The sequence below is a fragment of the Burkholderia sp. Bp9099 genome, from assembly GCF_003857805.1.
Lineage (GTDB): Bacteria > Pseudomonadota > Gammaproteobacteria > Burkholderiales > Burkholderiaceae > Burkholderia.
In genome coordinates, this window is record NZ_QTPU01000020.1 from 56,077 (window position 1) to 113,021 (window position 56,945).

At 67.5% G+C, this 56,945-nt stretch carries 51 protein-coding genes (2 of these 51 only partly in view); 30 read left to right on the forward strand and 21 right to left on the reverse strand.

Annotated features, from left to right (window positions below; all coding sequences use genetic code 11):
* A protein-coding gene (locus DIE17_RS23225; RefSeq protein WP_124485119.1) for a hypothetical protein crosses the window boundary here: on the forward strand, positions 1-40 show its 3' portion. 191 nt of this gene lie to the left of the window's left edge; the window shows 40 of its 231 coding nt (coding positions 192-231); its start codon lies off the left edge, out of view; it ends in the stop codon at positions 38-40.
* A 227-nt stretch (positions 41-267) separates the two neighbouring features.
* Here DIE17_RS23225 and DIE17_RS23230 read toward each other — a convergent pair whose 3' ends face one another.
* The 7 genes from DIE17_RS23230 to DIE17_RS23260 all read right to left on the reverse strand — a co-directional run bounded on the left by DIE17_RS23230 (position 268) and on the right by DIE17_RS23260 (position 6,209).
* A complete protein-coding gene (locus DIE17_RS23230) occupies positions 268-1,275 on the reverse strand; it encodes an aldo/keto reductase (protein WP_124921324.1) in 1,008 nt (335 codons plus the stop codon).
* Between the two features lie 74 nt (positions 1,276-1,349).
* On the reverse strand, positions 1,350-1,676 hold the full coding sequence (locus DIE17_RS23235; RefSeq protein ID WP_059466882.1) for a carboxymuconolactone decarboxylase family protein: 327 nt from the start codon (positions 1,674-1,676) through the stop codon (positions 1,350-1,352).
* 96 nt (positions 1,677-1,772) lie between these two features.
* The gene (locus DIE17_RS23240; RefSeq protein ID WP_124921325.1) at positions 1,773-2,672 is read right to left on the reverse strand and encodes a LysR family transcriptional regulator; all 900 of its coding nucleotides are present in this window, start codon (positions 2,670-2,672) and stop codon (positions 1,773-1,775) included.
* A 144-nt stretch (positions 2,673-2,816) separates the two neighbouring features.
* On the reverse strand, positions 2,817-3,665 hold the full coding sequence (locus DIE17_RS23245) for an alpha/beta hydrolase family protein (RefSeq protein WP_185500329.1): 849 nt from the start codon (positions 3,663-3,665) through the stop codon (positions 2,817-2,819).
* A gap of 146 nt (positions 3,666-3,811) precedes the next feature.
* Entirely contained in the window at positions 3,812-4,543 is a 732-nt protein-coding gene (locus tag DIE17_RS23250; protein ID WP_124921326.1) for an alpha/beta fold hydrolase, read from the reverse strand.
* Positions 4,540-5,346 (reverse strand): DinB family protein, encoded by an 807-nt coding sequence (locus DIE17_RS23255; protein WP_124921327.1) that lies wholly within the window; start codon positions 5,344-5,346, stop codon positions 4,540-4,542. The genes DIE17_RS23250 and DIE17_RS23255 overlap by 4 nt, the downstream gene beginning before the upstream one ends.
* Before the next feature lie 92 nt (positions 5,347-5,438).
* On the reverse strand, positions 5,439-6,209 hold the full coding sequence (locus DIE17_RS23260) for an alpha/beta hydrolase (protein WP_124921328.1): 771 nt from the start codon (positions 6,207-6,209) through the stop codon (positions 5,439-5,441).
* A gap of 180 nt (positions 6,210-6,389) precedes the next feature.
* Here DIE17_RS23260 and DIE17_RS23265 point away from each other — a divergent pair, with 180 nt between their 5' ends.
* A complete protein-coding gene (locus tag DIE17_RS23265) occupies positions 6,390-6,986 on the forward strand; it encodes a TetR/AcrR family transcriptional regulator (protein WP_124921329.1) in 597 nt (198 codons plus the stop codon).
* 67 nt (positions 6,987-7,053) lie between these two features.
* Here the strand turns inward: DIE17_RS23265 and DIE17_RS23270 are convergent, their stop codons facing one another.
* Both DIE17_RS23270 and DIE17_RS23275 read right to left on the reverse strand, forming a co-directional pair.
* The gene (locus DIE17_RS23270) at positions 7,054-7,485 is read right to left on the reverse strand and encodes a YciI family protein (protein ID WP_044844390.1); all 432 of its coding nucleotides are present in this window, start codon (positions 7,483-7,485) and stop codon (positions 7,054-7,056) included.
* A 240-nt stretch (positions 7,486-7,725) separates the two neighbouring features.
* Complete coding sequence (locus DIE17_RS23275) at positions 7,726-8,172, reverse strand: YciI family protein (RefSeq protein ID WP_124485127.1); 447 nt, start codon at positions 8,170-8,172, stop codon at positions 7,726-7,728.
* Between the two features lie 256 nt (positions 8,173-8,428).
* Between DIE17_RS23275 and DIE17_RS23280 the strand changes: the two genes are divergently transcribed.
* On the forward strand, positions 8,429-8,659 hold the full coding sequence (locus DIE17_RS23280; RefSeq protein WP_044844388.1) for a hypothetical protein: 231 nt from the start codon (positions 8,429-8,431) through the stop codon (positions 8,657-8,659).
* A 56-nt stretch (positions 8,660-8,715) separates the two neighbouring features.
* Here the strand turns inward: DIE17_RS23280 and DIE17_RS23285 are convergent, their stop codons facing one another.
* From DIE17_RS23285 to DIE17_RS23295, 3 genes are all read right to left on the reverse strand, one after another.
* A complete protein-coding gene (locus DIE17_RS23285; RefSeq protein ID WP_124485128.1) occupies positions 8,716-9,417 on the reverse strand; it encodes an MBL fold metallo-hydrolase in 702 nt (233 codons plus the stop codon).
* Between the two features lie 145 nt (positions 9,418-9,562).
* Positions 9,563-10,333 carry an ABC transporter permease gene (locus tag DIE17_RS23290; protein ID WP_124921330.1) on the reverse strand — a complete coding sequence of 257 codons (771 nt, stop codon included), beginning with the start codon at positions 10,331-10,333 and terminating at the stop codon, positions 9,563-9,565.
* Between the two features lie 5 nt (positions 10,334-10,338).
* Positions 10,339-11,283, reverse strand: a complete 945-nt coding sequence (locus tag DIE17_RS23295) for an ABC transporter ATP-binding protein (protein ID WP_124485130.1) — start codon at positions 11,281-11,283, stop codon at positions 10,339-10,341.
* 415 nt (positions 11,284-11,698) lie between these two features.
* Between DIE17_RS23295 and DIE17_RS23305 the strand changes: the two genes are divergently transcribed.
* The 6 genes from DIE17_RS23305 (at position 11,699) to DIE17_RS23330 (ending at position 18,428) form a co-directional block, all read left to right on the forward strand.
* Positions 11,699-11,995, forward strand: a complete 297-nt coding sequence (locus DIE17_RS23305) for a cupin domain-containing protein (protein ID WP_044844384.1) — start codon at positions 11,699-11,701, stop codon at positions 11,993-11,995.
* 622 nt (positions 11,996-12,617) lie between these two features.
* Complete coding sequence (locus tag DIE17_RS23310) at positions 12,618-14,231, forward strand: DUF2957 domain-containing protein (protein WP_124921331.1); 1,614 nt, start codon at positions 12,618-12,620, stop codon at positions 14,229-14,231.
* Positions 14,232-14,302: 71 nt separating this feature from the next.
* Positions 14,303-15,556: a DUF2957 domain-containing protein gene (locus tag DIE17_RS23315; protein ID WP_124921332.1), complete on the forward strand. Its 1,254-nt coding sequence runs from the start codon at positions 14,303-14,305 to the stop codon at positions 15,554-15,556.
* 72 nt (positions 15,557-15,628) lie between these two features.
* Positions 15,629-16,453 (forward strand): OmpW family protein, encoded by an 825-nt coding sequence (locus tag DIE17_RS23320; protein ID WP_124485133.1) that lies wholly within the window; start codon positions 15,629-15,631, stop codon positions 16,451-16,453.
* A 123-nt stretch (positions 16,454-16,576) separates the two neighbouring features.
* Positions 16,577-17,080, forward strand: coding sequence for a hypothetical protein (locus DIE17_RS23325; protein WP_044844380.1), 504 nt, complete (start codon positions 16,577-16,579; stop codon positions 17,078-17,080).
* A gap of 223 nt (positions 17,081-17,303) precedes the next feature.
* Positions 17,304-18,428, forward strand: a complete 1,125-nt coding sequence (locus DIE17_RS23330) for a hypothetical protein (RefSeq protein ID WP_124921333.1) — start codon at positions 17,304-17,306, stop codon at positions 18,426-18,428.
* A 77-nt stretch (positions 18,429-18,505) separates the two neighbouring features.
* On the opposite strand, the gene betA is transcribed toward DIE17_RS23330, so the two are convergent.
* From betA to betI, 3 genes are read right to left on the reverse strand one after another with little or no spacing between them, the layout of a single operon-like run.
* Positions 18,506-20,206 (reverse strand): choline dehydrogenase, encoded by a 1,701-nt coding sequence (betA, locus tag DIE17_RS23335; protein WP_044844378.1) that lies wholly within the window; start codon positions 20,204-20,206, stop codon positions 18,506-18,508.
* A 22-nt stretch (positions 20,207-20,228) separates the two neighbouring features.
* The gene (gene betB / locus DIE17_RS23340; RefSeq protein ID WP_044844377.1) at positions 20,229-21,698 is read right to left on the reverse strand and encodes a betaine-aldehyde dehydrogenase; all 1,470 of its coding nucleotides are present in this window, start codon (positions 21,696-21,698) and stop codon (positions 20,229-20,231) included.
* Positions 21,699-21,730: 32 nt separating this feature from the next.
* A complete protein-coding gene (gene betI / locus DIE17_RS23345; RefSeq protein WP_044844376.1) occupies positions 21,731-22,315 on the reverse strand; it encodes a transcriptional regulator BetI in 585 nt (194 codons plus the stop codon).
* A gap of 719 nt (positions 22,316-23,034) precedes the next feature.
* Between betI and DIE17_RS23350 the strand changes: the two genes are divergently transcribed.
* From DIE17_RS23350 to fdhA, 8 genes are all read left to right on the forward strand, one after another.
* Entirely contained in the window at positions 23,035-23,937 is a 903-nt protein-coding gene (locus DIE17_RS23350) for an alpha/beta fold hydrolase (RefSeq protein ID WP_044844375.1), read from the forward strand.
* Between the two features lie 67 nt (positions 23,938-24,004).
* Positions 24,005-24,574 carry an isoprenylcysteine carboxylmethyltransferase family protein gene (locus DIE17_RS23355; protein ID WP_124921334.1) on the forward strand — a complete coding sequence of 190 codons (570 nt, stop codon included), beginning with the start codon at positions 24,005-24,007 and terminating at the stop codon, positions 24,572-24,574.
* Between the two features lie 17 nt (positions 24,575-24,591).
* Positions 24,592-25,875, forward strand: coding sequence for a glycosyltransferase (locus DIE17_RS23360; RefSeq protein ID WP_124921335.1), 1,284 nt, complete (start codon positions 24,592-24,594; stop codon positions 25,873-25,875).
* Positions 25,872-27,458, forward strand: a complete 1,587-nt coding sequence (locus tag DIE17_RS23365) for a DHA2 family efflux MFS transporter permease subunit (RefSeq protein WP_124921336.1) — start codon at positions 25,872-25,874, stop codon at positions 27,456-27,458. The genes DIE17_RS23360 and DIE17_RS23365 overlap by 4 nt, the downstream gene beginning before the upstream one ends.
* A gap of 10 nt (positions 27,459-27,468) precedes the next feature.
* A complete protein-coding gene (locus DIE17_RS23370; protein ID WP_124485141.1) occupies positions 27,469-28,407 on the forward strand; it encodes a glycosyltransferase family 2 protein in 939 nt (312 codons plus the stop codon).
* Between the two features lie 20 nt (positions 28,408-28,427).
* Positions 28,428-30,299 (forward strand): efflux transporter outer membrane subunit, encoded by a 1,872-nt coding sequence (locus tag DIE17_RS23375; protein WP_260439261.1) that lies wholly within the window; start codon positions 28,428-28,430, stop codon positions 30,297-30,299.
* Positions 30,299-31,489 (forward strand): HlyD family efflux transporter periplasmic adaptor subunit, encoded by a 1,191-nt coding sequence (locus tag DIE17_RS23380; protein ID WP_124921338.1) that lies wholly within the window; start codon positions 30,299-30,301, stop codon positions 31,487-31,489. The genes DIE17_RS23375 and DIE17_RS23380 overlap by 1 nt, the downstream gene beginning before the upstream one ends.
* A 435-nt stretch (positions 31,490-31,924) precedes the next feature.
* Positions 31,925-33,121 (forward strand): formaldehyde dehydrogenase, glutathione-independent, encoded by a 1,197-nt coding sequence (gene fdhA, locus DIE17_RS23385; RefSeq protein WP_044844368.1) that lies wholly within the window; start codon positions 31,925-31,927, stop codon positions 33,119-33,121.
* Between the two features lie 278 nt (positions 33,122-33,399).
* On the opposite strand, the gene DIE17_RS23395 is transcribed toward fdhA, so the two are convergent.
* Both DIE17_RS23395 and DIE17_RS23400 read right to left on the reverse strand, forming a co-directional pair.
* A complete protein-coding gene (locus DIE17_RS23395; RefSeq protein ID WP_124921339.1) occupies positions 33,400-34,227 on the reverse strand; it encodes an ATP-dependent serine protease in 828 nt (275 codons plus the stop codon).
* Between the two features lie 8 nt (positions 34,228-34,235).
* Complete coding sequence (locus DIE17_RS23400; protein WP_124485145.1) at positions 34,236-35,657, reverse strand: PLP-dependent aminotransferase family protein; 1,422 nt, start codon at positions 35,655-35,657, stop codon at positions 34,236-34,238.
* 283 nt (positions 35,658-35,940) lie between these two features.
* On the opposite strand from DIE17_RS23400, the gene DIE17_RS23405 reads away from it, so the two are divergent.
* The gene (locus tag DIE17_RS23405; protein ID WP_044844365.1) at positions 35,941-37,353 is read left to right on the forward strand and encodes a discoidin domain-containing protein; all 1,413 of its coding nucleotides are present in this window, start codon (positions 35,941-35,943) and stop codon (positions 37,351-37,353) included.
* 55 nt (positions 37,354-37,408) lie between these two features.
* Here the strand turns inward: DIE17_RS23405 and DIE17_RS23410 are convergent, their stop codons facing one another.
* The gene (locus tag DIE17_RS23410; protein WP_124485146.1) at positions 37,409-38,434 is read right to left on the reverse strand and encodes a GlxA family transcriptional regulator; all 1,026 of its coding nucleotides are present in this window, start codon (positions 38,432-38,434) and stop codon (positions 37,409-37,411) included.
* Between the two features lie 224 nt (positions 38,435-38,658).
* Complete coding sequence (locus tag DIE17_RS23415) at positions 38,659-38,883, reverse strand: hypothetical protein (RefSeq protein ID WP_124921340.1); 225 nt, start codon at positions 38,881-38,883, stop codon at positions 38,659-38,661.
* A 9-nt stretch (positions 38,884-38,892) separates the two neighbouring features.
* Between DIE17_RS23415 and DIE17_RS23420 the strand changes: the two genes are divergently transcribed.
* The 11 genes from DIE17_RS23420 to DIE17_RS23470 all read left to right on the forward strand — a co-directional run bounded on the left by DIE17_RS23420 (position 38,893) and on the right by DIE17_RS23470 (position 53,196).
* The gene (locus tag DIE17_RS23420) at positions 38,893-40,167 is read left to right on the forward strand and encodes a serine hydroxymethyltransferase (RefSeq protein WP_044844363.1); all 1,275 of its coding nucleotides are present in this window, start codon (positions 38,893-38,895) and stop codon (positions 40,165-40,167) included.
* A 43-nt stretch (positions 40,168-40,210) separates the two neighbouring features.
* Complete coding sequence (locus DIE17_RS23425) at positions 40,211-41,182, forward strand: dipeptidase (RefSeq protein WP_044844362.1); 972 nt, start codon at positions 40,211-40,213, stop codon at positions 41,180-41,182.
* Positions 41,183-41,321: 139 nt separating this feature from the next.
* Positions 41,322-41,855 (forward strand): DUF5943 domain-containing protein, encoded by a 534-nt coding sequence (locus DIE17_RS23430; RefSeq protein ID WP_006488993.1) that lies wholly within the window; start codon positions 41,322-41,324, stop codon positions 41,853-41,855.
* 73 nt (positions 41,856-41,928) lie between these two features.
* Positions 41,929-43,992: an NADH:flavin oxidoreductase gene (locus tag DIE17_RS23435; protein ID WP_044844361.1), complete on the forward strand. Its 2,064-nt coding sequence runs from the start codon at positions 41,929-41,931 to the stop codon at positions 43,990-43,992.
* Between the two features lie 3 nt (positions 43,993-43,995).
* Positions 43,996-45,921, forward strand: coding sequence for a (Fe-S)-binding protein (locus DIE17_RS23440; protein ID WP_124921341.1), 1,926 nt, complete (start codon positions 43,996-43,998; stop codon positions 45,919-45,921).
* A gap of 4 nt (positions 45,922-45,925) precedes the next feature.
* On the forward strand, positions 45,926-47,095 hold the full coding sequence (locus DIE17_RS23445) for an electron transfer flavoprotein subunit alpha/FixB family protein (protein WP_124521487.1): 1,170 nt from the start codon (positions 45,926-45,928) through the stop codon (positions 47,093-47,095).
* Positions 47,092-47,877: an electron transfer flavoprotein subunit beta/FixA family protein gene (locus tag DIE17_RS23450; RefSeq protein WP_044844358.1), complete on the forward strand. Its 786-nt coding sequence runs from the start codon at positions 47,092-47,094 to the stop codon at positions 47,875-47,877. The genes DIE17_RS23445 and DIE17_RS23450 overlap by 4 nt, the downstream gene beginning before the upstream one ends.
* 52 nt (positions 47,878-47,929) lie before the next feature.
* Positions 47,930-49,171, forward strand: coding sequence for an aromatic ring-hydroxylating dioxygenase subunit alpha (locus tag DIE17_RS23455; protein WP_044844357.1), 1,242 nt, complete (start codon positions 47,930-47,932; stop codon positions 49,169-49,171).
* Positions 49,172-49,198: 27 nt separating this feature from the next.
* Entirely contained in the window at positions 49,199-50,347 is a 1,149-nt protein-coding gene (locus DIE17_RS23460) for a hybrid-cluster NAD(P)-dependent oxidoreductase (protein WP_124921342.1), read from the forward strand.
* A gap of 149 nt (positions 50,348-50,496) precedes the next feature.
* The gene (locus DIE17_RS23465) at positions 50,497-51,360 is read left to right on the forward strand and encodes a glycine betaine ABC transporter substrate-binding protein (protein WP_044844355.1); all 864 of its coding nucleotides are present in this window, start codon (positions 50,497-50,499) and stop codon (positions 51,358-51,360) included.
* Between the two features lie 180 nt (positions 51,361-51,540).
* Positions 51,541-53,196, forward strand: a complete 1,656-nt coding sequence (locus DIE17_RS23470) for an APC family permease (RefSeq protein WP_124521492.1) — start codon at positions 51,541-51,543, stop codon at positions 53,194-53,196.
* Positions 53,197-53,346: 150 nt separating this feature from the next.
* Here the strand turns inward: DIE17_RS23470 and purU are convergent, their stop codons facing one another.
* Together purU and DIE17_RS23480 are read right to left on the reverse strand one after the other, a co-directional pair.
* Complete coding sequence (purU, locus tag DIE17_RS23475) at positions 53,347-54,234, reverse strand: formyltetrahydrofolate deformylase (RefSeq protein ID WP_124485154.1); 888 nt, start codon at positions 54,232-54,234, stop codon at positions 53,347-53,349.
* 462 nt (positions 54,235-54,696) lie between these two features.
* On the reverse strand, positions 54,697-55,623 hold the full coding sequence (locus DIE17_RS23480; RefSeq protein WP_082088476.1) for a choline sulfate utilization transcriptional regulator: 927 nt from the start codon (positions 55,621-55,623) through the stop codon (positions 54,697-54,699).
* A 202-nt stretch (positions 55,624-55,825) separates the two neighbouring features.
* Here DIE17_RS23480 and betC point away from each other — a divergent pair, with 202 nt between their 5' ends.
* A protein-coding gene (gene betC, locus DIE17_RS23490; protein WP_124921343.1) for a choline-sulfatase crosses the window boundary here: on the forward strand, positions 55,826-56,945 show its 5' portion. Its footprint extends 416 nt past the window's final position; 1,120 of the gene's 1,536 nt are visible here — the first part of the coding sequence; it begins with the start codon at positions 55,826-55,828; its stop codon lies off the right edge, out of view.

Below are 56,945 nucleotides of genomic sequence, written 5' to 3' on the forward strand. Positions count from 1 at the left end.
CGATCGCGTGGTGGGCGCCGACGCCGCGCGCGGCAACTGAACAACTGAACTGAATTCGCGGCCTCTGCTTTTGCTTCGGCCGCGGTTGTCTGCCGTTTTTCGTTCTGATCGTTTCGCCGCGTCATGCGACGTTCGTCGGCGTGCCGACGTACCAGCATGCCGGACGACAACGTCCGGCATGTCAGTCGCTCATCCTCCGCCAACCGGCCATTACGCCCGTCGCATCGTGCAGTCGGGCGGCGCGCACCCGGTTTCAGCAGACGAACATCAAACCTTCCGCCCTTCGACCGGATAACCGGGATCCGTGTACCCGTGTGTCGACGCATGTCCGGGCGGCACCAGCGAATCGACGAAGCGTTCGTCGTCGGGGCCGAGTTCGAGCGTCAACGCATCGATGTAGCTGTCCCAGTGCGCTTCGGTGCGCGGCCCGGCGATCGTCGAGCTGACGATCCGGTTCTTCATCACCCAGGCGAGCGCGAACGCGACCGACGTCGTGCCGCGCGCGGCCGCGTGCTCGGCCACCTGCCGCGCGATGTGCAGCGACTCGAGCCGCCATTCCGTCTGCTGGATGCGCCGGTCGCCACGGCCCGCGCGCGAATCGGCGGGCGGCTGCGCGCCGGGCGTGTATTTGCCGGTCAGCACGCCGCGCGCGAGCGGGCTGTACGGCACGACGCCGATGCCGTAATGCGCGGCCGCCGGCAACTGTTCGACCTCGGCCGTGCGATCGACGAGGTTGTACAACGGTTCGCTCGCCACCGGGCGATCGATGCCGAGCTGGTCGGCGAGGCGCACGATCTCGGCGATGCGCCAGCCCTTGAAGTTCGACAGCCCGACGTAGCGCACCTTGCCTTGCCGGATCAGGTCTGCCACCGCGCGCATCCCTTCTTCGAGCGGCGCATCGGTCAGCGCGCGGTGGAAATAGAGGATGTCGATGTAATCGGTGCCGAGCCGCTTCAGGCTCGCGTCGACCGATTCGTAGATCCATTTGCGCGACTGGCCCTGACGGTTCGGCCCCGCGTCCGGACCGGCCGGAAAGCCGAACTTCGTCGCGACGACCCAGCTGTCGCGATGCCGCGCGATCGCACGGCCGACGATTTGTTCCGAGCGTCCGGCGTGATAGACGTCGGCCGTGTCGATGAAGTTGATGCCCTGGTCGAACGCCTTGTCGATGATGCGCGTCGACGTCGCTTCGTCGGTCTCGCCGCCGAACATCATCGCGCCGAGACACAGCGGCGACACTTCCAGCGCGCTGCGCCCGAGATAGCGGTAATCCATGGTGAAGCTCCATGCGGGCGAGCGCCCGCGTCGATTGAAGTCGGTTGAATGAGCGTGCGGTCCGGATGTGGCGCTCACACGCCTGCTTCGTCGAACACGCGCTTCGCGATCGGTAGCGCCGAACTGGCGGTCGGCCAGCCCGAATAGAACGCGAGATGCGTGATCGCCTCGATCAGCTCGTCGCGCGTGATGCCGTTGTCGAGCGCCTTCTTCAGATGGAACGGCAGTTCGTTCACGCGATACAGCGCGACGAGGCTCGCGACCGTGATCAGGCTGCGATCGCGCGGCGACAGGCCGGGGCGCTGCCACACGTCGCCGAACAGCACGTTGTCGGTGTAGTCGGCGAGAGCCGGCGCGATTGCGCCGAAGGCCTGGCGCGCGGCGGAAGTCGGTTCGGACATCGAGGGCTCCGAAGGACGTGGAAGACATCGACGATGGTAGCCACCGACGCGCCTATCGATAATCCCCAGGAATGCGCATGCACTTATCGAACCGGTTCATGAATGGCCGGGATGGCGCAGCGCGTCGATGATCAGCGCGAAAGCCCGCGACGACTGCCGCCGGCTCGCGTAGTACAGGTGGTGGCCGGGAAAGGTGGGACACCAGTCGTCGAGCACGCTGACGAGCCTGCCGGAACCGACGTGCGGCGCGGCGAGTTCGGCAGGCACGTACGCAAGGCCGTAGCCTGCGAGCGCCGCGTCGAGCATTTCATAGGTGCCGTTGAACGTGACCTGGCCGTCGACGCGCACCTGCAGCGTGTCGTCGCCGCGCGCGAGTTCCCACGCGTACAGCGCGCCGTGCGTCGGCAGTCGCAGGTTGATGCAGTCGTGCGCGACGAGATCCTGCGGCGTCGCGGGGTGCTCGCGTTGCGCGAAATACGCGGGCGCGCCGACGATCGCCATTTTCAGGTCGGGCGAGATGCGCACCGCGATCATGTCCTTCGCGACCTGGTCTCCCAGCCGCACGCCGATGTCGAAGCGTTCCGCGACGATGTCGGACAGCCCGTAGTCGGTTACGAACTCGACCTTGAGGTCGCGGTAGTCGCGCAGGATCGGCGACAGCTTCGGCCACAGCAGCGTGCGGATCACGTAGTCGGTCGCGTTGATGCGCACGGTGCCGGCCGGTTTGTCGCGCAGTTCCGCGAGCGCCGACAGTTCGGCCTCGATTTCGTCGAAGCGCGGCGCGAGGTTGAGCAGCAGGCGCTCGCCGGCTTCTGTCGGCGCCACGCTGCGCGTCGTGCGCGTGAGCAGCCGCACACCGAGACGCGTCTCGAGCGAGCGGATCGTGTGGCTGAGTGCGGATTGCGACACGCCGAGCCGGGCGGCCGCGCGCGTGAAGCTGCGCTCGCGCGCGACGGCGATGAAGGCGAGCAGGTCCGCAAAGTTGTCGCGCGGCATGGAGGAAGTCGGGTGGTCGATGCCTGCGCATCCTACCATCGGGTCCGTCGCGCGCTGCGACGACCCACGGGCGCGGCAGCGCGATGCGCGTCAGGCTGCCCGCGTCACGCCGGCCGGATGGCGCGCGACACGGGTGGGCGGATCCTACGCGTAGCCGCCGTGCTGGAACGACGTCGCGAAGAACTGCATCTGGTAGCGGATCGCGTGCGCCCAGTAGTCCCACGTGTGACCGCCCGGACGCTCCGCATAGTCGTGCGGCACGCCGAGTGCGACGAGTCGTTGATGCAGCGTGCGGTTCGAGCTGACGAACGAGTCGTCGCGGCCGCAGTCGATCGTCAGGTCGAGATGCGCACGGACGAACGCGCGCGCGCTTTCGACGATCGCGTTGCGGTTCCAGAACGACGGATGGCGGACGGGATCGCCGAACACGTGGTCGATGCCGGGCTCGTCCTCGCAGCAGCGCGGATCGACCGCGCCGCTGATGCTGCCGACCGCGCCGAACGTGTCGGGCCGGTCGAGCGCGATGCGCAGCGCGCCGAAGCCGCCCATGCTGAGCCCGGTGATCGCACGTGCGCCCTTGGTCGCGATGGTTCTGAAGTGCATGTCGACATACGACACGACTTCGTCGCCGACGAAGGTTTCGTAGCGGCTGCCCGAGTCGAACGGGCTGTCGATGTACCAGCTTTCGTGTCCGCCGTCGGGCATCACCAGGATCACGTGATGGCGATCGGCCAGCGCGGCGATCCGCGTGTTCGCGGTCCAGTCGGTGTGGTCGCCGCCGGAGCCGTGCAGCAGGTAGACGACCGGAAAGCGCTCGACGGCGCGTTCAGGCCCGTGGCGCAGGCGCGCATAGTCGTCCGGCAGCACGACGGTCGCCTTCAGCGTCTCGTTCATCGCCGCGCTCGGGATCGCGACGACCCGCGTCTGAAAGGCGAGGGCCGGGCCCGCGACGGCGAGCAGCAGCAGTAGCCAGAACGTGCGTATCAGGTTCATGGAGCCTCGCATGTGTCGTTTCCGTTCGGCAGTCGGGCATCGGGAAAACCCTGTTTGGCGACTCTAGCAACCGTGCCTTTCAGCCAAATTTCGGCGAATCCTACGAGTTGTCAGGTGGCCGGCGCGCAGTCCGGCGGCCGCGCGCGTCAGCCGAGGCAGCGCGCCAGCGCCTCCCGGAACGCGGCGGGCCGCTCGGCCGGTATCAGGTGCCCGCAGCCGGCGATCGTCTCGAAGCCGGCGCAGCGCGCGAGCGCCCAGTCCGGCACGTGCCAGCCCGCGCGCGAGCGGTCGCCGGCGACGAGCCACACCGGATGGCGCTCGAAAACTTCGGCCAGCAGCTGCAGATAGCCGGGTTCGCCCGTCGTCGCGACCACCGAGCGTCCCATCGCGCGCAGCGTCGACGCCGGCTGATGCGCGAGCCAGCGGCGCGCGTCGTCGAGCTGGCGCGGCGACGGTTCGTCGATCGCGCCGCGCAGCCAGCCGGATGGATCGCTGCGCAGGCCGTCGAGCATCGCGTCGGCTTGCGCGGGCGACATGCGGCCAACCGACGCCGACCAGAATGCGTCGTCGAGCGTGAAGTTGCCTTCGACGTTGACGATCCGGCGCACGCGCGCCGGGTGGGCATGGGCGAACAGCATCGCGATCGCGCCGCCGACCGAGTGACCGACGAGATCGACCGGCTGCGCGCCGTAGTGCGTGTCGACAGCCTGCCGCAGATGCTCGACCTGCGCGGCGAGCGTGATCGCGTCGAACGGCGTGTCGCGATGGACGCCGTAGCCGAGCAGGTCGGGGGCGAGATGCGGGCCGGGCCATGCGGGCACGTCGAACGTGCCGATGAAACCGTGGACGAAGACGACGGGCGGGGCGGGCTGGCTCATTGGGCGGTCGACGACGGAAGGGGCGGCAATTCGAGTTCGGCGAGCAGTTCGTCGAGTTCGAGCACGTGGGTGCGATCGTGGTCGAGCAGCTCGCGCACGAGTTCGTCGAGCGACATCCGGCGGATGCCGTCGCGCAGCCCGCAGCGCGCCAGTTCCGACGGTTGCAGCGCGGCGGCCGTCGCGCACAGCGCGGCGCGCCCGGCGTGGAACGTGGCAAGCGCGTCGTCGAGCGGCTGCGCCAGGTAGTCGCGCTGCGCGGCGAGTGCCGTCCCGTCGACGGAGGCGATCACCGGCAATTCGTGCGCGCGCACGACTTCGATGCGTTCGGCGAACACCGCGTCGAGGTCGCGCAGGTGGCATGCGTGCTCGACGAGCGAGAAGCCCGTGCCGGCCGGGCGGCGCGTGATGAGCATGACGGGAAAGTGCGCGGCATACGCGGCGATCCGCTCAGGCATCGCGGCCAGCCCGGCGACGACGTCGGCGAACGGCAGCACCCGCGGAAATGCGCTGAATACCGCGCCGTAGCTGAACAGCGCGCCGCCGATCCGGCCGCGCGCCTGCACGACGTCATGCCCGTGGCGGCGCATCACGTCGGCGACCATCGCGCCGCAGAACTGCCGGGCCGTCGTATCGGCTTCGATTTCGGGGAATTTGTGCGCGATTTCGTGCTGGATCGCGCCGATCGCGGCGACGCCGACACGCGACAGCGCCGCGAATTCGACATAGCGCTCAGGCCGCGCGATCAGCGCTTCGAGTTGCGTGCCGAGCGGCGTCGCGCGAAAACGGTCGAAACGGGAATGCATGATGGAAAGCGTTTGTCGGTCCAGTAACGTGTCAAAACGATACGTTACTGGACCGACAGCGTCAACCGGCGCGCTTCGGGCAACGCGCTGCATTACTCCTTGCCGGTGCCCCGGGCTGCCTGTTCGATCAGCTTCGCGACTTCAGCGGGGTGCGAGATGTAGGCGACATGGCTCGACTTGAGTTCGATCGTCTTGCTGCCGGCGCGTTGCGTCATGAAGCGTTCGAGCTCGGGGTTGATCGCGCGGTCCGCGGTGGCGACCACCGCCCAGCTCGGCTTCGTCCGCCATGCGGCGTGCGTGATCGGCACGCCGAACGACTGCGCGGCCGGCGTGACTTGCGAGATCGCCATGAATTTCGCTTGGGCGGCCGGCACGTCGGCCGCGAAGTCGGCATGGAACGACGCTTCGTCGAAATACAGATGGCCGTCTTCGGTGGCCTTGATCGCCTTTGTCGCGGGCGGCGTCTTCCTGGTCAGTTCGAGCGGGCTTTCGCCGGTGTCGGGCTGGAATGCTGCGACGTAGACGAGACCCGTGACCTTGTCGTCGTTGCCGGCTTCGGTGATCACCGCGCCGCCGTAGCTATGGCCGACGAGGATGCTCGGGCCGTCCTGCGCGTCGACGACGCGCCGGGTTGCCTTCACGTCGTCGTCGAACGACGTTTCCGGCTGCTGCACGACGGAAACCTTGTAGCCGTCACGTGTCAGGATGTTCGAGACGGCTTGCCAGCCAGAGCCGTCGGCGAAGTAGCCATGAACCAGCACGACGTTCTTGACGGGGGCCGCGACGGCCGCATGCGAGCCGAGTGCGGCGGCGGTCAGGGCGAGTGCCGCGGCGATCTGGCGGACTTGGGAAAAGCGCTTCATTTTCATTCTCCAGAAGGAAGACAGGGTAGGAACCGTCGGATATCGACAGGCGTCTTGTTCCGTCGATGAAGTCATCCTACTAGTAGGTAGGATGATGTGCAAGAAGAAATCACGGCTGGAAAAGAGTATCTCAGGGAGGTAAACTATCCGTGTTTTTCATCCGACTAGATGGTAGGCGATATGACGATATCGGGGGACAGTACGGCGGGCCGCATACTCGAAGCCGGGCGGCAACTGATCATGCGGCGCGGCTACAGCGGGTTCAGTTATGCCGACATCGCCGACGCGATCGACATCAGGAAGGCGAGCATTCACCACCACTTTCCGACGAAGGCGGATCTGGCGGTCGCCGTGCTGCAGCACTCGCAGGCGAAATTCGATGCCGACATGGCGTTGCTCGACGCGAGCGGTGCCGACGCGCTGGTGCAGATGCGCGCATACATCGGCTACTGGGAACGCTGCATCGCGGACGACAGCGCGCCGTTCTGCGTCGCCGGCATGCTCGGCGCGGAGTTGCCGGCGCTGCCCGACGAAGTCGCGCGGGCGGTGAAGGCGCATTTCGACGACCTTGCGGCGTGGCTGGTGCGCGTGCTCGACACCGGGGTGAAAGACGGCGTCGTGCAGCCGGGCGTGTCGGTGCAGACCGAGGCCGCGACGTTCGTGTCGCTGGTCTATGGCGCGATGCTTGCCGCGCGGGCGTACGGCAATGCCGGGATGTTCAGGGACGTGACCGCTGGGGCGGTCGAGCGGCTCGCGGTGCCGCGCAACCGCGCGTGAGCCGTGCCGCGCCGGCGGGTAGCGAAGGCGCCCGGCGGTCATGTGGAGTCGCCAGACGCCACACGGCTTACGTGCGCTTCCCGGCCTCGGCTTGCGCGCTCAGTGTCGCTTTCAGCGCCTGCAGTTCGGCCGTGAATGCCGGGCTGAAGTCCTCGGCTTCGAACAGCGGGCGGATTTCGATGTCGGAGTCGCCGCGCATCGGATTCGGGCAGCGCTTCACCCATTCGACCGCCTCTTCCATCGATTTCACCTGCCACAGCCAGAAGCCGGCGACGAGCTCCTTCGTTTCGGCGAACGGGCCGTCGATGACGGTGCGGTTCTTGCCGGCAAAGTGGACGCGCTTGCCGCGCATGCTCGGCTGCAAGCCGTCGGCGATCAGCAGGATGCCGGCCTTCGCCAGCTCCTCGTTGAAGCGGCCCATCGCAGCGAACATTTCAGGGTCGGGCATCCGGCCGGATTCGGAATCGGCGGTGGCCTTGACGATTACCAGGACGCGCATGGTCGTATCTCCTTGGGGTGGGTGGTCGAATGATCGTCCGCCGCAAGGCGAACGGGCTTACGACATCAGGACGGCCGGCAAGCAGGGAAATCGACAACGGAGGTGAAAAAAAAGCGCCGAAGGGCAGGCTGGAACGGCGGGTGGCGCGGTGCCGGGGCGCGATCGACCCGAGACTTTCCGGGCGGGCCGCCGCGCACGGCTGCGAGGCGGCCCGCCCGGCGGGCAGGTCAGTGCGATCCGTCAGTTCCCGGCCGGCGGCGCCTTCGGGCCGTCGCCGAGTTGCGCGCGCAGCCGCGCTTCCTGCTCCTGCAGCTCGGGCGTGAATTCCGCGCCGAAATCCTCGGGCGAGAACACCTGGCGGATCTCGATGTCCGATTCGATCGGCATCGGGTTCGGACAGCGCTTGACCCATTCGACGGCTTCTTCCATCGAGTCGACCTGCCACAGCCAGTAGCCGGCGATCAGTTCCTTGGTTTCGGCGAACGGGCCGTCGATGACGGTCCGGTCCTTGCCGGAGAAGTGCACGCGCTTGCCGCGCGAACTCGGGTGCAGCCCTTCGCCGGCCAGCATCACGCCGGCCTTCACGAGTTCCTCGTTGTACTGGCCCATCGCGGCCAGCAGTTCGGTATCGGGCATCGCGCCCGATTCGGAAATGGCCGTTGCCTTGACGATTACCATGACGCGCATCGTTGTGACTCCTTGAACGGGAAAGGGAAGATCCGCGACCGGCCGGCCGTGCGGACGGCAAATCGATCGGTTACGACACTACGACGCGCGACGATCGCGCGAATCGACATCGCGCGAAAAAAAATCTCGATGCCCGATGACGCGGCGAGTCGCGCAAGCCGGTTGATTCCGGTACGGGTCGATCGTGCCGCGGCGCGCTGGAGCCGCCGGTCAAAACTGGTATGCTGGTCTGCATTACGTTCATGCGGAGGGCGCCATGGCAACGAAGGAAGTCTCGAAGAAAAAGTACCTGAAGATTCTGAACAAACGCCTGCGGGCAGAGCCGGATGCGCCGGCCGGCGCGTCGTTCGTGTTCTTTCCGCTCGGCGCGAAGGCCAAGCATGCGACGGGCGTCGTGGCCGGCGAGCCGCGCAGCAAGCGCGAACTCGCGGTGATGGCCGCGGTCCAGAGCAAGGCGTCCGCCGAATTCGTCGTGACCGGCGCCTGACCGGCGACGGGCGACGGGCTGCCGGCTGCCGGCTGCCGCACGCGACAGCGCGTGCGCTATGCCGCGGCCGCGTCGCAATGCGCGATCACACCGGCGATCACGCGCGCAATGTCGTGCGTGATCGCCGGGCCGTGCATCGGCAGGATGATGTCGAGATCGAGCGCCTGGATGCGGCGCAGTGCGCTCGCCAGGTGCGCGAGCGACGGCAGGTAGTCCGAGCGCGTGATCGCGTCGAGGATCGCCGGCAGCGGGTCGTCGGTTTCCTCCCTGCCGAAGCGCATCAGGATGTCCGACGACAGCAGCGCCTTGTACGCCGGCAGGTACACGACGAGCGAATCCCACTGATGCACGTGTTTCGTGAAGACCGGCACGACGTCGATGCCCGACAGCGTCCTCGGTTCACCGTCCGTCAGCGGAACCGCATGTACGCCGAATACGTCGGCAAGCCCCCAGGTACACATCGGATGCCCGTACGCGACGAGCGCCGGGTTGGCCGCGAGGAAGTCGGGCAGCGCGCCCATTTCGTCGGCCTCGAAGTGCGGGACGATCACGCTGCTGACCATCGACGGCGCGATGCCGATGGTGTTGAGTGCCGCGCTCAGTTGCGTGAAATTGGAACGGGTGCCCGTTTCGACGCACAGCACGTCGCCGTGCGGCGATCGTACGAAGAACTGGCTGAAGCTCAGGTTCAGCGTTTCGACGTAGGACGTGGCGCGAAACAGGCCGTCGCGGACGACGTCGATTCGGGAGGCGCTCATCGGGGATCCTCGCGCAGGGAAGGGAGCCGGGCCGTCCGCGCGTCGCGGGTTGCGGCGCGGCAGACGGCAGCAGTCGATCTTCCGATCCAGTCTAGCAGCGCGGCTCCGAATCCGCGAACCGCGGCGCCCCCTTGGCCGAGCCGCGTCAGTTCTTCAGCTTGTAGCCGGTGCGGAACATCCACGCGACGACTGCAAGCAGGATCGCGAGGAACAGCGAGGTCGCCGCGAGGCTGATCCCCACGTGCACGTCGGCCAGCCCGTAGAACGACCAGCGGAAGCCGCTGATCAGATAGACGATCGGGTTGAACAGCGTGACGATGCGCCACGCGTGCGGCAGCATGTCGACCGAATAGAAGCTGCCGCCGAGGAACGTGAGCGGCGTGATGATCAGGAGCGGCACGAGCTGCAGCTTCTCGAAGCTGTCGGCCCAGATGCCGATCACGAAGCCGAACAGGCTGAAGGTGATCGACGTCAGCACGAGGAACAGCACCATCCAGAACGGATGCAGGATGTGCAGCGGCACGAACAGGCCGGCCGTCGCGAGGATGATCAGCCCGAGCAGCAGCGACTTCGATGCGGCCGCACCCACATAGGCGATCACGATCTCCCAGTACGACACGGGCGCGGACAGGATCTCGTAGATCGTGCCCGTGAAGCGCGGGAAGTAGATGCCGAACGACGCGTTCGAGATGCTCTGCGACAGCAGCGACAGCATCACGAGGCCCGGCACGATGAACGACCCGTAGCCGATGCCGTTCACGTCGCTGATGCGCGAGCCGATCGCCGAGCCGAACACGACGAAGTACAGCGACGTCGAGATCACCGGCGCGATGATGCTCTGCATCAGCGTGCGGCGCGTGCGGGCCATTTCGGCGCGGTAGATCGCGCGGATGCCGTGGAAATTCCAGTTCGCCATGTGCGTTAGGCCCCTTGTGCGCCGTTGCGGCGGTTGTCGATCAGGCTGACGAAAATGTCCTCGAGCGAGCTCTGCGTCGTATGCAGGTCGCGAAAACCGATGCCGGCCGAGCCGAGCGCGTTGATCAGCGTCGCGATGCTCGCGTCGTCGCGCTGCGAGTCGTAGGTGTAGACGAGCGCGTTGCCGTCGTCCGCGCGTTCGAGCCCGAACGCGGCGAGATCGGCCGGCACGGTCGCGAGCGGATGCTCGAGCTGCACGGTCAGCTGCTTCTTGCCGAGCTTGCGCATCAGCTCGCGCTTCTCTTCGACGAGCACGAGCTCGCCGCCGAGGATGATGCCGATCCGGTCGGCCATTTCCTCGGCTTCCTCGATGTAGTGCGTGGTCAGCAGGATCGTCACGCCGCTTTCGCGCAGCGAGTCGACCAGCTTCCACATGTCGCGGCGCAACTCGACGTCGACGCCGGCCGTCGGCTCGTCGAGGAACAGGATGCGCGGCTCGTGCGACAGCGCCTTCGCGATCATCACGCGGCGCTTCATGCCGCCCGACAGCGTCATCAGCTTGTTGTCGCGCTTGTCCCACAGCGACAGCGCCTTCAGCGTCTTTTCGATGTACGCGGGATCGGGCGCCTTGCCGAACAGGCCGCGGCTGAACGATACCGTCGCCCAGACGGTTTCGAACGCGTCGGTGGTCAGCTCCTGCGGCACGAGGCCGATCATTTCGCGGGCGGCGCGGTACTGGTCGCGGATGTCGTGACCGCCGACCGTCACGCGGCCTTCGGTCGGCGTGACGATGCCGCAGATCGAGCCGATCAGCGTGGTCTTGCCCGCGCCGTTCGGGCCCAGCAGCGCGAAGATCTCGCCGGGGCGGATGTCGAGGGTCACGTGCTTCAGCGCCTGGAAGCCGGACGCGTATGTCTTGGAGAGGTCGGAGACGGAAAGGATCGGTTGCATGCTCACGGATGGCACGGCCGGTCGGTCCGACGCTGCGCGCCGCGCGTGCCCGGAGCCGCCGCGGCGAAGCGGGGGCGGGGGCGGCATGGCGAACGGGCGTCATGTCGAACGGCGTTGTGGTGCGGGATCGCAGGACCGCCATATTAGCAATCGGAAGATGGAAATGCATTTCAACGGCAAGGACATGGGATGCCGGTGCGGGATTTGCGTGAAATGCGCGCGTTTGATTCAATAAAGCGATGCTTTATTGGAATCGAGTGAACAATGCGCGCGGTTTTCGGGCAATCGGATGACGCTCGCGTGAGCGCTTGGCGGCCGGCACGACTGTGCTGCCCGGTCGACGCCGCGCCGTACCGGGACGGCGTGCGCCGCGCTCGCGATAATGCGTTCCTCTCACGTTCCAGGAGCGGTGCGCATGTCTTTGATCGATTTCAAGTCCGTCGCGGCGGCCCAGGCCGTCGCATGGCAATCCACGATCGTCGGCGAAGTCGGCCCGGCCCGGATCAAGGTGCTGCGCATGGACGCGCAGCCGTACGAAGCCGAAGTGCACGATTACAACGAGGGGCTGCTGGTGCTCGACGGCAGGCTGATGCTCGAGGTCGACGCGCAGACGGTCGTGGTCGAGGCCGGACAGATGTATCTCGCGGTCGCCGGCACGCGTCACGCGGTGCTGCCGGGCAGCCACGGCACACTTGCGATCATCGACGTGTGAGCGTGCGCCCTCGTGCGTGAGGCCCGCCTGAGGCCCGCACGCCGGGCCTCGCGTGGGTCGGGCGCCCTCGTTCGAACGCGCGTTGTACGGCCCCGGTATTTGTCTGAGCAAATAAAATGAAGGCCGTTTGAAAAATTGTCAAACGCCCTGCTCGCACTAGGCGCGCGCGCTTCGGCGCGTTTGGAACTCTGCATCCATTTACTTGTGCGTATCGTCCGATCATAGTCTCGACCAACGACGCATCACGATAACGAATCAAGCGTACGTATGGAGACCACACCATGAGACGCCTTTCCGAGGGGCCGGCCGGACGGCCGTTTTGCTGCATTTCGCCGGATGCGGGCGCGACGCGAGTCGCGTGCCTGCGTCATCACATCGCGTTGCCGCTGTAGCGACGCACCACTTCCCGTTTCGATTGCTCCGACGGTGCCGTGCCGCATGACGGCGCCGCCGGAGAGCGCTTGCCTGCCGCGGCGGTCCTGATCACGTTTGCCCGACCGGCAACGCGGCGCGCATTGCGCGCATCGTCATGCGCCGCGCGCCGTCGCGGCGGCGCGATACCAACCGGCGGGCCACGCAGCCCGTCCGGACGAGACTTGTCGTACCTCAAAAGGAGGGGTTGATGCTTTGCATTCCTGAATGGCGGAAGGCGATCCTGTCGTGCGCCGTGCTGGCGCTGCCGTTCGTCGCCGGTTGCGGCGGCGGCGACGATCCGGGCCCGATCAACGTGCCGCAGTGCTCGGGCAGCGCATGCGGGCCGAGCGGCGCCGAGACCACACCGCCCGTCGTGAAGAAGCTGTGTCCGGATTCGCTCGACTACACGACGACCTACACGGGCGGCGCCGGCAGCGGCGAATACGTGAAGGTGAAGTTCGACACGACGAAGCTGACGTATCAGATGCAGTTCATCGAGTCGTCGGTGCCGACGTCGGCGGGGCAGGTCAACGACACGCGTGCGGGCCTGACGATCAGCGGCGCGTTTCACCATCCGGCCAATCTGCCGACCGCCGAGCAGAACCGCTGCGCGTTCGTGCTCGACAGCGGCGCGACGAGCGACGGCGCGTATGCGGTGACGATCAATCGCGCGGACCCGCCGATGCTGTTCGTCGGCAACGGGGTGGTCGGCGGCGGGATTCCGGGCGCGACGATCGCGTTCGCCGGTCTCGAGCCGTTCCCGGGCGTCGTGCTCGGCACCGTGCCGTCGCGCACCTTCGATTTCTATCCGTTCATCGGCTTCACCGACACCGAAACCGACTTCTCGAAGGTCGCCGGCAACTACAACGAACTCGGCATCCACCTGTCGCCGGTCGGGGGCAGCGCGCAGAGCAGCACGGGCGCCGTCGGCTGGCAACCCGATGTCGTCAACTGGAACCAGACGTTCAATGCCGACGGCTCGTGCACCATCACGGCGGGCAGCGACTACTCGTGCCAGACCACCGGGACGCCGTGGGCGTTGCGCAAGAATACGGACGGTTCGTCCGACAACGTGTTCGTGAGCCACCCGGTGGCGAAGGCGGGCGGAAACCTCATCTATCCGTTCGCGGGGCAGGGCTCGGCAATCGTCATCGTCGCGCCGAGTCAGGCGAAGGGCATCATGATCGTCGGCAAGCTGAACGGCGTGCTGGTGCCGATCGTGATTCGCGTGGGCTACACGCATATCGACGCGAGCAACCTGCTGGCGTCGGTGGCCGATGCCGAGGTGGGGATCTCGATGCTGTCGCGGACCACGGCCGTCGGCGCGAATTCGCTGAAAGGCGGGTTCATCGGCGCAACGAGCGCGTCCGCGTGCGGCGTCGTGGCACCCAGCACCGCGACGTTCGCGATCGCGACGTCGGGGCCGAGCTTCAACAACAACGTCCCGCATCCGGATCTGCCCGGCACCTTCGACGGCACTTTCTTCCTGGCGCAGGCCGGCAGCTGCAACGACGGCACCGCCGTGTCGACGATGGCCGCGAACTATACGTCGACGCTGTTCCAGGGCGCCACCGCGGCGTTCATCGATCCGCAGACGTCGTCGGTCACGTCGCAGTTCGCGCTCGACTACACGCAGGCGACGCCCGGCAAGATCAAGGTCACGGCCTCGCAGGACTTCGACGCGAAGGGGGCGAACGGCAACGTGGCGATCTTCGGCAAGGGTGACACGGGCTGGCTCGTGACGGCCGGCAACGTGTACGCGATGGTCGTCAACAACAGCAAGGTCAATCCGTTCTTCACGGTCGGCGCGTTCGTCCAGTAACCGTGGACTGAACCCGGAACACCGGCGGTGCACGCGTCGCCGCCGGCGAATCGAAATTCGAGAGGATTCCTATGAATGTGAAGCATTGGATGGCCGCGGTGTCGCTCGCGCCCGTGCTGGCCGCCTGCGGCGGTGATGGCGACCCGCCGCCCGCACCGGTGGTCCGGCTGTGCCCGCAGGCCATCGACTACGGCACGGTGTTCGTCGGCGGCTCCGGCTCGGGCGAACTCGTGAAGGTGCAGCTCGACACGACGAAGATGACGTACCGGATGACCTACCTCGCATCGCCGGTGCCGACCGCCACCGGCACCGTGCAACCGACGCGCGACACCGCGCCGGCCAACGTCGTCGACGGCACGCTGGCCGACGAAACGGGCCTGCCGACCGTGAAGCTGAACCAGTGCACGTTCCGGATGCAGAACGCGAGCCTCGACCCGAGCCGTCCGGCGCGCCTGTTCCTCGGCGAAGGTGTGCTCGGCGGCGCGATTCCCGGCGCGACGATCCAGTTCGACGGCGTGATCGGTGTCGGCAGGATTCCGAAGACGACGTTCCCGTACTACCCGTTCATCAGCTTCTCGTCGCTCGAAACCGATCTGTCGAAGATCGCCGGCACGTACAACCAGCTCGGCTACCACCAGGTGCCGTCGCAGAACTTCCAGCCGGTGGCGCTCGACCAACAGGTGACGATCCACGCGGACGGCAGCTATGTCGAGACCGACAACTTCGGCAAGAAGAACGGCGGTCAGCCGCTCGCGTCGAGCGCGACCGTGAACCAGCCATTCACGCTGCGCGCGGACGCCCCGGCGTTCCAGTCGCTGAACTACCAGCCGCAGATTGCGCCGACGCTCGCCGCGCTCGATCCGGCGAAGGCCGGCAAGGGGATCCTGATCGTCGGCAAGCTGCGCAACCAGCTCGTGCCGGTTTTCATCCGCACGGGCGCCGCGAACGCGGACCTGACGCAGGGCCCGCCGAGCGCCGACGACGAGTCGGGCATCTCGTTCCTGAGCCCGCAGGCGGCGATCGCGCAGGGCTCGCAGAACGGCGAGTACACGGGCGTCGACAGCGCGTTCAACTATCGCGCGACCGCGCTCGTCGGTGCGCAGGCGACGCTGCTCGATCCGTTCAACGCATCGCAGGCCGCGCTCACGCGCGCGCTGAACCTCGATTACACGCAGAAGGTGCCGGGCGTCGTGACGACCGTGCACGCGGACGCGGCGTCGGGGCCGGCGACCGGCAAGTTCGTGTTCACCGGCGGCGTGTTCGGGTTCCTCGACATGGCCGATACGCGCAATCCGTACTTCACGGTCGGTGCGTTCGTGCAGTAACCGCGCATGGATGGAGACACGGCGGTGCCGCGCGCAACGGCGCGGTGCCCGGACGAAACGAGGGGAGACTTGATGAAGAAGCTGATTGTCGCGGGTGTCGTCGCAGGCGTGTCGACGCTCGCATCGGCCCAGCAGGCGGGCGACAACGTCGCGACGCTGGGCTGGTTGCACATCATGCCGCAGGATTCGACCAACGGGCTGACGACGAATCTCGCGAGCATGCCGATCAACGGGCCGCTGCGGCTGCCCGGTTCGTTCACGTCGCCGGGCACGAGCCTGACGGTCAACAACGCCGATACGGTCGGCCTCACGCTCACGCACTTCTTCACCGACCACATCGCGGTGACGTCGGTGCTCGGCGTGCCGCCCGAGTTCACGCTGACCGGGCACGGCGTGATCAGGCCGCCCGGTCCGGCCGGTTCGCTCGGCAACGTCGACATGGACAAGCCGGCGAACCAGCCGGCCGTGAAGAACGCACGGCAATGGAGCCCGACGATCATTCTGCAGTACTACTTCAATGCACCGACCGCGAAGTTCCGTCCGTTCGTCGGGATCGGCGTGGCCTACAGCTGGTTCAGCAACATCGAACTGAACGGCAACTTCGCGAAGGACATCAACGAGAACCTCGGCAGCGTGCTCGCGGCCGGCGCCGGCAAGCCGGGGCCGACGTCGGTGGAGGGCAAGGCGTCGTCGTCGTTCACGCCGGTCTACAACGTCGGCGCGAGCTATGCGATCGACAAGCACTGGGGGCTCACGGCGACGCTGACCTACATGCCGCTGAAGACCTACTCGTCGCTCGTGATCAAGGCCGCCGACGGTTCGACGCTCGCGACCACGCGCACGCGGCTGAAGGCGGACCCGCTGATCACGTTCGTCGGTGTTTCCTACAGGTTCTGAGCCGTCCGGCGTGCATCGCGCACGCCGGCGGCTTCCTGCGACCGCGCGGCCGGGCGAATCCGGCCGGCGTGTCGCGTTCCTGGCGGCGTGCCGCCAATTGTGAAGAGAGAGGGGGCAGTTCAAATGAGCATTCGCAAACTCGTATCGCTTGTTGCTGCAGTGGCATTCACCGTGGTTTCGGCCGCGCCTGCTTTCGCCGTGACCGTTTCGCGTGTCGACGGGCACGCGATGAACCCGAACGGGGAACCGTTCTCCGCGACGGGCCTCACGGTCCTGGCCAAGGGGGCGATCAACGCGAGCTGCAACGCGACGTTCAACGGCACGATCAGCTCGACGGGCATCGTCAACATCACGTCGACGACGTTCGCGGGCGGCGCGACGTGCGGCCTGATCAGCGGCAGCGCGACCAGCGCGGCGCCGTGGACGGGGCAGGCCGACAGCACGACGCAACTGACGATCAACAACGCGAAGGTGACCGTGACGCTGCTCGGTACCTGCGGGCCGAGCAAGATCGTGACGACGTGGAGCGATCCGAACTCGTCGCTGACGTTCAACAACGCAGTGCTGACGCCGGACTGCACGGTCAGCGGCACGGTTGCCACGTCGCCGAAGTTCCACGTGCAGTAAGCGGCACCTGATCGAGGCCGGACGCCCGCCATGGACGAGGGCCGTGCAGGGATGCGCGGCGGGCGTTCCGGTTTCGCGATGCATCCGCGTCGTCGCGCGTAGCGGCGCGACGGCCGGCGGGCCGCCTGCCTCGCGATCCGAGGCGGGCGGCCGTGCAGGGGGCCGGTGCGGCGCACCGTGCCGCCTGCTTCGACCGACACAAGACAACCATTCCGGACCCCCCATGCTTACCGACCCAGCGAAGTATGGCGATGCCCGCGGTGCGACGCTCGACCGGCTGCGCACGGCCGCGTGGCTGCAGTATCTGATCGAACACCTGGACGAAGCGGTTTGCGTGGCGACGGCCGACGCCGACGCTGGCGCAACGGCCGTCCTGCCGGCGCGCGCAGCCCGCGGGCGAGCCGGCGCGAACCTGTCGCGCGAAGCGATCGCCGTCCTGCACGAACTCGCGCCGTGGATTGCAACGGACGGCGGCGGTTGCGCGTGCGACGCGAGCGATCCGCTCGGTGCCTGCCTGCACATTCCCGACACGGCACAGCTCGCGCATGCCGAGCGACGCTGCCGCGGATCGCGCGCGGTATTCGATTCGGCGCACGGCTTCGTCGATGCATGGGCTTTCGACGATCCCGACGACGGCTGGGCCGCGCTCGAGCGGATTGCCGGCGGTGTCGAACGCGGCGGTGACGATGGCGGCGAGCACGAAGTACGGGAACCATCCGCGAACGGCGAAGCACCCGCCGCGAAGAACCTGAGAGAGCGACGCGCGGCCGTCGCGGCGGCTTGCGTGGCGCCGTCGGCGCAGCCCGGGGCGATCATCGACGCGATCGTGCTGCGCGTCTGCGGGCCGCGCGACGATGCCGCGCGCGTCGACGAGATGGCCGCGCTCGCGATGTTCTGCGCGGAGCTTGCCGCCGGCAACGGGGTGTCCTTCGCTGCGTACGGCGGTCGGCACAACCTCGTTGCGCGCGCGATTCGCGAACGGCGCACCGATCTCGCGTCGATGGACGGTCTGCTCGCGGCGGTGTCCGTATGCCGGCTCGACCGGCTCGTCGGCGCGGACAGCTTCTGGGCGTATTACCTGCTGGCGGGCATCGTGATCGCGGCGCCGGGCATCGTGCGCGAATTCGCGTGCCGCTTTCACGGCGACGAGTGGCAGACGTGGCTCGATGAAGCGCTCGCGTGGCCGGCGGTCGGCCGCTTCGGACCAACGGAGAATGTCGCGTTCGATCGCTTGCGCGGCGCGATGAGCCTGACGTCGCGCTCGAATCCGATCGTGCGCGCGAAACGCGTGCAGCCGAGGGCGGCTGCGACCACGCGGTTCAATACGGGCGGCGAGCGCGCCCGATGAAACGAAAAACGGCTCGCGGTGAAAACACCGCGAGCCGTGCAGGTTGCTGCTGCGCCCCGGGGAGGGCGCTTGCGCGGTTACGCCGTTTCAGGCTGCCGCACCGCCTTCGCGACATTGCGCGCCATCGCGCCGTTCGCGACGAAGTAAGGCACGTCGACACGCGCGAGCGGCTTGCGTCCGCGGATCTTGTCGGCGATCTTCTCCGCGATCATGATCGTCGGTGCGTTCAGGTTGCCGGTCGTGATGATCGGCATGATCGACGCGTCGACCACGCGCAGCCCGTCGAGCCCGTGCACGCGGCCTTCCTCGTCGACCACGGCCATGTCGTCGTAACCCATCTTGCACGAGCACGACGGATGGAACGCGGTTTCAGCGCGGGCCCGCACGAATGCGTCGAGTTCCTTGTCGGTCTTGCAATCGGCGCCCGGGTTCAGCTCGCGGCCGCGATAGCGGTCGAGCGCGGGCTGCCGCATGATCTCGCGCGTCGCGCGGATCGCATCGCGGAACTCGCGCCAGTCGAGCGCTTCGGCCATGTAGTTGAACAGGATGCTCGGATGATCGTTCGGGTCGCGCGAGCGCAGCTTCACGCGGCCGCGGCTCGGCGAACGCATCGAACCGACGTGCGCCTGGAAACCGTGCATCTCGATCGCGTTCGAGCCGTTGTAGTTGATCGCGACGGGCAGGAAGTGATACTGGATGTTCGGCCACAGGTCGTCGTCGCGCGTGCGGATGAAGCCGCCCGCCTCGAAGTGGTTGGTCGCGCCGAGGCCGGTGCCGTTCAGCATCCATTCGAGGCCGATCTTCGGCTGGTTCCACCACTTGAGCGCCGGATACAGCGACACCGGCTCCTTGCACTCGTACTGGATGTACATCTCCAGGTGATCCTGCAGGTTCTGGCCGACGCCGGGCAGGTCGAGCACGACGGGGATGTCGAGTTCCTTCAGCCACGCGCCGGGGCCGACGCCCGAGCGCTGCAGCAGTTGCGGCGATGCGATCGCGCCGCTGCACACGAGCACTTCGCGGCGCGCATGCGCGGTCGCGCGCTCGCTGCCGCGCAGGTACGTGACGCCCGATGCGCGCTTGCCGTCGAACAGGATGCGGTCGGCGAGCGCGTGCGTGACGATCTCGAGGTTCGGCCGCGCGCGCGCCTGGTCGAGGTAGCCGCGCGCGGTGCTCGCGCGACGGCCTTTCGGCGTGACGGTGCGGTCCATCGGGCCGAACCCTTCCTGCTGATAACCGTTCAGGTCGTCGGTGCGCGGATAACCGGCCTGCACGCCCGCATCGACCATCGCCTCGAACAGCGGATTCACGCCCGGCTTGCTGGTCGTGACCGACACGGGGCCGTCGCCGCCGTGGTAATCGTTCGGGCCGACGTCGCGCGTCTCGGCCTTCTTGAAGTACGGCAGGCAGTCGAGATACGTCCAGTTCTCGAGCCCCTTGTGCGTCGACCAGTTGTCGTAGTCGAGCGCGTTGCCGCGGATGTAGCACATCCCGTTGATCAGCGACGAGCCGCCGAGCCCCTTGCCGCGGCCGCATTCCATCCGGCGGTTGTCCATGTGCGGCTCGGGGTCGGTCTCGTAGGCCCAGTTGTAGCGACGGCCCTGCAGCGGATAGGCGAGCGCCGCCGGCATCTGCGTACGGAAGTCGAAGCGGTAGTCGGGGCCGCCCGCTTCGAGCAGCAGCACCGTGACATTCGGATCTTCCGTCAGGCGCGTCGCGAGCACGTTGCCCGCGGAACCGGCGCCGCAGATGATGTAGTCGTATTCGCGTGTCGTCATGACGGGGAATCTCCTCTCGTTCTCAAAACACCGGGTTGTAACGGCCGAGCTCGACCTGTACCGACTTGATTCGAGTGTAGTGTTCGAGCGTCGTGATGCCGTTCTCGCGTCCGACACCGGATTGCTTGTATCCGCCAACCGGCATCTCGGCCGGCGATTCGCCCCACGTGTTGATCCAGCAGATGCCGGCTTCGAGGCGGTGGATCGTGCGGTGCGCGCGCGACAGGTTCTCGGTCACAACGCCGGCCGCGAGGCCGTAGTGCGTGTCGTTCGCGCGGGCGATCACTTCGTCTTCCGATGCGAATTCGAGGATGCTCATCACCGGCCCGAAAATCTCCTCGCGCACGATCTTCATGTCGTCGCGGCAGTCGCCGAACACGGTCGGCGCGACGTACTGGCCGTTGCCGAAGTGGCCGTCGGTCAGGCGCGTGCCGCCCGCAAGCAGCTTCGCGCCTTCGGCCTTGCCGCTCTCGATGAAGCCGAGCACCTTGTCGAGCTGCGCGGCCGACACGAGCGGGCCGAAGTTGGTGTCGGCATCGGTCGGCTTGCCGACGCGGATGCGCTTCACGCGTTCGAGCACCTTCTGCGTGAACGCGTCCTTCACCGAGCCGTGCACGAACACGCGCGTGCCGTTGGTGCAGACCTGGCCCGAGCTGAAGAAGTTGGCGGTGACCGCGATGTCGGCCGCGCGGTCGAGGTCGGCATCCTCGAACACGATCAGCGGCGACTTGCCGCCGAGCTCCATCGTCACTTCCTTCAGCGACGATGCGCCGGCCAGCGACATCACCTTCTTGCCGGTCTCGACGCCGCCGGTAAACGACACCTTCGCGATGTCCGGATGGCCGGTCAGCAGCGCGCCGACCGAACCGTCGCCCTGCACGACGTTGAACACGCCGGCCGGCACGCCGGCTTCCGTATAGATTTCCGCGAGCTTCAGCGCGGTGAGCGGCGTGACTTCGCTCGGCTTGAACACCATCGCGTTGCCGGCCGCGAGCGCGGGCGCGGTCTTCCAGCAGGCGATCTGGATCGGGTAGTTCCATGCGCCGATGCCTGCGCACACGCCGAGCGGCTCGCGGCGCGTATAGACGAACGACTCGGCGCGCAGCGGCACCTGCAGCCCTTCGATCGCGGTCGCGAGGCCCGCGTAGTACTCGATCACGTCCGCGCCGGTGACGATGTCGACCGCGAGCGTCTCGCCGATCGGCTTGCCGGTGTCGCGCGTCTCGATCGCCGCGAGTTCGTCGTTGCGTTCGCGCAGCAGGTCGACCGCGCGCCGGAGGATGCGCGAGCGCTGCATCGCGGTCATCGCGGCCCATTCGCGCTGGCCTTCCTGCGCCGATGCGACCGCGCGGTCGACGTCGGCCGCGCTCGCCTGCTGCACCTGCGCGAGCAGTTCGCCGGTGGCGGGATCGAAGGTGTCGAAAGTCTTGCCGCTGGTGGCGTCGACGTAACCGCCGCCGATGTAGAGGCGCTGCAAACCGTATACGGACATGAGGATCTCCTTGAGGGCGAGTGCGCGACGCGTCAGTCGGACGCGAGCAGCAGGTCGATGTAATCGTGGGTGAGCTTCAGTGCAGCCCGGGTGTCGATCGGGCCGCCGGCGAGCGCGCCGCGCAGCCACAGGCCGTCGATCAGCGCGGCGAGGCCGCTGGCGGCTTCCCGTGCTTTCGCGCGCGGCAGCGCCTTGGCGAATTCCGCGCACAGGTTCGAATGGAGGCGCCGCGTGTTCACGTGCTGCAGGCGCTTGAGCATCGCGTCGTGCATGCTCTGCGACCAGAACGCGAGCCAGGTCTTCATCACGGGCGTGCTGACCTGCGTGACGTCGAAGTTCGCGGCGGCGATCGCGCGCAGCCGGGAGCGCGGGTCCTTGCGGGCGGCGACGCGGCGGCGCGTGGTGGCCGCCCACAGATCGCGCAGCACGTGCCGCATCGTGGCTTCGAGCAGGCCGTCCTTGTCGCCGAAGTAGTGGCTGACGATCCCCGTCGAGATGTTCGCGCGCTGCGCGACCGAGGCGAGCGTCGTGCCGGGCAGGCCGGCTTCGTCGATCGAGCGCAGCGTCGCGTCGATCAACTGCGCGCGACGAATCTCCCGCATTCCGACTTTCGGCATCGCGACTCCTTCGCCCGGACGGGCCGTTCCTGGAAGCCGAGAGCTTAGCGGTTTTTTATTGACCGTTCAATCAATAAAAAATCGGGGTCCGACGGTAGATGGAAGGGTGGAGGAACCAAGCCGATGATGCCGCCGCGATTGTGCAGGTGCGGAAAAACCGATTGAAAGGTGGTTAAATAATTTGAAGTTTGTTTAAAACGGTTTCGGTAAAGACGGTGCAATGGCCGCGAATGTTTCCGTATTCGATTTATTACTGATCGAAAGAATGTCGAGCTATGTGAAATTCTCGTAAATCCGGGAATTCGAATGCCAGGCGCCGCTAACGGAAATTTCTGAAAACTCGCTTCAATCGATCGATTAAAATATTTTATCTATTTGAATTTAAAGGAAATGATTTGGTGGTGCCATTGATTGAAGGCTCGCTCGCAAACGATTGCCGCCACCTTATGGTCGATTCCGCATACCATAAAAAATGCCAAAAATATTCGAATCTGGCGTATTTCCAGGTGGAGTAGAGGGGATCGTTGGAATGACTTGAGTAAGTAATATTGCCCGTATTAGTATGGCGCCGCACCACAAGGAATGAATCGGCGCCGCGGGTTATTCCCGCGGTGCGTCGGCAATGGGCGCGGCCAACGACCGTGACAGGGCCGGCGCCCGCCATTGCGCACCTGCAGCATGCCGCGACGCCGAGACGCCGCATCCACCGGAGAACGACGATGCCGACCGAAAAATACGTGGTCCCGCTACCGAATGGTCTGAAGGTCTACGTCGAACGGAACGTGTTCGATCCGTCGTTCGACACGGCGATGCTCGTCAACGGCGCGCTCGCGACGACCGCCTCGTTCGGGCAGACCGTCCAGTATCTCGGCGAGCGGATGAACACGATCTGCTTCGACCTGCCGTACGCGGGGCAGTCGCGCCAGCACAATCCCGGCTGCTTCATCCTGACCAAGGACGACGAGGCCGCGATCCTCCAGCATCTGGTCGAGCGTTTCGCGCCCGCGTTCCTCGTGTCGGTATCGTGGGGCGGCGTCGCGTCGCTGTTCGCGCTCGCGCGCGGCTGCCCGAGCGTGCGGCGCGCGGCGATCTGCTCGTTCTCGCCGTTCCTGAACGACGCGATGGTCGACTACGTGACGCGCGCCCGCGACCACATCGCGGCCGGCGAGAACCTGAAGGCCGCGCAGCTGCTGAACGATACGGTCGGCCGCTACCTGCCGCGCATCATGAAGCTGTACAACTACCGGTATCTGACGCGGCTGCCGCGCGACGAGCAGGACCAGGTCGCGTTCCACGTCGACCAGATCCTGTCGCTGCAGCCGGAACGCTACCTGAGCGAGTTCTCGAACATCGGCTGCGAGCTGCTGTTCCTGAACGGCGAGCGCGACGAATACACGACGCCGGCCGACGTTCGCCAGCTGGCCGCGCACGTGCCGCGCGCACGCTTCGCGACGATTCCCGACGCCGGCCATTTCCTCGACATCGAAGGCCGCGCGCAGCGCGAAGCCACGCGGGCGGCGCTGCTCGACTACTTCTGCGACGCGCCGCCCGTTGCCGCGGGCATCGCGCTCGGCGCCGCGCATGCGTGCGTGTCCGCGCCGATGCCGGCGCTGTCGTCGTGACGCAGCACGTCGCGCAGCGGGCGCACCGGATACATCCGAATTCTCATCCACACGAGGCAGGCCAGCCGTGAATATCGTTCAGACCATCGCCATCGTCGTTCCGTGGGCCATCTGGCTCGCCTACTGGATCGCGACGTCGCAGGCCGTGAAGACGACCGTGCGCAAGGAGGCGTCGCGCTCGCGCACGCTGCAGTCGATTCCGCTGATCGTCGGCGGCGCGCTGATCATCCTGCCCGATCCGTCGTGGCAGGCGCTCGTGCCCGACTGGCAGCGCTTCGGCCTGCAGGCGCAATGCGGGCTCGCGGTGCTCGTCGCGGGGCTGCTGTTCTCCGTGTGGGCGCGGCTGCATCTCGGCACGAACTGGAGCGTGTCCGTCACGCTGAAGGAAAACCACGAACTCGTTCGCACCGGGCCGTACGGCCTCGTGCGTCATCCGATCTACACCGGCTGCCTGATCGCGCTGGCCGGCGCCGCGCTGATCGGCGGCGAGTGGCGCGGCGCGCTCGGCGTCGCGCTCGTGTTCGCGTCGCTCGCGTACAAGGTGCGTGTCGAGGAGAGCTGGCTGACCGGCCATTTCGGGCCGGCGTACACGCAGTATCGCCGCGAGGTCGCGGCGCTGATCCCCGGCTTCTACTGACTCCCGCGAGGCGCGCGATGGCGAAGGTGATCGTGACCGCGATCGGCTCGGCGGGCGACGTGCATCCGCTGCTCGGCGTCGCGCGCGCGCTCGCGACGCGCGGCCACGACGTCGTGTTCTGCACGCATCCGCCGTTCGAGGCGGCCGCGCGCCGCTGCGGCTTCACGTTCGTGCCGGTCGGCACCGCGGCCGAGTACGAGGCCGCGATGGCGAACCCGGCGCTGTGGGATCCGCGCACGTCGTTTCGCACGCTGTGGCAGGTGATCGCGCCCGTGCTGCGCCCGCACTACGACGCGCTGCGCGCGCTGACCGATCGCGATACCGTGCTGGTCGGCACGCTGTGGGCGTTTTCCGCGCGCTTCATGCAGGAGCTGCACGGCACGCCGTACGTGTCGGTGCAGGTGTCGCCGTCGACGTTGCTGTCCGCGCACGTTCCGCCGACGCATCCGCGCCTGACGATTCCCGCGCGCTGGCCGCTGTCGGTGAAGGCGGCGCTGATGACGCTGATCGAGCGGCAGGTGCTCGACCGCGTGTGCGGGCCGGCGCTCAACGCGGTGCGCCGCGATCTCGGGCTCGCGCCCGCGCGGCGCGTGCTCGGCCGCTGGCTGCATTCGACCGACGGCGTGCTGTGCCTGTTTCCCGACTGGTTCGCACCGGCGCAGCGCGACTGGCCGGCCGGTCATCTGCAAAGCGGTTTTCCGCTGTTCAACGACATCGCGACGCCCGACGACGATCGCGCGCTCGACGCGTTCCTCGCGGCCGGTGAGCCGCCCGTCGTGTTCACGGCCGGGTCGACACGGGTCGATCACGCCGCGTATGCGCGCGCGGTCGCGGACGCGCTGCATGCCACCGGCGCGCGCGGCATCCTGCTGAGCCCGCACGATGCGGCACCGGCCGGCGACCGGCTGCTGGTGCGCCGCTTCGTGCCGATGCGCGCGCTGCTGCCGCGTTGCCGCGCGCTCGTGCATCACGGCGGAATCGGCACCGCAGCGCTCGCGTTCGAAGCCGGGATCCCGCAGGTCGTGACGCCGTTCGCGCACGACCAGTTCGACAATGCGCAGCGCGTCGCGGCGAGCGGCGCCGGCGTGCGCATCGACGGCCCCGTCGACGGCGCGCGTCTCGGTGCGGCGCTCGCGCGCGCGCTGGACGAGCCGGAATTCGCGGTGCATGCGGAACGCACGCGTGCGCTGATCGATGCGGCGCCGGACGGCTGCGAGCGCGCCGCCGATTTCATCGAGCGCTTCGCGCCGAACCACGGACGCGCGCGGGTGCAGGCCTACCTCGCGACGGCGGGCGCATGAGCACCGCAGCGCCGCTTCAGGACGCGCCCGCCGCCGTCGATGCACGCGAACCCGCACCCGCCGCGCCGCCGGTGCGCGGCGCGCGGCTCGCGCTGCTGACGTTCGCGCTGTCGCTCGCCACCTTCATCGAAGTGCTCGACTCGACCGTGACGAACGTCGCGGTGCCGGCGATCTCCGGCAGTCTCGGCGTGTCGAACAGCCAGGGTACGTGGGTGATCAGCTCGTATTCGGTCGCGGCCGCGATCGCGGTGCCGCTGACCGGCTGGCTCGCGCGGCGCGTCGGCGAGCTGCGGCTGTTCGTCGGCGCGGTGCTGCTGTTCACGCTGACGTCGCTGCTGTGCGGACTCGCACGCGACCTGCACGTGCTGGTGGTGTGCCGCGCGCTGCAGGGGCTGTGCTCGGGGCCGATGGTGCCGCTGTCGCAGACGATCCTGCTGCGCACGTTCCCGCCGGACAAGCGCACGGTCGCGCTCGCGCTGTGGGCGATGACGGTGCTGCTCGCGCCGATCTTCGGGCCGGTGGTCGGCGGCTGGATCGTCGACAGCTTCTCGTGGCCGTGGATCTTCCTGATCAATTTGCCGATCGGGCTGTTCTCGTTCGCCGTCTGCACCGCGATGCTGCGCCCCGACGCGCAGCGCGGCGCGGCCGGCCCGGTCGACGTGCCGGGCATCGTGCTGCTCGTGATCGGCGTCGGTTCGCTGCAGGCGATGCTCGATCTCGGTCACGACAAGGGCTGGTTCGATTCGCCGCTGATCGTCACGCTCGCGGTGGTCGCGGCGCTCGCGATCGTGTCGCTGCTGATCTGGGAAGCCGGCGACGCGCATCCGGTCGTCGACCTCAGCCTGTTTCGCGACCGCACGTTCTCGTTCTGCGTGCTGATCATCTCGCTCGGGATGATGAGCTTCTCGGTGGTGGGCGTCGTGTTCCCGCTGTGGATGCAGGCGGTGATGGGCTACAACGCGTTCCACGCGGGGCTCGCCACCGCGTCGCTCGGCGTGCTCGCGCTGGTGTTCTCGATTCTCGTCGGCCTGCACGCGCATCGCTTCGACGCGCGTGTGCTTGCGACGTTCGGATTCCTGATATTTGCGGCCGTACTCGCATGGGATGCGCATTTCACGCTGAAGATGACGTTCGTGCAGATCGCCGCGCCCGGGTTGATCCAGGGGATCGGGCTGCCGTGTTTCTTCATTCCGCTGACGGCCGCGACGCTGTCGCGCATCCCGGACGACCGGCTCGCGGCCGCGTCGAGCCTGTCGAACTTCCTGCGCACGCTGTCCGCCGCATTCGGCACCGCGATGAGCGTGACGCTGTGGGACAACCGCGCGACCTATCACTACGGCGTCGTGTCGCAATCGGTCACGCACGCGTCGGCGAACACGCAGCGCTTCGTGCACACGCTGAACGCGATGGGCGTGGACGGCGTGCGCGAGCTGTCCACGCTGCACCAGGTCGTGATGCAGCAGGCGTACATGATGGCGACGGGCGACATGTTCTGGATGGCGAGCATGACGTGCCTCGTGCTCGCCGCGATGATGTGGCTCACGCGGCCGAAGCGCGGCGCGGCCGCTTCGTTCGGACATTGAGGAGAGCGGCATGACGACACTCGGCGCACTCGTGATCCTGTATCACCCGAGCGACGCGCAGCTCGCGGCGCTCGGCGCGTGGCGGCACGCGTGCGACGCGCTGCTGGTCGTCGACAACACGCCGCAGCCCGATGCGCGCGCTCGCGACGTGTGCGCGCGCGACGGCATCGCGCTGCTGCATCACGGCAATCGCGGCGGAATCGCGGGCGCCTACAACGCGGGGCTCGCGGCGCTGTTTCGCGACGACGTCGACGCGGTCGCGCTGTTCGATCAGGATTCGTCGGTGCCGGCCGGTTACTTCGCGACGATGCGCGACGCCTGCACGGGGCTCGCGGGGCGCGCGTTCCTGGCCGGCCCGCGCATCTTCGACGAGAACGCGCGCAGCTTCCTGCCCGAACTCGCGACCGACGGGATCGCGTTGCGCCGGCTGCATCTCGCGCCCGACGCGCCGCCGCAACGCTGCGCGTTCCTGATCTCGTCGGGCTGCGTCGTGTCGCGCGCCGCGTTCGACGTGCTCGGCCGCTTCGACGAGACGCTGTTCATCGATCACGTCGATACCGAGTACAGCTTCCGCGCGCTTGCGCGCAACGTGCCGCTCTACGTCGTGCCGTCGCTGGTGCTGCCGCACCGGATCGGCGCGAAGCAGCGGCACGCGTTCGGCCCTTTCGAAATGACGTCGATGAATCACTCGTGGCAACGGCGCTACTACAGCGCACGCAATGCGGTGCAGCTCGGGATGCAGTACGGGTTGCGCTTTCCGGTGGCGATCGTGCCGAACCTGCTGACCGTGTGGCAGGTCGTGCAGATCGCGCTCGTCGAGCGCGACAAGCGCGCCAAGCTCGCGGGCATCGCGTTCGGCATCGCCGACGGCCTGTTCGGGCGGCTCGGTCCGCTCGAGCGCACGCGGCCGCGTCTCGCCGCGCGCGCGCGGCGCGTCCAGCAGGGGTGAGGGCGGCGATGGAATGCATCATGAAAGCGGCGCGAGCCGCTCGGCCGGCGCGGCGCGGGCAGGGCGGCTGGGCGATCGTCGCGGCCGCCGCGCTGCTGGCGCTGGGCGGCTGCGTGCCGTCGGGGTTCCTGCCGTCGCTGTCGCTGCGCGCGCCGGCCGGCGACGCGCTCGCTCGCACCGCGGGGCCCGGCGCGGATGGCGCATGGCCCGCGCCCGACTGGGTGAAGCAGCTGCAGGATCCGCAGCTCGACGAACTGGTCGTGGAGGCGTCGCAGAACAATCCGGATCTGCAGGTCGCGCAGGCGCGGCTGCGGATCGCGCAGTCGCAGCTTCAACAGTTCGATTCGCTGACGGGCTTGACCGGCACGGCCGGCGCGACGGTCAGCCGCGCGCGGATGCCGAAGCCGGGCGACATCGCCGACGTGACGGCGGGCGGTTATCGCGTGCCGGTCGAGATCTTCGGCGATCCGGTCGTGTCGCCGTCGTCGGTGTTCGTCGGGCTGAACTACCAGCTCGACCTGTGGGGCAAGAACCGCGCGGCGACGAAGAGCCTGATGTCGCTGCGCGACGCGGCCGGTGTCGAGGCCGAGCAGGTGCGGCTCACGCTCGCGGTCGCGATCGTCACCGTGTATTGCCAGCTCGATGAGGCGTACGCGGTGCGCGACCTGCTGCAGCAGAAGCTGAAGATCAGCCAGCGCGTGACGGCCGTGCTGCGCGAGCGCACCGCGCGCGGCCTCGACAATGCGTACGACGCGAGCGACGCGTCGATCAAGCGCAGCCGCCTGCTCGCACAGATCGCGCTGAACGACGAACAGATCAAGCTCGCGCAATTGCAGCTGGGCGTGCTGTCCGGCCGCGGGCCGGAGCGCGGGCTCACGTTGCAGCGGCCGCGCGTCGGCGCATTCGCCGGCGGCGCGCTGCCCGCGCGGCTGCCGGCCGATCTGCTCGGCCGCCGGCCCGACATCGTCGCCGCGCGGCTGCGCGTCGAAGCCGCGTTCGCGAATGCCGATTCGACGCGCGCGCAGTTCTATCCGGACGTGAACCTCGTCGCGCTCGGCGGCGTGTTCGCGCTGACGCCCGCGTCGCTGTTCTCGCGCGATTCGCTCGCCGGCTCCGTCGGCCCGGCGATCTCGCTGCCGGTGTTCGATCGCGGCCGGCTGAAGGCGAAGCTCGGCGCGGACGTCGCGCAGGCCGACGTCGCGATCGGGCTGTACAACAAGACCGTCGACGACGCGCTCGGGCAGGTCGCGCAAATCGTCACGTCGCTGCAGACCGCGCAGACGCTCGTCGTGCAGCAGCAGGATGCCGTCGCCGCCGCGCAGAAGATCGTGCAGATCGCGGCTGATCGCCATCGGCGCGGCGTGTTGATGCAGAAGGATGTCGATGTCGCGGACCTCACGCTGATCGACGAACGCGCGCAGCTGATCGCGCTGCTCGGGCGGCAGCGGACGCTGCGCGTCGGGCTGGTCGGCGCGCTCGGCGGCGGGTTCGATGCGAGCGCAACGACTGCGGGTGCGGCGATGCCCGCGGCGCGTACCGCGCAAGGCGCGCGGACGAAACGCGGCGCGACGGTGAACGCCGCTGCCCGCGGTAGCTCGGCGGACACCAGCGCGCAAGTGCGGCGCGCGGCGGTGTCAGGTAGCGGCGCCGCGCCGCGTGCCGCGCGGATCGATCCGCCGGCGGTGTCGGTCGCGCCGCGTAGTCCGGCTGTCGATGCCGCGAATGTGAGTGTGAGTACCGGCGCGAGTACGAGCGCCAGCGCAAATACCAGCACGAGCACGAGCGTCGGCGTCGGCTCGCGCCGCGCGCCCCCCACCGTTGCCGCCGACACGCGCGCGTCCGCGCTCCCCCTGTTCCAGCATGACCGCCTGATCGTTACGCAAAGCGACTGATGCACCACGACAACCTTCACACCGCGGCGCAGCCGGCCACTCTGAACGACCCCGCACTCGACGCGCGCCGCGCGACGCGTCGCAAGCGCTTCATGCTGTTCTTCGCGATCGTGATGCTCGCCGCGCTCGTCTGGATCGCGTTCTGGCTGCTACGCGACCGCTATTACGAGGATACCGACGACGCGTACGTCGCCGGCAGCATCGTGCAGGTCGCCGCACAGATTCCGGGCACCGTGACCGACGTGCTGGTCGCCGATACGCAGCCCGTGCGCGCCGGGCAGACGCTCGTGCGGCTCGACGATACGGAAGCGTCCGTCGCGTTCGCGCAGGCGAAGGCGCAGCTCGCGCAGGCCGTGCGGCAGGTCGCGAACGCGAAGATCTCGAACACGATGTACGTGGCAGCCGTGAGCGCGCGCCAGGCCGACCTGTCGCTCGCGCAGCGCGCGCTTGCCGCGCGTTCGGGCGCGTCGGTCGAGATCGTCGCGCCGGAGGAGCTGGCGCGCGCCCGCGCGGCCGTCGCCGGCGCCCAGGCGAACCTCGCGGCCGCGCAGGCGCAGCTCGACGCCGCACGCGCGCTCGGCAGCAAGCTGCCGGTGGACGAGAGCCCGGCCGTCGTGCAGGCCGCCGCGCAGTTCAAGCTCGCGTACCGGAACCTGAAGCGCACGACGATCGTCGCGCCGGTCGACGGCACGGTCGGCCAGCGTTCGGTGCAGGCGGGCCAGCAAGTCGGGCCCGGCGTGCCGCTGATGTCGATCGTGCAGTTGAACCGGCTGTGGATCGAGGCGAATTTCAAGGAAGGGCAGATCCGCCACATGCGCGTCGGCCAGCCGGTCGACGTGGTGTCGGACCTGTACGGGTCGCGGGTCGTCTATCGCGGCCGCGTGCAGGGCTTCTCGGCCGGCACCGGCAGCGCGTTCTCGATGCTGCCGTCGCAGAACGCGGCCGGCAACTGGATCAAGGTCGTGCAGCGCGTGCCGGTCGTGATCGCGCTCGATCCCCGCGATCTGGCCGCGCATCCGCTGCGGGTCGGGCTGTCGATGCGCGCGACGGTCGATACGCGCAACCGCGACGGCCATGCGCTCGACAGCGAACCGCCGACGCCGGCCGTCAGCACGCGCGTGCACGACGGTGTCGCAAGCGACGCGGAAGCGGCTGCTGCCGCGATCGTCCGCGAGAATCAGGGCGGGTGAGTTTCCGACGCCGACGCACGCAGAAAACGCACGAACCAATCCGGGTGACGGATGGCGGGGGCGGGTGACCGGTGCATCCGACCAACGCGCCCGAATAGGGCACCCGATCGGCGCCCCCGGATCAAGGCCCCGATCAAGGCCCCGATCAAGGTACCAATCAACGCACCCGCCCAACGCACGGATTGGCGGGTCGTTCGCGCCGATCGGCGGCTCCGGCGGCCTCGCGGCCTGCATCTCCTGCAGCCCCCCAACCCCGCACCCCTTTTCCGGCCCGACTTTCGCATTTCCGCCACCGATGTCGGCACCGATCAAACGCGTGTCGCGTTTGAGACATCGACGCCCCCACCTCCGGGACTACTCTCGAACAGCACGTTGCGTAGCACCGCATCTGCCGGCGCACAGCAGCGCCATCCAACGAGACATGGAGACAATACGATGAGCAGCAATCGAGGTGTCGTCTATCTTGGGCCGGGCAAGGTCGAAGTTCAGAAGATCGATTATCCGAAGATGGTCGATCCGACCGGCCGCGCGATCGGCCACGGCGTGATCCTGAAAGTGGTCAGCACGAACATCTGCGGTTCCGACCAGCACATGGTGCGCGGCCGCACGACCGCGCCGATCGGCCTCGTGCTCGGTCACGAGATCACGGGCGAAGTGGTCGAGGTGGGCCGCGACGTCGAGACGCTGAAGATCGGCGATCTCGTGTCGGTGCCCTTCAACGTCGCGTGCGGCCGCTGCGCGATGTGCAAGGACACGCATACGGGCGTGTGCCTGAACGTGAACCCGTCGCGAGCCGGCGGCGCATACGGCTACGTCGACATGGGCGGCTGGATCGGCGGCCAGGCCGAGTACGTGCTCGTGCCGTACGCCGACTTCAACCTGCTGAAATTCCCGGACCGCGACCAGGCAATGGCGAAGATCCGCGACCTGACCTGCCTGTCCGACATTCTGCCGACCGGTTATCACGGTGCGGTGAGCGCGGGCGTGAAGCCGGGCTCGACGGTCTACATCGCGGGCGCGGGCCCGGTCGGGATGGCGGCGGCCGCATCGGCGCGCCTGCTCGGCGCGGCGGTCACGATCGTCGGCGACATGAACGCGGAACGCCTCGCGCACGCGCGGGCGATGGGCTTCGAGACGGTCGACCTGTCGAAGGACGCGTCGCTCGGCGAGCAGATCGAGCAGATCCTCGGCGTGCCTGAGATCGACTGCGCGGTCGACTGCGTCGGCTTCGAGGCGCACGGCCACGGTTCGTCGGGCCACTCGGAGGAAGCGCCCGCGACGGTACTGAACTCGCTGATGGAAATCACGCGTCCGGCCGGCGCGATCGGCATTCCGGGCCTGTACGTGACGGACGATCCGGGCGCGAAGGACAAGGCCGCGCAGCACGGCAGCCTGAGCATCCGCTTCGGCCTCGGCTGGGCGAAGTCGCATTCGTTCTTCACGGGCCAGACGCCGGTGCTGAAGTACAACCGCAACCTGATGCAGGCCATCCTGTTCGACCGTCTGCCGATCGCGAAGATCGTCAACGTCGAGGTGATCTCGCTCGATCAGGCGCCCGAAGGCTACAAGAAGTTCGACGGCGGCGCGCCGCGCAAATTCGTGATCGATCCGCACGGCTTGCTGGCGGCCTGACGCACGAACGGGCGGAACGTGAAACGGGCGGTACCGGAAACGGTGCCGCCCGTTTTTGCTGTGGGCGGGCGCTGCCGGCGCAGGCGAACCCTGATCGCTGCGGCCCGCGATTGCTGCGATACGGCGTGCGGCACGAGACCGATCGCTGCGGCCAACCGGCTGCCGAACGCCGACACGAACGGCCGGACGCTCGCCGGCTTGCGCGTCGAGTCGTATGCGGCGATTCCGTACGACAGCATCGCGGCCGCGATCGCGCCGAATTCCGGCGCGCCCGGCGCTCAGTGCGCGCGATAGACCATGGCCACTTGGGTCGCGCTTGCCGTCGCGCGCCGACCGTGGCGCGTATGCAGGCTCACGCGGCGGATCGCGTGCGCGTGTCGCGTCGCGGTAGCGCCGCCTTTCCAGTTGACGACGCGAGTACCGCTGCGCGCGCGCACCGCCGGTGCGTGCCGTGCGACCGTGGTTGCCGTGCGTCCGGTCATGTGTCGGCTCGTGCCGGCATAGCCTGCTCGATCGGTTGCGTCCAGCCGGTCGGCGGCGGCAAGCCGGTCGGTGTCGAGCGCCGGGTGGTCGGCCGGATGAAATGCATAGACGGGCGCGGGCACGACCGGCAACGTCCGCGCGTCGGCCGCATGCAGACTGGCGTCGTTTGCCGCTGGCGCCGGCGCGCCCTGGCCGCGGCAGACCGGGTCGGCCTTGCACGTCCGGTCGAACGTCACATAGCCGCCGACCATCAGCACGAGGGTCAGGATGCTCAGCAGCGGCGCGCTCGACGCGCTCGGCCGCCGGATCGCCGCGCTGCGCACCGCGGCGCCGATTCGCGACGACCATGTCGGGACGGGGAGCGCGTCGTGCGGAGGAGCGGCCTGCGCCTCGTCGCTCCGGTTGCCCTGGTCGCTCGATTCGCTCGATTCGCTCGATTCGTGCAGCGGCGCGAACGGCCAGTCCCCGAGTCCGCAGACGGGGCATTGCTCGGTGGCGCGGAATGCCATGAAGCCGCATTGCCGGCAGCGCTGGCTGACGGCATCGCGCGGCATGGCGTGCAGGTTCAGTGCGCCGCGCAACGTGTCGCGCGTGCGGACTTTCCGGATGGGCAGGACTTGCATGGTCGTTGCTACCTCGTCTGTCGTTGCCGCCCTGCGAGCGTCCCGAGGGTTTGCATCGCGTCCTCGACGGCAGGGGTCCACGGCCGGCCGTAGTTCAGCCGGACGTAGCGGTGAAAGGCGCCCGTCATGGAAAAAATCGGCCCGGGCGCGAGGCTGACGCCGTTTTTCATCGCGTCGCCGAACAACCGCATCGCATCCACGTGCGGCGGCAATTCGATCCACAGGAAATACCCGCCGCGCGGAGCATGCACCGCCGTGTCGGGCGGGAAGTACGCGCGGACGGCCGCCAGCATCTGTGCCTGGTGCGCCGCCAGGTTGCGGCGGAGCCTGCGCAGGAAGCGGTCGTACGCGCCGTTGAGCAGGTAGCGGGATACAGCCATCTGCGCGGGCACGTCGGCCGCCGGCGCGCTCGCGTTCTTCACCTGCCTGATCTGCTTCACGTAGCGTCCGGCCGCGACCCAGCCGACCCGGAAACCGGGGGCGAGGCACTTCGAGAACGAACCGCAATGCAGCACCAGCCCGCTTTCGTCGTACAGCTTCGCGGGCCGCGTGGGCGTCGGGCCGAAGTGCAGTTCGCCGAACACGTCGTCCTCGATCAGCGGCACGCGGTGCGACGCGAGCAGCTCGATCAGCGCGCGCTTGCGCTCGTCGGGCAGCGTCGCGCCGGTCGGGTTGTGGAACGAGGTCATGAACCAGCAGGCGCGCACCGGATGCGTGTCGAGCGCGTCGGCGAGCGCATCGAGATCGAGGCCGGTGCGCGGATCCACCGGAATTTCGATGGCCTTCAGATGCAGCCGCCGCACGGCCTGCAGTACCGCGTGGTAGGCCGGACGTTCGATCGCGACGATGTCGCCGGGGCGCGTGAGCGCCTGCAGGCTCAGCGTCAGCGCTTCGGCCGCGCCGGTCGTGATGACGATCTCTTCCATCGGCAATGACGCGCCCGCGTTCAGGTAGCGCAGTGCGATCTGGCGGCGCAGCGCTTCATGGCCGGGCGGCAGTCCGGCCAGCAGTTTCGCGCGGTCCATGTTGCGGGCCGCCGCCGCCGCATACCGCCACAGGCTGCTCATCGGAAACAGCGAATAGCTCGCGAATGCGGAACCCAGCGGCACGATGTCGTCGAATTTGAGCGAGTCGAGCAAGCGGAACAGCACATCGTTGTCGCCTGCCTGCGGCGCAGCCGGTTTGCGCGGGGTGTCGTGACCCGCGCGCACGCGCTTGTCATCCAGGTTCGCAACGAAATATCCGGAGCGCGCACGCGCGGTGATCAGGCCCTCGCTTTCGAGCTTGTAGTACGCGCGAAACACGGTGGATGGACTTACACGGTAAGCGCGGCACGCTGCGCGCACGGTCGGGATACGCGCGCCGGGCCCGAGGTCGCCACGCCGGATCGCGTCGCCAATCGTCTGAGCCAGCGCCGCATAACGCTTCATGCCTGCCCTCCGGCCGATCGCGGCCGTCGTGAAAAAAGAGTAGCACGGCCTCCGCCGCGTTCAATCCCGCCCTCAAACGCTGATGCGCCTGTCGCTGATCCGGTTGTTTTCGACTCACTTTGAGCCTTTTCTTCAGACGAGCGAGCAGGCATCCTGCGCAAGTTTCATTCCCGATGCGTGATCGATACCGAGTTCGCGCCCTCCGATGGCGGACCCGTGATCCCCGTGCACCGTGTGCGGGACCCGGGCCGCTCCGTCCCTACCTTTCCCGGAAGCAATCAGCGTGAAATCGAAGTTCCTCGCTGCGGGCCTCGTGGCCGGCATCGCTCTCAACCTGTCCAGCGGTGCCGCCGAAGCGGCCTGCATCAGCAATCCTCCGACTCAATCCAACGCGTCGTTTCCCGCGGCGCTGACCGGCAAGCTCGTCTATCACAGCTACGTCAACTACGGCGACGGCACGAGCCAGCTGTTCCTGTACGATTTTTCGGCCCATACGCTCACGCAGCTGAGCAAGAGCAGCTGGGGCATCACCGATCCGATGAACGGCGTGTTCAGCCCCGACGGCAAGTGGCTCGCGTTCATGGGCATCAGCAACGGCGCATGGAACGTGTTCATGCTGCAGCTCGGCGCCGGCACGCCGCCCGTCAACCTGACGAACAGCACCGGCGCGACGCGCAACGAAGATCCGAAATTCAGCGCCGACGGCAAGACGCTCGTGTTCAAGCAGAACGGCGACGTGAAGCAGGGCACGCTGTCGTACACGAGCGCGGGCCCGGTGTTCACGTCGGTCGTGAGCCTGACGAACGCACCGGCCGGCGCCGAATACTCGATGCCGTTCCTCGCGCCGGACGCGAGCGCCGTCTACTACGCGACGGGCACCGGCTCGAACATGGGGCTGATGAAGCGCACGATCGCGACCGGCGCGACCGCCACGTTCGATCATCCGGCCGGTCTGCAGACCTACTATCCGATCGTACGCGGCGACGGCATGGTGTTCTATGCACGCTGGAAGGATAGCGGCGGCGCGGACCAGATCTACACGAAGACCGCGGACCCGGCATCGACGCCGAACGCGCTGCCGATCAACGACTGCGTGAGCAACAACTCGGACCCGGCGCCGGTGACCGGCACGAACTACGTGTTCTTCTCGTCGACGACGGCGGGCGGCTACCAGCTCTACGTCGGCGACGTGACGACCGGCCAGCGCTGGAGCCTGTCGCAGTTCGGCGTGAACGCGGACACGACCAAGGCGAAGCTCGGCTCGAGCTACTACGGCGGCCCGGCCGCCGCGCAGCCGACGCTGCTGTCGCAAGGGCGGCCGGCTGCCGCGTCGGCGAGCTACAACACATCGCTGACGGCGGACAAGGCGTTCGACGGCAACACGACCAGCACGCGCTGGGATTCGCCGGAAGGCGCGGGCGTCGATCCGCAATGGATCTCCGTCGATCTCGGCGCGGTGAAGAAGATCAGCAGCGTCGATCTCTACTGGGACGCGGGCGCGCTCGTGTACCAGATCCAGACGTCGAACGACAACGCGAACTGGACGACGGTCTACTCGACGAACAACGGCGTGTCGTACGGTCACGTCACGTTGCCGAACCTGAATGCGCAGGGGCGTTACGTGCGGATGCTCGGTACGAAGCGGGCGACGCAGTGGGGGTACTCGCTCGACGAAATGCAGGTGTGGGGATCGTAAGCACCAGCAAAAAGCGGCCTTCGAGGCCGCTTTTTTTTATCGCGCAACTCGTGCGTCACGCATGAATCACATGCGCCGGAAACGCCGGCGCGGATGTCGCCGCGCCCGGCGCGAGCGGCGCGACCTGCTTGCGGCGTTCGCGCGTCGGCGCGACGCCGAACGCGTCGCGATAGCTCTTGCTGAAGTGGCACGCCGACTGGAAGCCGCACGCCATCGTGATGTGCATGATCGACATGTCGGTCTGCAGCAGCAGCTCGCGCGCGCGGCGCAGCCGCAGCGTCAGGTAATAGTGCGTGGGCGTCATCCCGAGGTGTTCGCGGAACAGGCGCTGCAACTGCCGCTGCGACATGTTCGCGAGCCGCGCGAGCTCCTCGCGCGACAGCGGTTCCTCGATGTTGTTCTCCATCAGCGAAATCACTTCGAACAGCGACTTGTTCGCCGAGCCGAGCCGCGCGACGAGCGGCATCCGCTGTTGCGCGCTCGTGTCGCGCACGTGTTCGACGATGAACTGCTCGGCGATCTGCGTGACGCGCGGCGTGCCTATCCGCGCGGCGATCAGGTTCAGCATCATGTCGAGCGGCGCGACGCCGCCCGTGCACGTGATGCGATCGCGGTCGACCACGAACAGTTCCTTCAGGAAGCGCGTGTCCGGAAACTCTTCCTTCAGCGCCGACATGTTTTCCCAGTGGATCGCGCACGCGTAGCCCGCGAGCAGCCCCGACTTCGCGAGCGCATAGGTGCCCGTGCACAGGCTGCCGAGCGGAATGCCCGAGCGCGCGAAGCGGCGCAGCGTCGACAGATGGGCGGGCGTGGTCGCGCGCTGCACGTCGACGCCGCCGCACACGAATACGATATCCGGCTGCCCGACGCACTCGGCCGGGCCCGTGTCGACCGTGAGGCCATTGCTCGCCGTGACCGGGCCGCCGTCCGGGCTGATGATCGACCAGCGGTAGAGCGGCTGGCCGCTCAGGTAGTTCGCCATCCGAAGCACCTCGATCGCATTGGTGAACGCGATCATCGTGAAGTTCGGTAAAGGCATGAACGCGAAGTGGGACAGCGACGCTGTGCGGTCGGGCGACATGGGGAGCGTTCCTTGAATCTCTAATAGCTTTTAGCCCGAGGCACGGATCGGGCTGCCGTATTGTGGGAGCGAGCGCAACAACCGTGCCATACGGCTAAACCCTAGCTCCATACGTTGTATGGGCGCGGGGCGGATGCTGCACTGCACCGTAAGCGGGCTGCGCTGCACCCGGGAAGCACAGCACAGGCACCGGCGAAGTGCCTGTCCATCGGTGAATCGCGAATTCACCGCACATGCCGGCTTGCCTGGTCATCCCAAAAAGAACGACCGGTCACTTGTACAAAACGGACGCGCATGGCGGAAAAGGTAAAGAACGCGTCTAAATTCATCAATCCGTCGAAAATCCGAACGACAAGAATAGAGCCGTCGGCAGCCTTGCACTGGATGCGCTGGAAACCCAGGTATGGCGGGCCTCGAGCTTCGGTTTCACGCCCTTTATTCTTCGTCACGGACGCACTATGTCGAACACCCAGCCTTTCTTCTCGCAGCCCCTCGCCGAGCGCGACGCGCCGGTGCGCAGCGCCATCCTGAAGGAACTCGAGCGCCAGCAGTCGCAGGTCGAGCTGATCGCGTCGGAAAACATCGTGTCGCGCGCGGTGCTGGAGGCCCAGGGTTCGGTGCTCACCAACAAGTATGCGGAAGGCTATCCGGGCAAGCGTTACTACGGCGGCTGCGAGTTCGCGGACGAGGTGGAGGCGCTGGCGATCGAGCGCGTGAAGCAGATCTTCAACGCCGGCTATGCGAACGTGCAGCCGCACTCGGGCGCGCAGGCGAACGGCTCGGTGATGCTCGCGCTCGCGAAGCCGGGCGACACGGTGCTCGGCATGTCGCTGGACGCCGGCGGCCACCTGACGCACGGCGCGAAGCCGGCGCTGTCGGGCAAGTGGTTCAACGCCGTGCAGTACGGCGTGAACCGCGACACGATGCGGATCGACTACGACCAGGTCGAGGCACTCGCGCACGAGCACAAGCCTAGCCTGATCATCGCCGGCTTCTCGGCGTACCCGCGCGCGCTGGACTTCGCCCGCTTCCGTGCGATCGCCGACAGCGTCGGCGCGAAGCTGATGGTCGACATGGCGCACATCGCGGGCGTGATCGCCGCCGGCCGCCATGCGAATCCGGTCGAGCACGCGCACGTCGTCACGTCGACCACGCACAAGACGCTGCGCGGCCCGCGCGGCGGCTTCGTGCTGACCAACGACGAAGAGATCGCGAAGAAGATCAACTCGGCCGTGTTCCCCGGCCTGCAGGGCGGCCCGCTGATGCACGTGATCGCCGGCAAGGCCGTCGCGTTCGGCGAAGTGCTGCATGCGGACTTCAAGACCTACATCGACAACGTGCTCGCGAACGCGCAGGCCCTCGGCGAAGTGCTGAAGGCGGGCGGCGTCGACCTCGTCACCGGCGGCACCGACAACCACCTGCTGCTGGTCGACCTGCGCCCGAAGGGCCTGAAGGGCGCGCCGGTCGAGCAGGCGCTCGAACGCGCGGGCATCACCTGCAACAAGAACGGCATTCCGTTCGACACCGAGAAGCCGACCGTCACGTCGGGCATCCGTCTCGGCACGCCGGCCGGCACGACGCGCGGCTTCGGCGTCGCGGAGTTCCGCGAAGTCGGCCGCCTGATTCTCGAGGTGTTCGACGCGCTGCGCGCGAACCCCGAAGGCGACCACGCGACCGAACAGCGCGTGCGCCGCGAGATTTTCGCGCTTTGCGAGCGCTTCCCGATTTACTGATCGACGACCCCACATACAGCAGAGACTGGAGCGAGAGGCAGATATGAGCACGCTGCATCAGGACAGCATCATCATCGACGGACTGAACATCTCGAAGTTCGAGAAGCCGGTGTTCGAGGACATGCGCAAGGGCGGCATCACGGCCGCGAACTGCACGGTATCGGTGTGGGAGAACTTCACCAAGACCGTCGACAACATCGGCGTGATGAAGCAGAAGATCCGCGAGAACGGCGAACTGCTGACGCTGGTGCGCACGACCGACGACATCTTCCGCGCGAAGAAGGAAGGCAAGACTGGGATCATCCTCGGCTTCCAGAACGCGCACGCGTTCGAGGACAACCTCGGCTACATCGAGGCGTTCGCCGACATGGGCGTGCGCGTCGTGCAGCTCTGCTACAACACGCAGAACCTGGTCGGCACCGGCTGCTACGAGCGCGACGGCGGCCTGTCGGACTTCGGCCGCGAAGTGATCACCGAGATGAACCGCGTCGGCATCATGGTCGACCTGTCGCATGTGGGCGGCAACACGTCGTCGGAAGCGATCGCGTTCTCGAAGAAGCCGGTGTGCTACTCGCACTGCCTGCCGTCGGGCCTGAAGGAACATCCGCGCAACAAGAGCGACGCGCAGCTGAAGGAAATCGCCGACGCCGGCGGCTTCGTCGGCGTGACGATGTTCGCGCCGTTCCTGAAGCGCGGCATCGAGGCGAACATCGACGACTACATCGAGGCGATCGACTACGTCGTGAACCTGATCGGCGAAGACGCGGTCGGCATCGGCACGGACTTCACGCAGGATTTCGCGAAGGAATTCTTCGACATGCTGACGCATGACAAGGGCCGCTATCGCCAGCTGACGAACTTCGGCAAGGTGATCAACCCGGATGGCATCCGCACGATCGGCGAATTCCCGAACCTGACCGCGGCGATGGAACGCCACGGCTGGAAGGAGTCGCGCATCCGCAAGATCATGGGCGAGAACTGGGTGCGCGTGTTCAAGGACGTGTGGGGCGCGTAAGCACCCGCCGAGCCGAACCGCCACCCGCGATTCAACACTAGAACAATCGGGACGTGCCGGCGCCTGTCGCGCGGGCACGCGGACGATGTCGTGCCTGCGCCTGAGCCGCGCGGCCAATTTTCCTCACGGAGTCACCACGATGCAACCGCAACTGCCGATCAACGTCGATCCCGATACCGGCGTCTGGACCACCGACGCGCTGCCGATGCTGTACGTGCCGCGTCACTTCTTCACGAACAATCACGTCGCCGTCGAGGAAGCGCTCGGCGTCGAGGCGTATGCCGAGATCCTCTACAAGGCCGGCTACAAGTCCGCGTACCACTGGTGCGACAAGGAAGCGAAGCTGCACGGCCTCACCGGCATGGCGGTGTTCGAGCACTACCTGAAGCGCCTGTCGCAACGCGGCTGGGGCCTGTTCTCGATCATCGAGGCCGATCCGGCCAGCGCACGCGCGAAGATCGAGCTGCGCCACTCGTCGTTCGTGCTCCAGCAGCCGGGCAAGGAAGGCAAGCTCTGCTACATGTTCGCGGGCTGGTTCGCCGGCGCGATGGACTGGGTCAACGACACGACGCCGGAAGGCAAGGGCGCGCCGCGCGCGCAGTCGAAGGAAGTGCAGTGTGCGGCCGAGCACCACGATCACTGTGTCTTCGAAGTGTCGCCGATCGCGCACTGACGCGCCGACCCGACGACACAGCAACAAACAACACCCGCAACACGAGACATTCGAACGCCAGAGGTCGCCTGCGATGCGTTATCCCCACCTGTTCAAACCCATGCAGCTGAACCAGCTGACGCTGCGCAACCGGATCGTCAGCACCGCGCACGCGGAGGTGTATGCCGAGCCGGGCGGCCTGCCGGGCGACCGCTACATCCGCTATTACGAAGAGAAGGCGAAGGGTGGCGTCGGCCTCGCGATCTGCGGCGGCTCGAGCCCCGTGTCGATCGACAGCCCGCAGGGCTGGTGGAAGTCGGTGAACCTGTCGAACGACAAGATCATCGACCCGCTCACGCGTCTCGCCGACACGATGCACAAGCACGGCGCGAAGATCATGATCCAGGCGACGCACATGGGCCGCCGCTCGTCGTTCCACGGCGAGCACTGGCCGCACCTGATGTCGCCGTCGGGCGTGCGCGAGCCGGTGCACCGCGGTAACGCGAAGATCATCGAGATCGAGGAAATCCGCCGCATCATCGGCGACTTCGCGGCCGCCGCGAAACGCGTGAAGGCAGCCGGCATGGACGGCATCGAAATCTCCGCCGCGCACCAGCACCTGATCGACCAGTTCTGGAGCAAGCGTTCGAACCACCGCACCGACGAATGGGGCGGCAGCCTCGAGAACCGTCTGCGCTTCGGCATCGAAGTGCTGACGGCCGTGCGCGAAGCGGTCGGCAAGGACTTCTGCGTCGGCCTGCGCATGTGCGGCGACGAATTCCACGAGGACGGTCTCGATCACGAAGCGCTGAAGGAAATCGCGCAGGCGATGTCGGAGACGGGCCTGATCGACTACCTGAGCGTGGTCGGCTCGGGCGGCGACACGCACAACACGATCGCGAACTGCATGCCGCCGATGGCGCTGCCGCCGGAGCCGTTCGTGCACCTCGCGGCCGGCATCAAGTCGGTGGTGAAGATTCCCGTGATGCACGCACAGAGCATCCGCGACGCGGGCCAGGCCGAGCGCCTGCTCGCGAACGGCATGATCGACCTGGTCGGCATGACGCGCGCGCAGATCGCCGATCCGCACATGGTGATCAAGATCCGCGACGGCCGCGAAGACGAAATCAAGCAGTGCGTCGGCGCGAACTACTGCATCGACCGCCAGTACAACGGCCTCGACGTGCTGTGCATCCAGAACGCCGCGACGTCGCGCGAAGCGACGATGCCGCACATCATCGAGAAGTCGCGCGGCCCGAAGCGCAAGGTGGTGGTGGTCGGCGCGGGCCCCGCGGGGCTCGAGGCCGCACGCGTCGCGAAGCTGCGCGGCCACGACGTGGTGCTGTTCGAGAAGAACGCCGAAGTCGGCGGCCAGGTGATGATCGCCGCGAAGGCGCCGCAGCGCGAACAGATGTCGGGGATCATCCGCTGGTTCGACATGGAAACCAAGCGTCTCGGCGTCGACCGGCGCCTCGGCGTCGCCGCCGACGAGAAGATGATCATGGCCGAGAAGCCGGACATCGTCGTGCTCGCGACCGGCGGTTCGAGCTTCACGTGGCAGGTGCCGGCGTGGGGCGTGGCCGAAGGTCTCGCCGTCAGCTCGTGGGACATCCTGACCGGCAAGGTCGAGCCGAAGCAGAACGTGCTGCTGTTCGACGGCGTGAGCACGCATGCGGGCGCGGGCGTGGCCGACTTCATGGCGAGCCGCGGCTCGAAGGTCGAGGTGGTGACGCCCGACGTGAAGGTGGCCGACGATTGCGGCGGCACGACGTTCCCGATCTTCTATCGCCGCCTGTACGCGCTCGGCGTGATCCCGACGCCGAACACGATGCTCGATCGCGTGTATGAGGAAGACGGCAAGATCATCGCCGTGCTGCGCAACGAATACACCGAGGAGCTGGAAGAGCGCGCGGTCGACCAGGTCGTGATCGAGAACGGTTCGTCGCCGAACGACGAGCTGTACTGGAAGCTCAAGCCGGAGTCGGTGAACCGCGGCCAGATCGATCCGCACACGCTGTTCGCGGCCGAGCCGCAGCCGTGCCTGTCGGAAGAACTGGGCAACGGCCGCTTCCTGCTGTTCCGTGTCGGCGACTGCATCTCGATGCACAACGTCCACGGTGCGATCTACGACTCGCTGCGTCTCGTCAAGGATTTCTAAAAAATGAATCCGGCTTTCCTCATTACCGCACTGCTGTGGCTGTCGGTGGCGGGGCTCGCGTTCGCGGTCGCGAAGCGCTCGTCCTACTGGCGTCTCGGGCGCGCGACGGCGCCCGGCTCGTTCGGCATCGCGAACCTGTTCGCGATCCCGAAGCGCTACTTCGTCGACCTGCACCATGTGGTCGCCCGCGATCCGTACATCGCGAAGACCCACGTCGCGACCGCCGGCGGCGCGATCGCCGCGCTCGCGCTGGTGTTCGTCAACTACGGCCTCGCGATCTACTCGCCGTGGCTCGACAAGCTGATCTTCCTCGCGGCGCTCGCGATGCTCGTCGGCGTGGTGTTCGTCTGGCGCCGCCGCGCGGCGAAGGACGTGCCGGCGCGCCTGTCGCGCGGCCCGTGGAACGCGCTGCCCTGGCTGCTCGGCTCGTTCGCGCTCGGCCTCGTGCTGTTCATGGTCGTGCCGACCGGCGCGATGTCGGGTGCGTTCGCGGTGCTCTGCGCGCTGCTGATCGGCGCCGGCGCCTTCACGATGACCGTCGGCGCCGCGAAGGGCGGCCCGATGAAGCACGCGATCGCCGGTCTGCTGCACCTTGCGTTCCACCCGCGCCAGGAGCGTTTCGCGGCCACCCGTGAATCGTTCACGGGCAACGGCACGGCCACGCCGCCGACCGCGCTGAAGCTGCCGGACATCGAGCACGAGGAGTATGGCGTCGCGAAGCCGGTCGAATTCCGCTGGAACCAGCTGCTGAGCTTCGACGCGTGCGTGCAGTGCGGCAAGTGCGAAGCCGCGTGCCCCGCGTTCGCATCGGGCCAGCCGCTGAACCCGAAGAAACTGATCCAGGATCTCGTCGTCGGGATGGCGGGCGGCACCGATGCCGCGTACGCCGGCAGCCCGACGCCGGGCCTCGCGGTCGGCCAGCATCGCGGCGAGCCGAACGGCCCGATCGTGTCGGGCCTGATCGAGGAGCAAACGCTGTGGTCGTGCACCACCTGCCGCGCATGCGTGCAGGAGTGCCCGATGCTGATCGAGCACGTCGACGCGATCGTCGACATGCGCCGCAACCGCACGCTGGTGCACGGCACGGTGCCGGGCAAGGGCCAGGAAGTGCTCGCGAACCTGCGCGAGACGGGCACGATGGGTGGCTACGACACGGCTGCGCGCTACGACTGGTCGGTCGACCTGAACGCGCCGGTCGCGCAACCGGGCAAGCCGGTCGACGTGCTGTTCGTCGCGGGTGAAGGCGCATTCGACATGCGTTACCAGCGCACGCTGCGCGCGTTCGTCAAGGTGCTGAACAAGGCGGGCGTCGACTACGCGGTGCTCGGCGGGACCGAGACCGACACCGGCGACGTCGCACGCCGCCTCGGCGACGAAGCGACGTTCCAGCAGATGGCGAAGCGCCTGATCGGCACGCTCGGCTCGCTGTCGTACAAGCAGATCGTGACGGCCGACCCGCACGTGATGCACAGCCTGCGCAACGAATACCGCGCGCTCGGGCTGCGCGTGACGGTCAAGCATCACACGACCTACCTCGCGGAGCTGGCCGACAGCGGCAAGATCGCGCCGAAGGCGGTCGAGTCGCTGCGCGAGAAGCGCACCACGTATCACGACCCGTGCTACCTCGGCCGCTACAACGGCGAGACGGAATCGCCGCGCAAGCTGCTGAAGACGATCGGCATCCAGGTCGTCGAGATGGAGCGCAACGGCATGCGCGGCCGCTGCTGCGGCGGTGGCGGCGGTGCGCCGCTGACCGACATCCCGGGCAAGCAGCGTATTCCCGACATCCGCATCGCCGACGCGCGCGCGATCGGCGCGGACGTGGTCGCGGTCGGTTGCCCGAACTGCACGGCGATGCTCGAAGGCGTCGTGGGCCCGCGCCCCGACGTGCTCGACGTGGCCGAACTCGTTGCCGCCTCGCTGGAGTGAATCGATGAACACGATCAAACGAATCGATCCGCGCCGGCCGTTCATCATCACGGCCGCGGGCCTGAAGCGCATCACGCTCGGCGAGGAAGGCAGCGCCGACGCGAGCGCCGCGCAGTGGTCCGCGCACGGCCACGGCGCCGCGGCCGCGAAGCCGCGCCGCGCGGTGCAGGACCCGAAGCACGTGATGCTGGTGGTGGCGCACGCCGAGCGCGGCGCGCTCGACGACCATGCGCGGCAGGCGATCGCCGCTGCCGCGGTGCTCGCCGACGCGCAGACGGAAGTCGCGCTGCTGGCATTCGGCGAACTGAAGGATGACGCCGCCGAACTCGGCGTCGACAAGCTGATCGAGCTGGCCGACTTCGACCGTCGTGCCTTCGCGCCCGAAAGCGAATTGCAAGCCTTGCAGGCATGCGCCGCGGCGCTCGCGCCGAAGCACGTGTTCGTGCCCGACAACGCGACCGGCGACGGCGATCTCGGCCGGCGGTACGCGGCGGCCGCCGGCGCGAGCGTCGCGACCCACGTGGTCGAGATCGACGCGAAGCATGTCGGCGCGTATGCGCAGGCCGGCCGCGCGTTCGCGACGCGCGGGCTGCCCGACGTGATCCTGCTCGCGCAGAACGCGGTCGAGGCGAAACTGCCGTTCGTCGGCGCCGGCGAGCGCCTGGCCGCCGACTTCATCCGCCCGGCCGGAGACGCGGCGCAGCCATACCGCGATCTCGGCCTCGAGGAAATCGACGCGGCGCAGGTCGCGCTGGAGGAAGCCGACTTCATCGTGTCGGCCGGCAACGGCGTGTCCGACATCGGCGCGTTCGAGCAACTGGCCGGCGCGTTCGGCGCGGCGATCGGCGCGAGCCGCGTCGCGGTCGACAACGGTCACTTCACGCGCGACAAGCAGGTGGGCGCGACCGGCAAGACGGTCGAGGCGAGCGTGTACATCGCGTTCGGCATCTCGGGCGCGGTGCAGCACTTGCAGGGGATCAAGGACTGCCGTCACGTGATCGCGGTGAACCTCGACGGCAGCGCGCCGATCGCGAAGCGCGCGAACCTGACGGTGGTGGGCGACGCGCAGGCGACGATCGCCGCGCTGATCGAACAGGTGCAGGCCGCGCGCGCGTCGCGCGGACAATCGCCGGCCGCGGTCGGCTCGCGTGAAACCGAAGGAGTCGCAGCATGAACGCCCCCCGCCAGTTGCAACGCATCGCGGTGCTCGTGTCCGTCGGCCGGCACCCCGTCAGCGGCACCGCGCGCTACAGCCGCAACGACGCGGCCGCGCTCGAGGTCGGCCGCCAGCTCGCGGAGCGGCATCGCGCGCAGCTCGACGTGATCCATGCGGGCGATCCCGCGAATGAAGCGCTTGCTGAATATCTAGCGCTCGGCGCGCGGCAGGTCGAGGTGCTGGCCTGCCACGACGGCGACGACGCCGCGCATGCGCTCGCCGCGCGCGTCGAAGGCTACGACCTCGTGCTGACCGGCACGCGCGCCGAGGGCGCGTACGACACCGGGATGCTGCCGTATCGCGTCGCCGCGGCGCTCGGCTATCCGCTCGTCGGCTCGGCCGTCGACGTGACGGTCGACGGCGGCCGCGCGGCGGTCCGGCAATTCTTGCCGAAAGGGCTGCGGCGGCGCGTCGACGCGGCGCTGCCGGCCGTCGTCGCGGTCCATCCGCTCGCCAACGTGGCGCCGCGCTACGCGTATGCGCGGCTGCGCGCCGGCGCGATCCGCCCGGCCCTCACGTCGACCGGCGCGGACGCCGATGCGGCGGCCTGGAAGGTCGGCCCGATCGAGCGTAAACCCGTAAAGCTGGTCGCCGCCGAGAAGCGCTCGGGGCATGCCCGGATGCTGTCCGCGACCACGACCGAAAGCCGCGGCGGCAACGTCGTAAATGAAGGGAGTTCAGTCGAAAAAGCACAAGTGATCCTCGCGTATTTGCGCGAGCATCAGCTCATCGACTACTGATTTTGATGCCTGTCGGCAACCACACTGGGACGCAAGGAATCCGGAGCAAACGATGAAAGTATCGGCAGACATTCGTGCACTGATCGAGCGACGCAAGGAAGGTTACAGCCTCGAGGCGCCGTTCTACACGAGCGAGGACATCTTCGCACTCGACATGGAGGCGATTTTCCGCCAGCACTGGATCCAGGTCGCGGTCGAACCGGACATTCCCGAGCCGGGCGACTACGTGACCGTGGAACTGGGCAGCGACTCGATCCTGATCGTGCGCGACGACGACATGGAAATCCGCGCGTTCCACAACGTGTGCCGCCACCGCGGCGCGCGCCTGTGCAACGAGGATAAGGGCTCGGTCGGCAACATCGTGTGCCCGTACCACAGCTGGACCTACAACCTGACCGGCCAGCTGATGTTCGCCGAGCACATGGGCGAGAAGTTCGACCGCTGCAAGCACAGCCTGAAGTCGGTGCACGTGCAGAACCTCGCGGGCCTGATCTTCATCTGCCTCGCCGAGGAGCCGCCGGTCGATTTCGCGCAGCTGCGCGCCCAGATGGAGCCGTATCTGCTGCCGCACGATCTGCCGAACACGAAGATCGCCGCGCAGATCGACATCATCGAGGAAGGCAACTGGAAGCTCACGATGGAGAACAACCGCGAGTGCTATCACTGCGTCGCGAACCATCCCGAGCTGACGATCTCGCTGTACGAATACGGCTTCGGCTACCAGCGCTCCGACGCGAACGCCGAAGGCATGGACGCGTTCGCTGAAACCTGCGTGCGCCGCGGCAAGGAGTGGGCCGAGATGGGCCTGCCGTCCGCCGAAATCGAAAAGCTGCTCGACGTGACGGGCTTCCGCACGCAGCGCTTGCCGCTCGACCGCCACGGCGAATCGCAGACGCTCGACGCGAAGGTCGCATCGAAGAAGCTGCTTGGCCAGTTCGACCAGGCCGACCTCGGCGGCCTGTCGTTCTGGACGCAGCCGAACTCGTGGCATCACTTCATGAGCGATCACATCGTGACGTTCTCGGTGATTCCGCTGTCGGCCGGCAAGACGCTCGTGCGCACCAAGTGGCTCGTCCACAAGGATGCGAAGGAAGGCATCGACTACGACGTGAAGAACCTGACGGCCGTGTGGAACGCGACCAACGACCAGGATCGCGCGCTCGTCGAATTCTCGCAGCGCGGCGCGACCAGCAGCGCATACGAGCCGGGCCCGTATTCGCCGTACACGGAAGGTCTCGTCGAAAAATTCTCGGCCTGGTACATCGGCCGGCTCGCCGAAAAAATCGGCGCGTAGTACAGCAGACAGCAAGTGGAGCTACACATGATGCGAGATTCGGCCAATTTCGAGCCGGTGGACAGCCGGGTGACGCACCCGGCGTTCTGGAGCGCGCTGCCCGAGCGCTGGACGAGCGACGTCGAGGAAACGCTGGTGTGCTGCCACGTGCGTCAGGAAACCCACGACGTGAAGAGTTTCTTCTTCCGTTCGCCGCAAGGCCGTGCGTTTTCCTTCGAGCCGGGGCAGTTCATCACGCTCGAACTCGACATCGACGGCGAGACGATCAACCGGTGCTACACGATCTCGTCGTCGCCCGCGCGGCCGCACACGATCTCGATCACGGTGAAGCGCGTGCCGGGCGGCAAGGTGTCGAACTGGCTGCACGACAACCTGCAGCCGGGCGCGTCGGTTCGCGTGCTCGGCCCGGCCGGCGAATTCACGTGCGCGCGGCATCCGGCGCGCAAGTACCTGTTCCTGTCGGCCGGTTCGGGCGTCACGCCGCTGATGTCGATGAGCCGCGCGCACCATGATCTCGCCGAGGATCGCGACATCCTGTTCGTGCACAGCGCACGTACGCCGGACGACATCATCTTCGCGCGCGAGCTCGACCTGATCGCGTCGAACCATACGAATTTCCGCACGTCGTTCGTCGTCGAGCGCGTCGGTGCACGCACCAACTGGCCGGGCGTCACGGGCTTCCTGACGCTGCCGCTGCTGAAGCTGATCGTACCGGACTTCATGGAGCGCGAGATCTTCACGTGCGGCCCCGCGCCGTACATGAAGGCCGTGCGCGACCTGCTCGACGAAGCCGGCTTCGACCGCAAGCAGTATCACGAGGAAAGCTTCTCGTTCGAGACGCTCGCGCAGACCGCGAGCGACGAGGTGATCGCCGAACTCGCGCCGGCGGCCAACGACGGCGACGTCGCGACGAAGCAGTACACGGTCAGCTTCGCGAAGAGCAATCGCGAGATTTCGTGCGGCTCCGAGCAGCACGTGCTCGACGCGGCGCGCCAGTCCGGCGTGCGGCTGCCGGCGTCGTGCACGCAGGGCATGTGCGGCACCTGCAAGGTGAAGCTCGTGTCGGGGCAGGTCGAGATGAAGCACAACGGCGGCATCCGCCAGCGCGAGATCGATCAGGGGATGGTGCTGCTGTGCTGCAGCAAGCCGCTGTCGGACCTCGTGATCGACAAGTAGTCGTATCGAGCCATCGCCGGTCCGGGCGCGTCGCGTCGCGTTGCGTCGCCTCCGGACAAGCATCCGTCGGAAAACAACGATACCGCGGATTTGTGGTTGAAGAACCTAGAGAGACAACGCGCACGGTGCGCATTTCAAGGAGATCGACCATGAAGTTGTTCGGAAAACTGCTGTGGACCGGCGCACTGTCGGCGATGGTTGCATTGAGCGCGTCGGCGCTCGCGGATACGAAGCCTACGCTGAAGATCGGTTACGTCGAAGGCTGGGACGACAGTGTGGCGACGTCGAACGTCGCGGCACGCGTGATCGAGAAGAAGCTCGGTTACCAGGTCCAGCTCGTGCCGGTGGCTGCCGGGATCATGTGGCAGGGCGTGGCGCGCGGCGACCTCGATGCGACGCTGTCCGCATGGCTGCCCGTCACGCACGGCTCCTACTGGGGCGAATACAAGTCGAAGGTCGTCGATCTCGGTGCGAACTTCCCTGACGCGAAGATCGGCCTGATCGTCCCCGACTACGTGAAGGCGAAGAGCATCGAAGATCTGAATGCCGAGAAAAGCAGCTTCGGCGGCCGGATCGTCGGCATCGATGCGGGTGCGGGCGTGATGCGCAAGACCGACGAAGCGATCAAGAGCTACGGCCTCAGCTACACGCTGATGCCGAGTTCGGGCAGCGCGATGACGGCCGAGCTGTCGCGCTCCGTCGGCGCGAACAAGCCGGTGATCGTGACCGGCTGGGCGCCGCACTGGATGTTCGCGAAGTGGAAGCTGCGCTTCCTCGAGGATCCGAAGAAGGTGTTCGGCGGCGCGGAGCACGTCGACAGCGTCGCGAACCCGCAGCTCGAAACGAAGGCCAAGCCGGTCGTTGCGTTCCTGAAGAAGTTCCAGTGGAAGCCGGGCGAGATCGACAGCGTGATGCTCGCGATCCAGAACGGTTCGAAGCCGGAAGCGGCCGCCGATGCATGGATTGCCGCGCATGCTGACCGCGTGAATTCGTGGACTGAAGGCGCGCAGTAAAACCGCGGCGATTCGTCGCGCGAATCATCATAAATAAATACGCCGGGAATGGCATGCAGGAATCCGAAACAATCGTGAATTCATGCGGCCATATCCCGGCTTTCTTTTACTGATTCTGCAAAAAAGCGCGTAAGTTGTTACACTAGCGCCCTTGTGCGGAGTCATCACAGGAGGAATTGGATGAGTCAAGCAGGACTGCGTGCTAATCGCACCAGTGACGTTGAGGCAACCATCTCACATGATTCGACGGGCCACACGCTGCATCGTGGCCTGACTTGGAAAGACGCATTCTGGGTGACGAGCGGCGTGCCGGCAGGCGTGCTGTTCACGATCGGCGGCGTATGCGCGACGATCGGCCAGCCCGCGTGGGCGATCTGGATCGCCGCGATCACGATGGGGCTGATTCAAAGCGCGACTTATGCGGAAATATCGGGACTATTTCCCCATAAATCGGGCGGCGCGTCGGTATACGGCGCGATCGGCTGGGTCCGTTACAGCAAGCTGATTGCCCCGGTTTCCGTGTGGTGCAACTGGCTCGCGTGGTCGCCGATGCTCGCGCTCGGCTGCGGCCTCGCGGCGAGCTATGCGCTCACGAGTCTCTTTCCCGCCGACGCGGCGGTGCTGCACTGGCAGTTCAAGGTTGCGGATCTCGGGTTCATCAAGCCGGGTCTTTCCCTGCGAATCAACGCGACGTTCATCATCGCGACGATTCTGCTTCTCATCACGTTCAAGCTTCAGCACAGCGGCGCATCGAAAGCTGCGCGCACGCAGCGCATTCTCGGCATCGCGTCGCTCACGCCGCTGCTGATCGTCGGCATCGTTCCGTTCGTCACCGGCGACGTGCCGATGTCGAACCTGCTTCCGCTGCTGCCGCTCGGTCATGACGCTCAAGGCAACCTCACGACCGCGACCTTCGGTTCGTGGAACGGGCAGGGCGTGACGATGGCGCTCGGCGCGATGTTCATGGCCGGCTGGGCGTCGTACGGCTTCGAAACGGCGGTCTGCTACACGCGCGAATTCCGCGATCCGCGTCGCGACACCGCGAAGGCGATCTTCTGGTCGGGCGCGCTGTGCCTCGTCGTGATGACGCTCGTGCCGATGGCGTTCCAGGGCGCGCTCGGCACGCAGGCGATGCTCGACCCGGCGATCGGCGACGGCACCGGCGTCGCGGCCGCGATGGCGAAGATCGTCGGTGGCGGCGCGTGGGTCGCGAACGCGGTCGTCGTGATGCTGATGCTGTCGATCCTGCTGATCGTGATGACGTCGATGATGGGCTCGTCGCGCACGCTGTACCAGGCATCGGTCGACGGCTGGCTGCCGAAGTACCTGTCGCACGTGAACGAGCACGGCTCGCCCACGCGCGCGATGTGGACCGACCTCGGCTTCAACCTCGTGTTGCTGATGATGTCGGACTACATGACGGTGCTGGCGATCTCGAACGTCTGCTACATGCTGTTCGTATTCCTGAATCTTCAGTCGGGCTGGATCCACCGAATGGACCGCGGCAACTGGGATCGGCCGTTCCGCTGCCCGACCTGGCTGCTCGTCGCCGGCTCGGTCTGCGGCTACGCGAACCTCGTCTATGTCGGCGCGGGCGCGAACCTGCAGGGCGAAGGCACGCTGCGCAACGGGCTGATCGCGATGCTGCTGATCGTGCCGGTGTTTCTCTATCGTCACTACTGGCAGGATCGCGGCCGTTTCCCCGCGCAGATGCAGCGCGACATGGAACTCGAAGTGCCGAAGCGCGCGATGTGGCTGAATCTGATGCCGTACGCGGCGCTGGTCGGTGCTGCGCTGACGATCTGGCTGTCGTACTACTTCGCGTGGGTCAAGTAAGCATCTGAACGCGGCACGCGCGTCGCGCGACGAACCCGGACACCGCACCCGGGGCCGTCGCGCGACGCGTCGAACGCAACGCGATAAAAAACCCGACCGGCAGATGCTGCCGGTCGGGTTTTTTATTGGCTGCGCGCCGAACGGATGCGCTTACGGAAACACCACCGTCCGGTCGCCGTTCAGGAACACGCGCCGCTCGATGAACGCCTTCACCGCGCGCGCGAGCGTGATGCACTCGACGTCGCGGCCCACCGCGAGCAATTGCTCGGGACGCAGCGCGTGATCGACGCGTTCGACCACCTGCTCGATGATCGGACCTTCGTCGAGATCGTCGGTCACGAAATGCGCGGTCGCGCCGATCAGCTTCACGCCGCGCGCGTGCGCCTGGTGATACGGCTTCGCGCCCTTGAAGCCGGGCAGGAACGAGTGATGGATGTTGATCGCGCGGTTCGCGAGCTTCGCGCTGGTTTCCTGCGACAGCACCTGCATGTAGCGCGCGAGGATCACGAGTTCGGCGCCGCTCGACTCGAAGAAGTCGAGCCACTGCGCTTCCTGCTGCGCCTTGGTGTCGGCCGTGATCGGGAAGTGGCGGAACGGCAGCCCGTGCTGCGTGGCGAGCGGTTCGAAGTCCGGATGGTTCGACACGATGCCGACGATGTCCATCTTCAGTTCGCCCATCCGCCAGCGGAACAACAGGTCCGCGAGGCAGTGCTCGAGTTTCGACACCATGATCAGCACCTTCGGGCGCGCGTTCACGTCGTGGATCGCCCATTGCGTGTCGCCGTCACCGCCGCCGCCGAGCGCGGTCGCGATCGGACCGAACTCCTGGCGCAGCGCGTCGATCTGCAGTGTCTCATCCGTCGGATGAAACACGCAGCGTACGAAGAAGTGGTTGCTGAGATCGTCGTCGAACACGTTCAGCGCATCGACGTAGCAGCGATGGCGCTCGAGAAAGCCGACGACGGCGGCGACCTGGCCGGCCGCGCTCGGGCACGACAGCGTCAGGACGAATTGATCGGGGCGTGAGTCGGCGGTCATGAGATTCCTCGGATGTCAGGGAACGCAACGCGCGCGCGGCGGCGCGACGGGGCGCCACGCTACGCGGGTAGCGGGAGGCTCAAGTAAATCAGGACGATTCGGGCGCGGATAGAACCAACCCGCCGTGTGGCTGGTATCGGCGCGCCAGCGCCGCGGGGCGGTGGCGAGGCTTGAGGCGGGGGTTTGGGGGACGCTGGGCGGGGCGGGCGCGGCTGGTCCAGCGAGCGTCAGGCGGTGCAGCCGTAGCCGGTCCAGCGAGCGTCAGGCGGTGCAGCCGCAGCCGGTCCAGCGAGCGTCAGGCGGCGCAGTCGTAGCGGCTCCAGCGGGCGTCAGGCGGTGCAGGCACAGCCGCTCCATCGGGCGTCAGGTGGGGCAGGCGCAGCCAGTCCAGCGCGCGTCGGATGGGACAGCCGCAGCCGCTCCAGCAAGCGTCAGGCAGCGCTCCGCCGGCCAGCCGCCCGCTCAAGCCGGCGCGCACGCGTCCAGCAGCCAGCGCCGGAACACATGTGTCGCGTCCGGCTCGGGCCGCTGCGGCGGCCGCACGAGGAAGTAGCCGCGCGACGTGACGACGGGCGCGTCGACGAGCTTCACGAGCTGCCCGGATGCGACGAGCTCGTCGACGAGCGGCGACCAGCCGAGCGCGACGCCGTCGCCGAGCAGCGCCGCGTGGATCACCAGCGCATAGCTGTTGAAGGTCACGCCGCGCGCGGCGGCCGGCGCGTCGAGGCCGTGCGCGTCGAACCAGCCGGCCCACGACAGCCAGCGTTCGGGGCGCGTCGCCTGCACGTGCAGCAGCGGCAGCGCCTGCAGGTGCTCGGGCCGCGCGACGTGCGCGTGCGCGGCGCGGAACGCCGGCGAGCAGACGGGCGTGACCGATTCGGGAAAGAGCCGCGCGGCCGTGCACGACGGCCAGTGGCCGTCGCCGAACAGAACCGCGATGTCGGCGTGGTCGCGCTGCGCGTCGTAATCCTGCGAGGTGACGACCCGCACGTCGACGTCCGGCATCACGCGCTTCAGGCCGGAGAGGCGCGGCATCAGCCAGTAGGTCGCGAAACCGAAATCCGTGACGATCGTGAGCGCGCCGTGCTCGCGGCGCGCGCGCAGCGTCGCGGTGGCGCCGCGCAGCGTGTCGAGGCTCAGCCGCACGGCTTCGTACAGGCACTGGCCGTCGCTCGTCAGCGTGACGCCGCGCGGGCTGCGCTCGAACAGCGGCACGCCGAGTTCCGCTTCGAGCTGGAACACCTGCTGGCTCACGGCCGGTTGCGTCGAGCCGAGCTCGCGCGCGGCGGCCGTGAAGCTCTGGAGACGGGCGGCCGATTCGAACGCGCGCAGCGCCTGCATCGACGGTAACGGTTCGGATTTCGACATAAGTCTCTCTAATGGCCTCATAAGGGCCGGACGCCTTCCCGCGCGAATTCGGGCGGGGGATAGTGCTTCGGACGGCACGGCGCCGCGCCAGGCCTTCCGCGATTCTAGCCAGTCGCGGCCGGTGCGCGCGGCACTTTCTTCAGGCTGCGTCCGTCATGCCGGCCGTGTCGCCGCCCGAGCGTCGCGCCGCTCCATTCGAACACCGATTTCCTCAAGACCGCCGATGACGAACCCGACTCCCAACATCCTGATCCTGATGGCCGACCAGCTGACGCCGTTCGCGTTGCCGGCCTACGGCAACCGCGTCGCGCGCACGCCGACGCTCGACCGGCTCGCGGCGCAAGGCGTGGTGTTCGACGCCGCGTATTGCGCGAGCCCGCTGTGCGCGCCGTCGCGCTTCTCGCTGCTGACCGGCAAGCTGCCGTCGGGTATCGGCGCCTACGATAACGCCGCCGAATTGCCGGCGCAAACGCTGACTTTCGCGCACTACCTGCGCGCGGGCGGCTACCGGACGATGCTGTCCGGCAAGATGCATTTCTGCGGACCCGACCAGCTGCACGGCTTCGAGGAACGGCTCACGACCGACATCTATCCGGCCGACTTCGGCTGGGTGCCCGACTGGGACCGCCCGACCGAGCGGCCGAGCTGGTATCACAACATGAGTTCGGTGCTCGAGGCCGGCCCGTGCGTGCGCACGAACCAGCTCGATTTCGACGACGAAGTCACGTTCGCGGCGAAGCAGAAGCTGTACGACGTCGCGCGCGAGCGCGCGGCCGGTCATGACGCACGGCCGTTCTGCATGGTCGTGTCGCTCACGCATCCGCACGATCCGTACGCGATCACGCGCGAATACTGGGACCTGTACCGCGACGACGAGATCGACATGCCGGCCGTGCGGCTCGATGCGCAGCAGAGCGATCCGCATTCGCAGCGGCTGCGCTTCGTCTGCGAAAACGACCGCACGCCGCCGACCGACGCGCAGATCCGCGCCGCGCGCCGCGCGTACTACGGCGCGACGTCCTATGTCGACGCGCAGTTCGGCAGCGTGCTGGCCGCGCTCGAGCAATGCGGCTTCGCCGACGACACGATCGTGATCGTCACGTCCGACCATGGCGACATGCTCGGCGAGCGCGGACTCTGGTACAAGATGACGTTCTTCGAAGGCGGCTGCCGCGTGCCGCTGATCGTCCACGCGCCGGGCCGCTTCGGTGCCGCGCGCGTGCGCGGGCCCGTGTCGCACGTCGATTTGCTGCCGACGCTCGTCGACCTCGCCGGCGCGGCGCCGGCCGGCGGCTGGCCGGACCCGGTCGACGGCGCGAGCCTCATGCCGCATCTGCAAGGCG

Bases quoted from the DNA above. Each gene is read 5' to 3' on its own strand.
- DIE17_RS23450 (WP_044844358.1), top strand. From the start codon at position 47,092: ATGAACGCCCCCCGCCAGTTGCAACGCATCGCGGTGCTCGTGTCCGTC.
- DIE17_RS23440 (WP_124921341.1), top strand. From the start codon at position 43,996: ATGAATCCGGCTTTCCTCATTACCGCACTGCTGTGGCTGTCGGTGGCG.
- DIE17_RS23295 (WP_124485130.1), bottom strand. From the start codon at position 11,283: ATGCAACCGATCCTTTCCGTCTCCGACCTCTCCAAGACATACGCGTCC.
- DIE17_RS23280 (WP_044844388.1), top strand. From the start codon at position 8,429: ATGGCAACGAAGGAAGTCTCGAAGAAAAAGTACCTGAAGATTCTGAAC.
- betA (WP_044844378.1), bottom strand. From the start codon at position 20,206: ATGACGACACGCGAATACGACTACATCATCTGCGGCGCCGGTTCCGCG.
- DIE17_RS23460 (WP_124921342.1), top strand. From the start codon at position 49,199: ATGATGCGAGATTCGGCCAATTTCGAGCCGGTGGACAGCCGGGTGACG.
- DIE17_RS23240 (WP_124921325.1), bottom strand. From the start codon at position 2,672: ATGCCGCGCGACAACTTTGCGGACCTGCTCGCCTTCATCGCCGTCGCG.
- DIE17_RS23480 (WP_082088476.1), bottom strand. From the start codon at position 55,623: ATGAGGCCATTAGAGAGACTTATGTCGAAATCCGAACCGTTACCGTCG.
- DIE17_RS23260 (WP_124921328.1), bottom strand. From the start codon at position 6,209: ATGAAGCGCTTTTCCCAAGTCCGCCAGATCGCCGCGGCACTCGCCCTG.
- purU (WP_124485154.1), bottom strand. From the start codon at position 54,234: ATGACCGCCGACTCACGCCCCGATCAATTCGTCCTGACGCTGTCGTGC.
- DIE17_RS23275 (WP_124485127.1), bottom strand. From the start codon at position 8,172: ATGCGCGTCATGGTAATCGTCAAGGCAACGGCCATTTCCGAATCGGGC.
- betB (WP_044844377.1), bottom strand. From the start codon at position 21,698: ATGTCCGTATACGGTTTGCAGCGCCTCTACATCGGCGGCGGTTACGTC.
- DIE17_RS23375 (WP_260439261.1), top strand. From the start codon at position 28,428: ATGAAAGCGGCGCGAGCCGCTCGGCCGGCGCGGCGCGGGCAGGGCGGC.
- DIE17_RS23250 (WP_124921326.1), bottom strand. From the start codon at position 4,543: ATGAGCCAGCCCGCCCCGCCCGTCGTCTTCGTCCACGGTTTCATCGGC.
- DIE17_RS23350 (WP_044844375.1), top strand. From the start codon at position 23,035: ATGCCGACCGAAAAATACGTGGTCCCGCTACCGAATGGTCTGAAGGTC.
- DIE17_RS23325 (WP_044844380.1), top strand. From the start codon at position 16,577: ATGAGCATTCGCAAACTCGTATCGCTTGTTGCTGCAGTGGCATTCACC.
- DIE17_RS23365 (WP_124921336.1), top strand. From the start codon at position 25,872: ATGAGCACCGCAGCGCCGCTTCAGGACGCGCCCGCCGCCGTCGATGCA.
- betI (WP_044844376.1), bottom strand. From the start codon at position 22,315: ATGCCGAAAGTCGGAATGCGGGAGATTCGTCGCGCGCAGTTGATCGAC.
- DIE17_RS23445 (WP_124521487.1), top strand. From the start codon at position 45,926: ATGAACACGATCAAACGAATCGATCCGCGCCGGCCGTTCATCATCACG.
- DIE17_RS23395 (WP_124921339.1), bottom strand. From the start codon at position 34,227: ATGCAAGTCCTGCCCATCCGGAAAGTCCGCACGCGCGACACGTTGCGC.
- fdhA (WP_044844368.1), top strand. From the start codon at position 31,925: ATGAGCAGCAATCGAGGTGTCGTCTATCTTGGGCCGGGCAAGGTCGAA.
- DIE17_RS23420 (WP_044844363.1), top strand. From the start codon at position 38,893: ATGTCGAACACCCAGCCTTTCTTCTCGCAGCCCCTCGCCGAGCGCGAC.
- DIE17_RS23360 (WP_124921335.1), top strand. From the start codon at position 24,592: ATGGCGAAGGTGATCGTGACCGCGATCGGCTCGGCGGGCGACGTGCAT.
- DIE17_RS23310 (WP_124921331.1), top strand. From the start codon at position 12,618: ATGCTTTGCATTCCTGAATGGCGGAAGGCGATCCTGTCGTGCGCCGTG.
- DIE17_RS23290 (WP_124921330.1), bottom strand. From the start codon at position 10,333: ATGGCGAACTGGAATTTCCACGGCATCCGCGCGATCTACCGCGCCGAA.
- DIE17_RS23320 (WP_124485133.1), top strand. From the start codon at position 15,629: ATGAAGAAGCTGATTGTCGCGGGTGTCGTCGCAGGCGTGTCGACGCTC.
- DIE17_RS23305 (WP_044844384.1), top strand. From the start codon at position 11,699: ATGTCTTTGATCGATTTCAAGTCCGTCGCGGCGGCCCAGGCCGTCGCA.
- DIE17_RS23430 (WP_006488993.1), top strand. From the start codon at position 41,322: ATGCAACCGCAACTGCCGATCAACGTCGATCCCGATACCGGCGTCTGG.
- DIE17_RS23400 (WP_124485145.1), bottom strand. From the start codon at position 35,657: ATGAAGCGTTATGCGGCGCTGGCTCAGACGATTGGCGACGCGATCCGG.
- DIE17_RS23470 (WP_124521492.1), top strand. From the start codon at position 51,541: ATGAGTCAAGCAGGACTGCGTGCTAATCGCACCAGTGACGTTGAGGCA.
- DIE17_RS23455 (WP_044844357.1), top strand. From the start codon at position 47,930: ATGAAAGTATCGGCAGACATTCGTGCACTGATCGAGCGACGCAAGGAA.
- DIE17_RS23435 (WP_044844361.1), top strand. From the start codon at position 41,929: ATGCGTTATCCCCACCTGTTCAAACCCATGCAGCTGAACCAGCTGACG.
- DIE17_RS23265 (WP_124921329.1), top strand. From the start codon at position 6,390: ATGACGATATCGGGGGACAGTACGGCGGGCCGCATACTCGAAGCCGGG.
- DIE17_RS23465 (WP_044844355.1), top strand. From the start codon at position 50,497: ATGAAGTTGTTCGGAAAACTGCTGTGGACCGGCGCACTGTCGGCGATG.
- DIE17_RS23425 (WP_044844362.1), top strand. From the start codon at position 40,211: ATGAGCACGCTGCATCAGGACAGCATCATCATCGACGGACTGAACATC.
- DIE17_RS23315 (WP_124921332.1), top strand. From the start codon at position 14,303: ATGAATGTGAAGCATTGGATGGCCGCGGTGTCGCTCGCGCCCGTGCTG.
- DIE17_RS23370 (WP_124485141.1), top strand. From the start codon at position 27,469: ATGACGACACTCGGCGCACTCGTGATCCTGTATCACCCGAGCGACGCG.
- DIE17_RS23330 (WP_124921333.1), top strand. From the start codon at position 17,304: ATGCTTACCGACCCAGCGAAGTATGGCGATGCCCGCGGTGCGACGCTC.
- DIE17_RS23255 (WP_124921327.1), bottom strand. From the start codon at position 5,346: ATGCATTCCCGTTTCGACCGTTTTCGCGCGACGCCGCTCGGCACGCAA.
- DIE17_RS23380 (WP_124921338.1), top strand. From the start codon at position 30,299: ATGCACCACGACAACCTTCACACCGCGGCGCAGCCGGCCACTCTGAAC.
- DIE17_RS23235 (WP_059466882.1), bottom strand. From the start codon at position 1,676: ATGTCCGAACCGACTTCCGCCGCGCGCCAGGCCTTCGGCGCAATCGCG.
- DIE17_RS23285 (WP_124485128.1), bottom strand. From the start codon at position 9,417: ATGAGCGCCTCCCGAATCGACGTCGTCCGCGACGGCCTGTTTCGCGCC.
- DIE17_RS23245 (WP_185500329.1), bottom strand. From the start codon at position 3,665: ATGAACCTGATACGCACGTTCTGGCTACTGCTGCTGCTCGCCGTCGCG.
- DIE17_RS23230 (WP_124921324.1), bottom strand. From the start codon at position 1,275: ATGGATTACCGCTATCTCGGGCGCAGCGCGCTGGAAGTGTCGCCGCTG.
- DIE17_RS23410 (WP_124485146.1), bottom strand. From the start codon at position 38,434: ATGTCGCCCGACCGCACAGCGTCGCTGTCCCACTTCGCGTTCATGCCT.
- DIE17_RS23270 (WP_044844390.1), bottom strand. From the start codon at position 7,485: ATGCGCGTCCTGGTAATCGTCAAGGCCACCGCCGATTCCGAATCCGGC.